This window comes from Streptomyces sp. NPDC058665 (genome assembly GCF_042714995.1).
GTDB lineage: Bacteria > Actinomycetota > Actinomycetes > Streptomycetales > Streptomycetaceae > Streptomyces.
The window spans coordinates 113,822-160,642 of record NZ_JBHXRX010000012.1 but is presented as its reverse complement, the minus strand read 5'-3'; the positions used below and the strand labels follow the sequence as shown (position 1 = coordinate 160,642).

At 70.1% G+C, this 46,821-nt stretch carries 38 protein-coding genes, 1 tRNA gene and 1 pseudogene (1 of these 40 running past the window's edge); 17 read left to right on the top strand and 23 right to left on the bottom strand.

The window, feature by feature from the left end; translation table 11 throughout:
- Window positions 1-75: 75 nt before the first annotated feature.
- Window positions 76-1,890 carry a bifunctional metallophosphatase/5'-nucleotidase gene (locus ACFWV8_RS10665; RefSeq protein ID WP_384199625.1) on the bottom strand — a complete coding sequence of 605 codons (1,815 nt, stop codon included), beginning with the start codon at window positions 1,888-1,890 and terminating at the stop codon, window positions 76-78.
- A 232-nt stretch (window positions 1,891-2,122) separates the two neighbouring features.
- On the opposite strand from ACFWV8_RS10665, the gene ACFWV8_RS10660 reads away from it, so the two are divergent.
- Complete coding sequence (locus ACFWV8_RS10660; RefSeq protein WP_384199623.1) at window positions 2,123-2,833, top strand: SIMPL domain-containing protein; 711 nt, start codon at window positions 2,123-2,125, stop codon at window positions 2,831-2,833.
- Between the two features lie 146 nt (window positions 2,834-2,979).
- Complete coding sequence (pyk, locus tag ACFWV8_RS10655; protein ID WP_384199620.1) at window positions 2,980-4,413, top strand: pyruvate kinase; 1,434 nt, start codon at window positions 2,980-2,982, stop codon at window positions 4,411-4,413.
- A 131-nt stretch (window positions 4,414-4,544) separates the two neighbouring features.
- On the opposite strand, the gene ACFWV8_RS10650 is transcribed toward pyk, so the two are convergent.
- Window positions 4,545-4,617: transfer RNA gene (locus ACFWV8_RS10650), tRNA-Leu, on the bottom strand.
- Window positions 4,618-4,718: 101 nt separating this feature from the next.
- Here ACFWV8_RS10650 and ACFWV8_RS10645 point away from each other — a divergent pair.
- A complete protein-coding gene (locus tag ACFWV8_RS10645) occupies window positions 4,719-5,375 on the top strand; it encodes an ANTAR domain-containing response regulator (RefSeq protein ID WP_384199618.1) in 657 nt (218 codons plus the stop codon).
- A gap of 79 nt (window positions 5,376-5,454) precedes the next feature.
- Here ACFWV8_RS10645 and ACFWV8_RS10640 read toward each other — a convergent pair whose 3' ends face one another.
- The 8 genes from ACFWV8_RS10640 to ACFWV8_RS10605 all read right to left on the bottom strand — a co-directional run bounded on the left by ACFWV8_RS10640 (window position 5,455) and on the right by ACFWV8_RS10605 (window position 15,288).
- Window positions 5,455-6,171, bottom strand: a complete 717-nt coding sequence (locus ACFWV8_RS10640; RefSeq protein WP_384199616.1) for an ABC transporter ATP-binding protein — start codon at window positions 6,169-6,171, stop codon at window positions 5,455-5,457.
- Entirely contained in the window at window positions 6,168-7,070 is a 903-nt protein-coding gene (locus ACFWV8_RS10635; RefSeq protein WP_329389012.1) for an ABC transporter ATP-binding protein, read from the bottom strand. The genes ACFWV8_RS10640 and ACFWV8_RS10635 overlap by 4 nt, the downstream gene beginning before the upstream one ends.
- Window positions 7,071-7,075: 5 nt before the next feature.
- Complete coding sequence (locus tag ACFWV8_RS10630; RefSeq protein ID WP_384199613.1) at window positions 7,076-8,872, bottom strand: branched-chain amino acid ABC transporter permease; 1,797 nt, start codon at window positions 8,870-8,872, stop codon at window positions 7,076-7,078.
- A 5-nt stretch (window positions 8,873-8,877) separates the two neighbouring features.
- Entirely contained in the window at window positions 8,878-9,807 is a 930-nt protein-coding gene (locus ACFWV8_RS10625) for a branched-chain amino acid ABC transporter permease (RefSeq protein ID WP_189108592.1), read from the bottom strand.
- A 103-nt stretch (window positions 9,808-9,910) separates the two neighbouring features.
- Window positions 9,911-11,149, bottom strand: a complete 1,239-nt coding sequence (locus tag ACFWV8_RS10620; protein WP_384199610.1) for a branched-chain amino acid ABC transporter substrate-binding protein — start codon at window positions 11,147-11,149, stop codon at window positions 9,911-9,913.
- A gap of 269 nt (window positions 11,150-11,418) precedes the next feature.
- Window positions 11,419-12,015, bottom strand: coding sequence for a Tat pathway signal sequence domain protein (locus ACFWV8_RS10615; RefSeq protein ID WP_384199608.1), 597 nt, complete (start codon window positions 12,013-12,015; stop codon window positions 11,419-11,421).
- Between the two features lie 271 nt (window positions 12,016-12,286).
- Window positions 12,287-12,787 carry a PaaI family thioesterase gene (locus ACFWV8_RS10610; protein ID WP_384199606.1) on the bottom strand — a complete coding sequence of 167 codons (501 nt, stop codon included), beginning with the start codon at window positions 12,785-12,787 and terminating at the stop codon, window positions 12,287-12,289.
- 185 nt (window positions 12,788-12,972) lie between these two features.
- Entirely contained in the window at window positions 12,973-15,288 is a 2,316-nt protein-coding gene (locus tag ACFWV8_RS10605) for an FdhF/YdeP family oxidoreductase (protein WP_384199604.1), read from the bottom strand.
- A 146-nt stretch (window positions 15,289-15,434) separates the two neighbouring features.
- Here ACFWV8_RS10605 and polA point away from each other — a divergent pair, with 146 nt between their 5' ends.
- Window positions 15,435-18,146 carry a DNA polymerase I gene (polA, locus tag ACFWV8_RS10600; RefSeq protein WP_384199602.1) on the top strand — a complete coding sequence of 904 codons (2,712 nt, stop codon included), beginning with the start codon at window positions 15,435-15,437 and terminating at the stop codon, window positions 18,144-18,146.
- Between the two features lie 25 nt (window positions 18,147-18,171).
- On the opposite strand, the gene ACFWV8_RS10595 is transcribed toward polA, so the two are convergent.
- On the bottom strand, window positions 18,172-19,041 hold the full coding sequence (locus tag ACFWV8_RS10595; protein WP_384199600.1) for a DUF4184 family protein: 870 nt from the start codon (window positions 19,039-19,041) through the stop codon (window positions 18,172-18,174).
- A 239-nt stretch (window positions 19,042-19,280) separates the two neighbouring features.
- Here ACFWV8_RS10595 and ACFWV8_RS10590 point away from each other — a divergent pair, with 239 nt between their 5' ends.
- Entirely contained in the window at window positions 19,281-20,969 is a 1,689-nt protein-coding gene (locus ACFWV8_RS10590) for a lytic transglycosylase domain-containing protein (protein WP_384199598.1), read from the top strand.
- A gap of 389 nt (window positions 20,970-21,358) precedes the next feature.
- Here ACFWV8_RS10590 and hrpB read toward each other — a convergent pair whose 3' ends face one another.
- Together hrpB and ACFWV8_RS10580 are read right to left on the bottom strand one after the other, a co-directional pair.
- On the bottom strand, window positions 21,359-23,890 hold the full coding sequence (gene hrpB, locus ACFWV8_RS10585; protein ID WP_384199596.1) for an ATP-dependent helicase HrpB: 2,532 nt from the start codon (window positions 23,888-23,890) through the stop codon (window positions 21,359-21,361).
- A gap of 4 nt (window positions 23,891-23,894) precedes the next feature.
- Window positions 23,895-24,734, bottom strand: a complete 840-nt coding sequence (locus tag ACFWV8_RS10580) for a class I SAM-dependent methyltransferase (RefSeq protein ID WP_384199594.1) — start codon at window positions 24,732-24,734, stop codon at window positions 23,895-23,897.
- 386 nt (window positions 24,735-25,120) lie between these two features.
- On the opposite strand from ACFWV8_RS10580, the gene rpsA reads away from it, so the two are divergent.
- From rpsA to ACFWV8_RS10560, 4 genes and pseudogenes are all read left to right on the top strand, one after another.
- A complete protein-coding gene (gene rpsA, locus ACFWV8_RS10575) occupies window positions 25,121-26,644 on the top strand; it encodes a 30S ribosomal protein S1 (protein WP_189108602.1) in 1,524 nt (507 codons plus the stop codon).
- 330 nt (window positions 26,645-26,974) lie between these two features.
- Complete coding sequence (locus ACFWV8_RS10570; RefSeq protein WP_384199592.1) at window positions 26,975-27,913, top strand: PAC2 family protein; 939 nt, start codon at window positions 26,975-26,977, stop codon at window positions 27,911-27,913.
- Window positions 27,914-27,972: 59 nt separating this feature from the next.
- A pseudogene (locus tag ACFWV8_RS10565) lies at window positions 27,973-28,093 on the top strand (dephospho-CoA kinase); the annotation flags it as partial.
- Window positions 28,094-28,324: 231 nt separating this feature from the next.
- Window positions 28,325-29,323, top strand: a complete 999-nt coding sequence (locus tag ACFWV8_RS10560; protein ID WP_384199590.1) for a GNAT family N-acetyltransferase — start codon at window positions 28,325-28,327, stop codon at window positions 29,321-29,323.
- Between the two features lie 211 nt (window positions 29,324-29,534).
- On the opposite strand, the gene abc-f is transcribed toward ACFWV8_RS10560, so the two are convergent.
- The 4 genes from abc-f to ACFWV8_RS10540 all read right to left on the bottom strand — a co-directional run bounded on the left by abc-f (window position 29,535) and on the right by ACFWV8_RS10540 (window position 34,597).
- A complete protein-coding gene (gene abc-f, locus ACFWV8_RS10555; RefSeq protein ID WP_384199588.1) occupies window positions 29,535-31,151 on the bottom strand; it encodes a ribosomal protection-like ABC-F family protein in 1,617 nt (538 codons plus the stop codon).
- 366 nt (window positions 31,152-31,517) lie between these two features.
- Window positions 31,518-32,216 carry a phosphotransferase gene (locus tag ACFWV8_RS10550; protein WP_384199586.1) on the bottom strand — a complete coding sequence of 233 codons (699 nt, stop codon included), beginning with the start codon at window positions 32,214-32,216 and terminating at the stop codon, window positions 31,518-31,520.
- A gap of 51 nt (window positions 32,217-32,267) precedes the next feature.
- Complete coding sequence (locus ACFWV8_RS10545) at window positions 32,268-33,362, bottom strand: hypothetical protein (protein ID WP_384199584.1); 1,095 nt, start codon at window positions 33,360-33,362, stop codon at window positions 32,268-32,270.
- A gap of 131 nt (window positions 33,363-33,493) precedes the next feature.
- Window positions 33,494-34,597, bottom strand: a complete 1,104-nt coding sequence (locus tag ACFWV8_RS10540; RefSeq protein WP_384199582.1) for a hypothetical protein — start codon at window positions 34,595-34,597, stop codon at window positions 33,494-33,496.
- Between the two features lie 66 nt (window positions 34,598-34,663).
- Here ACFWV8_RS10540 and ACFWV8_RS10535 point away from each other — a divergent pair, with 66 nt between their 5' ends.
- Entirely contained in the window at window positions 34,664-35,809 is a 1,146-nt protein-coding gene (locus tag ACFWV8_RS10535) for a cystathionine gamma-synthase (RefSeq protein ID WP_384199580.1), read from the top strand.
- A gap of 21 nt (window positions 35,810-35,830) precedes the next feature.
- Here the strand turns inward: ACFWV8_RS10535 and ACFWV8_RS10530 are convergent, their stop codons facing one another.
- From ACFWV8_RS10530 to ACFWV8_RS10520, 3 genes are read right to left on the bottom strand one after another with little or no spacing between them, the layout of a single operon-like run.
- Window positions 35,831-36,082: a hypothetical protein gene (locus tag ACFWV8_RS10530; RefSeq protein WP_384199578.1), complete on the bottom strand. Its 252-nt coding sequence runs from the start codon at window positions 36,080-36,082 to the stop codon at window positions 35,831-35,833.
- Window positions 36,079-36,579, bottom strand: a complete 501-nt coding sequence (locus tag ACFWV8_RS10525) for a sigma factor-like helix-turn-helix DNA-binding protein (RefSeq protein ID WP_384199576.1) — start codon at window positions 36,577-36,579, stop codon at window positions 36,079-36,081. Before ACFWV8_RS10525 ends, ACFWV8_RS10530 begins: the two co-directional genes overlap by 4 nt.
- Before the next feature lie 30 nt (window positions 36,580-36,609).
- Entirely contained in the window at window positions 36,610-37,257 is a 648-nt protein-coding gene (locus ACFWV8_RS10520) for a MarR family winged helix-turn-helix transcriptional regulator (RefSeq protein ID WP_384199574.1), read from the bottom strand.
- Window positions 37,258-37,521: 264 nt separating this feature from the next.
- Here ACFWV8_RS10520 and ilvA point away from each other — a divergent pair, with 264 nt between their 5' ends.
- The 3 genes from ilvA to ACFWV8_RS10505 all read left to right on the top strand — a co-directional run bounded on the left by ilvA (window position 37,522) and on the right by ACFWV8_RS10505 (window position 40,929).
- The gene (ilvA, locus tag ACFWV8_RS10515; RefSeq protein WP_384199637.1) at window positions 37,522-38,685 is read left to right on the top strand and encodes a threonine ammonia-lyase; all 1,164 of its coding nucleotides are present in this window, start codon (window positions 37,522-37,524) and stop codon (window positions 38,683-38,685) included.
- A 262-nt stretch (window positions 38,686-38,947) separates the two neighbouring features.
- Entirely contained in the window at window positions 38,948-40,060 is a 1,113-nt protein-coding gene (locus tag ACFWV8_RS10510; RefSeq protein ID WP_384199572.1) for an ATP-binding cassette domain-containing protein, read from the top strand.
- Window positions 40,057-40,929, top strand: a complete 873-nt coding sequence (locus tag ACFWV8_RS10505; RefSeq protein WP_329382485.1) for an ABC transporter permease — start codon at window positions 40,057-40,059, stop codon at window positions 40,927-40,929. The genes ACFWV8_RS10510 and ACFWV8_RS10505 overlap by 4 nt, the downstream gene beginning before the upstream one ends.
- A 58-nt stretch (window positions 40,930-40,987) precedes the next feature.
- Here ACFWV8_RS10505 and greA read toward each other — a convergent pair whose 3' ends face one another.
- Both greA and ACFWV8_RS10495 read right to left on the bottom strand, forming a co-directional pair.
- Entirely contained in the window at window positions 40,988-41,485 is a 498-nt protein-coding gene (gene greA / locus ACFWV8_RS10500; RefSeq protein WP_384199569.1) for a transcription elongation factor GreA, read from the bottom strand.
- A 218-nt stretch (window positions 41,486-41,703) separates the two neighbouring features.
- Entirely contained in the window at window positions 41,704-42,114 is a 411-nt protein-coding gene (locus ACFWV8_RS10495; RefSeq protein WP_329382479.1) for a DUF4307 domain-containing protein, read from the bottom strand.
- Between the two features lie 84 nt (window positions 42,115-42,198).
- Between ACFWV8_RS10495 and mca the strand changes: the two genes are divergently transcribed.
- The 4 genes from mca to ACFWV8_RS10475 all read left to right on the top strand — a co-directional run bounded on the left by mca (window position 42,199) and on the right by ACFWV8_RS10475 (window position 44,989).
- Window positions 42,199-43,080, top strand: a complete 882-nt coding sequence (mca, locus tag ACFWV8_RS10490; protein ID WP_384199567.1) for a mycothiol conjugate amidase Mca — start codon at window positions 42,199-42,201, stop codon at window positions 43,078-43,080.
- A gap of 1 nt (window position 43,081) precedes the next feature.
- Window positions 43,082-43,330, top strand: a complete 249-nt coding sequence (locus ACFWV8_RS10485; RefSeq protein ID WP_384199565.1) for a hypothetical protein — start codon at window positions 43,082-43,084, stop codon at window positions 43,328-43,330.
- 432 nt (window positions 43,331-43,762) lie between these two features.
- A complete protein-coding gene (locus ACFWV8_RS10480) occupies window positions 43,763-44,341 on the top strand; it encodes a hypothetical protein (protein WP_384199563.1) in 579 nt (192 codons plus the stop codon).
- A 39-nt stretch (window positions 44,342-44,380) separates the two neighbouring features.
- Window positions 44,381-44,989: a hypothetical protein gene (locus ACFWV8_RS10475; protein WP_384199561.1), complete on the top strand. Its 609-nt coding sequence runs from the start codon at window positions 44,381-44,383 to the stop codon at window positions 44,987-44,989.
- 135 nt (window positions 44,990-45,124) lie between these two features.
- Here ACFWV8_RS10475 and ACFWV8_RS10470 read toward each other — a convergent pair whose 3' ends face one another.
- Window positions 45,125-46,821, bottom strand: the 3' portion of a protein-coding gene (locus tag ACFWV8_RS10470; RefSeq protein ID WP_384199559.1) for a tetratricopeptide repeat protein. The gene runs 1,516 nt beyond the window's last position; 1,697 of the gene's 3,213 nt are visible here — the last part of the coding sequence; its start codon lies beyond the right edge, outside the window — the gene reads right to left on this strand; its stop codon occupies window positions 45,125-45,127.

The window sequence follows — 46,821 nt, the reverse complement described above, 5'->3', positions numbered from 1 at the left end:
CCTGCGGGGGGGGGGGGGGGGGCGGGTGTGTGACGGGGGGGCGGCCCCCCCCCGGGCGCGTCACCGCGCGACGAGTCAGAAGACCGGGGTGCCGTCGCGCGTGAGCTTCCAGTCCACCGAGGCGAACGAGGCCGGGTCGACGGTCTTCTCCGTCTGCACCCAGGTGATGATCGTGTTCCGGATCTCGTCCGGGTTGGCCCACAGCTGCTGGGCGCCCGCGACATGCGGGAAGTTGCCGCCGCCACTCGCCCGGTAGTTGTTCACGGCGAGGACGAACTTCGCCGCAGGGTCGAGCGGCTTCCCCTCAAAGGAGAGATTCACGATCCGCGAACCGGCCGGCTTGGCGATGTCGATGTCGTACGTCAGCCCCGACACCACGTCGTAGTTGTAGTCCGGGATGCTGTCCGCGTTCGTCAGCTTCGAGGTGTCGACCGGCGCACCGGCGGCCGTCCGCACGTAGTACTTCGCCGAGAACTCCAGATAGTCCTTGATCTGAGCACCCGTCAGCAGCCGTGCCTCCAGGGTGTTCTCGAACGGGTAGAGCCCCGCCGCGTCCTTGATGGTCACCTCGCCCGCCGGGATCCCCGCCGTACGCGAGAAGCACGACGCCTGCGACAGCAGCGGCAGCGCCGCCCACTCACCGCCCGCGAGACCGGCCTTCACCGTCTCCGTCTGCACATGGTTGATCAGGTCGATCAGCGGCTCGTCCCGCCAGGGCGCGTCGGCCGTCGTCATCGCGGCCGTCGACGTCCCGATGACCTGGTTGACATAGCTCACGACCTTGCGGTGCTCGTCGACGAGCAGCCCCGTGATCTTCGGGTCCTCGTCCACCGTGTTGGAGTTGAGGACCTGCGCGCCGACCTTCTCGACCGACCAGCGGCCCCGCTCCCACACCAGGTCGAAGTCGAACAGCGTCAGCCGCTGCCCCCACTTCAGCGGCTCGGACAGCACCACGTCCTTGCCGGTCTCCTTGTTGGTGACGCGGTACTCCGGAATCTCGCTGTGCGCGTGACCGACCAGGATCGCGTCGATGCCCGGCACCTGCTCGGCCACCAGACCGGCCGCGTTCTCGACGTAGGGAAGCTGGTCTCCGTAGGAGGACGTGCCGTTCGACCCCGAGTGCGCGGAGACGATCACCACGTCGGCGCCCATCGACCGCAGCTTGGGCACCCACTTCGCGGCCTGCTCCTCCAGACCCGGGAAGGTCATCTTCCCCTGGACGTTCACCTTGTCCCAGATCGCGATGCCCGGGTTCGTCAGCCCCAGCACGGCCACCCGCACATCACGCCCGTGGGGCGTCCGCAGCCGCTTGATCACATACGGCGGGAAGGCCGGCCGCAGCGTCTTCGCGTCCAGCGCGTTGGCGCCGAGCAGCGGGAAACGGCACTGCTCCTCGAACTTGCGCAGCACCGGGATGCCGTAGTTGAACTCGTGGTTGCCGAGGGCGGCGGCGTCGTACCCGATCGCGTTCATCGCCTGCGCCATCGGGTGCACCGGGCCGCGCTTCGCCGTGATCGGGTCGATCTTGGCGTAGTAGTACGAGAGCTGGGTGCCCTGGATGGTGTCGCCCGCGTCGATGAGCAGGGTGTTGCCCCGGCCCTTCTCCTTGCGGACGCGGTTCACCAGCGTGGAGATCTTCGCCAGACCGACGTCGTTGCGGTCCTTGTCGTCGAACTCCTTGTCCGTGAAGTAGTCCCAGTTGAAGACGTTGCCGTGCAGGTCGGTGGTGCCCATCACGGTGAACGAGTACCGCTTCGGACGCCCGTGGCCGTGTCCGTGGCCGCCGCCCTGCTCCCGCGCCTCGGCGCCGCCGGAGGTGCCCCCGGCGATCGCCACTCCGGCTCCCGCGGCGGCCGACCGGCCCAGGAACGTCCTTCGGTTCAGCGGCATCGCTACTCCCTCGTACTCGTCAACTCGGCGCACAACGCGCGTAGATAGGGCCGCTAGATTCTGACGCAGGAACGCGGAATCGAACACCCCCAGCGGGTTTCGATCCGATGACCGCCGAATGTCGTGCCCCGGACGGGAGCCGGATGGGAGAGTGACCGGACGGACCGGGGGAGGCCGTACGCCTCCCCGTACCCCCCCCACAACTCGCCGTCGTACGAGGGAGAACCCAACCGTGACCACCGACGCCCCCGCCCCCGTCTCCGCGCCCTACGGCACCCCGGAAATCCCGAGGGTCGCCGTCCGCGGCGAGGCACGCCTGGAGTTCGACCCGGAGATCGCCAGGATCGGCGTCACGGTCAGCGCGCGCGGCACCGACCGGCGCACCGCCCTGGAAGACCTCACCCGCCGCAACAACGAGGTCCTGGCCCTGATCAAGTCCTACGGCGACGCCGTCGAGAAACTGGAGACCGGCTCCTTCTCCATCAACCCGGAACTCACCCGGCACGGCCGTGGCGAACGCGTCCGCGCCTACCACGGCCGCGTGCACATCAACGCCGAGCTCGCCGACTTCACCGCACTCGGCGAACTCACCACCCGCATCGCCGACCTCGACCTCACCACCGTCGACGGTCCCTGGTGGGCCCTGCGCCCCGACTCGCCCGCCCATGGCGAGGCCCGCAGGCAGGCGGTCCGCGAGGCGGTCCAGCGGGCCCGTGAGTACGCCGGGGCGCTCGGCGCGAATCTCGCCGCCCTCGTCGAGCTCGCCGACATCGGCGCGGAGAACGCCGTGCCGTTCGCCACGCGTGCCCCGGCGTACGCGATGAGTTACGGCGGGGCCCCCGAGGCCGCCGGCGCGGCCCCCGCGCTGGACCTCGAACCGCAGCGCCAGACCGTCTACGCGCAGGTGAACGCGCGCTTCACGATGACACCGCCCGTTCTCTGACCGGCGCACGCGGGAATTACCGAATACCGCTCATCGGAGCAGCCCCGCGCCCACTTCAACACTTGGCAACAACCCTTCATGTAAAGGTTGTTGAGTAGTCATGTGAGACCGATTACCTACCCGGCGGTAAGGTTTAGTCTCGATTCATGCGCCGAGCAAAAATCGTCTGTACCTTGGGGCCCGCCACCGACTCGTACGACCAGATAAAAGCACTGGTCGAAGCCGGAATGGACGTCGCCCGCTTCAACCTCAGCCACGGCAGTTATGTCGAGCACGAGGAGCGCTACCAGCGCGTACGCAAAGCCGCCGAGGAAACCGGCCGCAGCGTGGGAATCCTCGCCGACCTTCAAGGCCCGAAGATCCGCCTCGGGCGCTTCCGCGAAGGTCCGGTACTCCTTGAACGCGGCGACGAATTCACCATCACCGTCGAACCCTTCGAAGGCGACCGCCACACCTGCGGCACGACCTACGAAGGACTCGCCGGCGACGTGACCACCGGGGAACTCATCCTGGTCGACGACGGCAAGGTCACGCTGGAGGTCACCGCGGTCGACGGGCCCCGCGTCCGTACCACCGTGGTCGAGGGCGGCATGGTCTCCGACAACAAGGGCCTCAACCTGCCCGGCGTCGCGGTGTCCGTCCCCGCGCTCTCCGAGAAGGACATCGAGGACCTCCGCTGGGCCCTGCGCATCGGCGCCGACGTCGTCGCCCTCTCCTTCGTACGGAGCGGACGCGACATCGAGGACGTCCACCGCATCATGGACGAGGAGGACCGGCGGGTCCCGGTCATCGCCAAGGTCGAGAAGCCGCAGGCCGTGGAGAACATAGACGACATCGTCGCCGCGTTCGACGGCATCATGGTCGCCCGCGGCGACCTCGGCGTCGAGATGCCGCTGGAGCAGGTGCCGATCGTGCAGAAGCGCGCGATCAAGCTCGCGAAGCGCAACGCGAAGCCGGTCATCGTCGCCACGCAGATGCTCGACTCGATGATCGACAACTCCCGGCCGACCCGTGCGGAGGCGTCGGACGTCGCCAACGCCGTCATCGACGGCACCGACGCGGTGATGCTGTCCGGCGAGACGAGCGTCGGCAAGTACGCGGTCGAGACGGTCCGGACGATGAGCCGGATCGTGGAGGCGGCGGAGGAGGACGTGCTGGCCAAGGGCCTGCCCCCGCTCACCGAGCGCAACAAGCCCCGCACCCAGGGCGGCGCTGTCGCCCGCGCGGCGGCCGAGATGGGCGACTTCCTGGGCGCGAAGTTCCTGGTGGCCTTCACACAGTCGGGCGACACGGTCAAGCGCCTCTCCCGCTACCGCTCACCGATCCCGCTGCTGGCCTTCACCCCGGACCCGGCGACACAGGCGCAGCTCAACCTCACCTGGGGTGTGGAGGCGTTCCTCGGCCCGCGGGTCGAGTCGACGGACGCGATGGTCGACCAGGTCGACGAGCAGCTGCTGCGGATCGGCCGCTGCGACAAGGGCGACATCGTGGTGATCACGGCGGGCTCCCCGCCGGGAGTGGCGGGCTCGACCAACCTGGTCCGCGTCCACCACATCGGCGAGGACGACAGCCCCAAGTAGTACGCTCCGCGCAAGCACGACGGGCCGGAGCTGAGTGCTCCGGCCCGGTGTGTGTCCGTGCCGCGTGATCGCGGTCGCATGATCCCGCGGGACCTCAGAGGTCTGGTGAGATCATGGAAATGGAGGGAAAGTACCCCGGGTGGGATTCGAACCCACGCTGGATGGTGTTTGAGACCATTGCCTCTACCGCTGGGCTACCGGGGCGCCCTTTGAAACGAAGGAATTGGTGTCCCCTCCGTGACACAACCATACCGTAGCTGGGTAGGCTCTTGACGAGCAGTATCTGCCTGGAACGAGGAGCCTCAGTGACCGCCCCCGAGTCGCCCCAGCCCGTCGCCGACGACGACAAGTCGCATGTGCCGCCCCTGACGACGCGCGTCGTCATCGCCGAGGACGAGGCGCTCATCCGTCTCGACCTCAAGGAGATGCTCGAAGAAGAGGGCTACTCCGTCGTGGGCGAGGCCGGTGACGGTGAGCGTGCCGTCGAGCTCGCGCGGGAGCACCGGCCCGATCTCGTCATTCTCGATGTCAAGATGCCCGTCCTGGACGGCATCTCCGCAGCGGAGAAGATCGCGCGGGAGTCCATCGCGCCCGTCCTGATGCTCACCGCCTTCTCGCAGCGCGATCTCGTGGAGCGCGCCAGGGACGCCGGTGCCATGGCGTATCTCGTGAAGCCCTTCAGCAAGACGGACGTCGTGCCCGCCATCGAGATGGCCGTCTCGCGCTTCAACGAACTCAAGGCGCTGGAGCGGGAGGTCGCCGATCTGACGACCCGCCTGGAGACGCGCAAGCTCGTGGACCGCGCGAAGTCGATCCTCCAGACCCAGTACGGCCTCACGGAGCCCGCCGCCTTCCGGTGGATCCAGAAGACCTCGATGGACCGGCGGCTGTCGATGCAGCAGGTCGCCGAGGCCGTCATCGAGGACGACGAGGAGAAGAAGAGGGCCGCGAAGGGGCAGTAGAGCGGCCGGCACGGCGCGAGAAGGCCCGCACCCCCTTCGGGACGCGGGCCCTCTCGCGTACGTACGCGCGTGCGTGGACTCAGTCCTCGCCCAGATACGCCTTCCGCACCGACTCGTCGACCAGCAGGTCCTGCCCGCTGCCCGAGAGCACGACCTTGCCGACCTCCATCACATGGCCCTGGTCGGCCAGTGACAGCGCCGCCTGGGCGTTCTGCTCGACGAGGAGGATCGTCGTGCCCTGCGACTTGAGTTCGGCGATCGTCGCCATGATCTTCTGCATCATGATCGGCGAGAGTCCCATGGACGGCTCGTCCAGCATGAGCAGCTTGGGCCGTGACATCAGCGCCCGCCCCATGGCGAGCATCTGCTGCTCGCCGCCGGAGAGGGTGCCCGCCGCCTGCTTGCTGCGTTCGCCGAGGATCGGGAACAGCTCGTAGGCGCGCTTGATGTCGCTCTCGATGCCGGCGGCGTCCTTACGGAGGAACGCGCCGAGCTTGAGGTTCTCCGCGATCGTGAGACGCGGGAAGATCCGGCGCCCCTCGGGGGAGTGCGCAAGACCCATCGCGACGATCTTGTGCGCGCCGACGCCGTTCAGCGGCTTGCCGTCGAAGACGATCCGGCCCCCGGACGGCTTGAGCAGCCCGGACAGGGTGCGCAGCGTGGTCGTCTTGCCCGCGCCGTTGGTGCCGATGAGCGTGACGATCTGACCGGCTTCGACGCTGAAGGAGATGCCCTTGACGGCTTCGATCTTGCCGTAGGCGACCTTGAGGTCCTCCACCTCCAGTAGTGCGGTCACTTGCTGTCTCCTTCTTTGCCTGCCGTGCTGTGTGCCTCCGCGGCCTCCACCTCGGAGACTTCCTCGGCGCCGGGGGCACCCTCGTAGGGGGTGCCGAGATAGGCGGCGACGACCCGCTCGTCGGCCTGGACGACGTCGGAGGTGCCCTCGACGAGCTTCTGGCCCTGGACGAGGACGGCGACGCGGTCGCACAGGTTGAAGATGAACCGCATGTCGTGCTCGATGACGAGTACGGCGATGCCCTGGTCACGGATGGCGAAGACCAGGTCCTGGGTGGTGCGGGTCTCCTGCGGGTTCATGCCGGCGGTCGGCTCGTCGAGCAGGAGGAGGCCCGGGTCGCTGGCGAGGGCGCGCGCGATCTCCAGTTTCCGCTGTTCTCCGTAGGGGAGGTTGCGGGCGAGGTGGTCGCGCTTGGCCGAGAGGCCGGTGAACTCAAGGAGTTCCATGGCGCGTTCCTCGGACTCCTTCTCCGCCTTCTTGAAGCCGGGGCCGCGCAGGAGCGCGGACCAGAGGCCTTCCTTGGTCCTGGTGTGGCGTCCGACGAGGACGTTCTCCAGGACGGTCATGTTGGCGAAGAGCCGGATGTTCTGGAACGTACGGGCGATGCCCGCCTTGGTGACCAGATGGGACTGGTGCGGCAGGACGGTGCCCTTGTAGCTGACGGTGCCCTCGGTGGGGACGTACAGACCGGTGAGACAGTTGAAGAAGGTGGTCTTGCCCGCGCCGTTGGGGCCGATGAGGCCGACGATCTCACCGGTGTTGACCTGGAGGTCGACGTTCTGCACGGCGGTGAGGCCGCCGAACTTCTTGGTGACGCCGGTGGCTTGGAGCACGGGGACGGCGGCCTGGGTGGCGGCCTTGGGGGATCCGGCGCCGGTGGGTTCGATGTCGGTGGTCATTCGGGTCACACCCCCGCTTTACTGAGGCCGATATCGCCCTTGGGCGCGTCCAGTTGCCCGGTTTCGTGGAATTCGAGCTGCTTCCTGCGGTCGGCGATGAGGCCCTCGGGGCGGAATCGCATGAGCAGGATCAGCGCGATGCCGAAGAGCAGCAGCTGGTAGTCCGACATGAACTGGAGCTTCGCCGGGATGAGATAGAGCAGCGAGGCGCCGATGAGGGGACCGCTGACCGTGCCCATGCCGCCGAGGATGACGGCGGCGAGCAGGAACGCCGAGTTCGGCGGGACGGCTTCGACGAACTTGTACTGGGCGGGGGTGACGGTGAAGGTCACGTGCGCCTGTACGGTGCCGGCCATGCCCGCGAGGGTGGCGCCGAGCGCGAAGGCGAGCAGCTTGAGCCGGAAGGCGTTGATGCCCATGGCCCTGGCAGCGGTCTCGTCCTCGCGGATGGCGACCCAGGCGCGGCCGATGCGCGACTGGTCGGAGCGGCGGAAGACGGTCACCACGATGATCGTGAACAGCAGCATCAGCAGGTAGTAGTTGGAGAACCTGCCGAGTTCGACGCCCAGAATCGTATGTGGCTCCCCGAGGTTGAACCCGAAGAGGTCCAGGTCGGGGATGTTCGGGATGCCGTTGGAGCCGTTGGTGACATCGGGGCCCGACGATCCGTCGAGGTTCTGCATGGTGATGCGGAAGATCTCACCGAAGCCGAGCGTCACGATGGCCAGATAGTCGCCGTGCAGTCGCAGGGTCGGCGCGCCGATGACGACACCGAAGATCAGCGAGGCGCCGGCGCCGCAGAGGACGGCGGCCCAGAACGGCAGCTGGAGCCCGATCGTGGACGACGGCGATCCGGAGACGAGGGCGGCCGTGTAGGCGCCGACGCCGAGGAAGGCGACGTATCCGAGGTCGAGCAGACCGGCGAGGCCGACGACGACGTTGAGTCCGAGCGCGACGGTGGCGAAGATCAGGATGTTCGTCCCGATGGAGGCGTACGCGTCGTTGCTCTGGGTGAACGGGAAGGCGAACGCGGAGACGAACGCCGCGGTCACGGTCACGTTCTTGTGCTTCGAAGTGAGGCTCGCGAGGCGGCGGTTGAGGCCGGCCCGCGAAATGGCGGTCGCGCCGAAGGCCACGAGGAGGATGTAGCCGATGAAGAGCTCGGCGGCCTCGGTGTCGATGCCGAAGGTGAAGACGAACAGGCCGAGCCCGAAGGCGGCGGCGATGACGAGGATCTCGGCCCAGCCGGGGAGCGGCGCGGCTTCCTCGGGCACTGGCGCCTTGAACGACTGGACGAACCGCTGCCAGGCGTTGGGGCTGGGGTGCTCGTGCGGGACGTCGCAGGGGAGGCCGAGGGCCGCGACGAGCGTGATCAGCGAGGCGACGGCGGCGACGTAGCCGCCCGGTTCGAGGTTGGCGAGTCCGCCGAGTTTCACGGCGATCGCGATGACCGTGTACCAGGTGGTGGCGAACGTGCCGAGGGCGAAGAGAAGGACGGGGCCGTTCTTGCCGCCGGGGGTGAGCCAGCCGAGGCCGCGTACGCCGTAACCGGCGGCGACGAAGAGCAGGGTCAGCAGCGCACCGGTGAGGGTGAGGAGCTGGAGGCCGCCGGGGTAGCCGGTGACCGTGAGGTCGCCGGGGAATTCGGCGGTCCACGTCCAGGCGAGGAAGGTGCTCGCGAACGTCGCGACGGCGCCGATGGCGGCGCCGAGACTGGCCACCGCGGGCGGCAGGCCGATGACGGGGCGCTGTTCCCGGTGGTCGGGGGCCACGGTGGTCGTCTTCGATGTGGTGGTGGTCATCGGTATCACGCCCGATCCGAGACGCGTGCGCCGAGCAGACCTTGTGGCCTCAGCAGCAGTACGAGGATGAGGAGGACGAACGCCCATACGTCCTTCCAGGCGCCGCCGCCGAGCTGCGACATGCCGGGGATGTTCTCGATGTAGGCGGTGGCCATGGCTTCGGCGAGACCGAGTACCAGGCCGCCGATCATGGCTCCGTAGATGTTGCCGATACCGCCGAGGACCGCGGCCGTGAAGGCCTTGAGTCCGGCGATGAAGCCCATCTTGAAGTTGACCTCGCCGTACTTGAGACCGTGGGCGACCGCCGCGATGGCGGCGAAGGCGGCACCGATGGCGAACGCGGTGACGATGATGCGGTCGGTGTTGATGCCCATCAGCTTGGCCGTGTCCGGGTCCTGCGACGTGGCCTGCATGGCGCGCCCGGTGCGGGTCTTGGAGACGAACACGCCGAGCGTGATCATGCACAGGGGCGCGGCGATGAGCAGGAAGAGGTCGCCGCGGCTGATGGCGAACGCGCCGAAGTCGAGCCTGCCGCCCTCGAACTCGGGGAAGGGGCGGGACTTCGTGGCGTCCGGGTAGAAGGCCCAGATGGCCTGCTGGAGTGCGATGGAGAGGCCGATCGCGGTGATCAGTGGCGCGAGCCTGGGCGCGTCACGCAGGGGCCGGTAGGCGAAGCGTTCGGCTCCTACGGCGACGAGCACGGAGCAGGCCATCGCCATGAGGATCATGAGGGGGAGTGCGATGAGCAGACTGGTACCGCTGGGCAACCAGAGAAATGCGGTCAGCGCACCGAAGCCGCCGATCATGAATATCTCGCCATGGGCGAAATTGATGAGCTGGACTATGCCATAGACCATCGTGTAACCGATTGCGATGAGTCCGTACAGCGCGCCGAGTAGCAGGCCGTTGGCAAGTTGCTGCGGCAGATCGTTCACCGCGGGGCCTCCGAATGAGTGGGGTCAGATACGGCCGCGCGGGGGCGCTGTGGCGCCCCCGCGCGGTGGTAGGTCCTACAGGAGGGAGGGCTGGTGAGCCCGGTCAGCCCTCGAACACGCCCGTCTTGACGGGCACGTGCTTGCCGCCCTTCACCTCGTAGAGGGAGAGCTGCTTGTTCACGGTGTCGCCGAACTCGTCGAATCCGACCGTGCCGGTGACGCCGTCGAACTTGACGTCCTGCATGGCCTCGGTGATCTGCTTGCGCGCGTCCTTGACGTCGCCGGGCAGCTTGCCGTCGTTCTTCTCGACGACGGCCTTCACGGCCTGGATGATCGCCCAGGTGGAGTCGTAGGCGTAGCCGCCGTACGCCTCGAACGCGCCGTCGTAGCCGCCGGCCTCGTAGTCCTTGATGAACGTCTTGGCGGTCTCCAGGGTCTCCAGGGGCGCGCCCACGGAGCTGGCGAAGTCGCCTTCGGAGTTCTTCTTGCCCAGCTTGATGTACTCGGCGCTGAAGAGAGCGTCACCACCGACGGTGGGGATCTTGGCGCCGGCGTTCTTGATCTGGCTGGCCAGCGGGGCACCGGCCGGGTACTCGCCGCCGTAGTAGACGAAGTCGGCGTCCTTCTGGGCGACCTTGCTCGCGACGGACGAGAAGTCCTTGTCGTCCGGGTTGATGTGGTCGGTGCCTACGACCTTGCCACCGAGCTTCGTGAACTCGGCGGAGAAGGTCGCGGCGAGACCGGCTCCGTAGGTCTTCTTGTCATCGATGACATAGACCTTCTTGAGCTTCTTCTCGTTGAACATGAACTGCGCGGCGTACGGGCCCTGAATGGCGTCCGTGGTGGCCGTACGGAAGTACGTGTCGAAGCCGCGGACCTTCTTGCCGCTCTGCCAGTCCTTGCCCTGAGTCATCTCGGGGTTGGTGTTGGCGGGCGAGACCTGGACCAGGTTGTCGTTGGCGAAGACCTTCTGCATGGCCTGGCCGACATCGGAGTTCAGGGGGCCGACAACGCCCACGACGTCCTGGTTGCCGACGAGCTTCGTGGCGTTCTGCTGGCCGGTCGCCGCCTGGGCGACGTCGTCCAGGGACTCCAGCTCGAAGGTGATGCCTTCGACTTCGTTGTTCTTGTTTGCCGTTTTCACGGCGAGGTCGGCGGAGTTCTTGATGCCCTGGCCGAGCGCGGAGAGGTCTCCGGTCAGCGGCGCGTCGAGGCCGATGACGACGGTCTTCTTTCCGCCGCCGCCGCCCTCGCTGCTGTCGTCGCGGGAGCCGCAAGCAGAAAGCGTGAGGGCTCCTACAGTGACCGCAGTGGTGACTATGAACAAGGAACGGTGACGCACGATCAGTCCTTTCCCCTGGCACGGCTGTCCCTGATTGAGAAGCCGGGTCGAGCGCTGGAACCGAACTGAAAGGAATCCGGTGGCGCGGTGACTGGCCGTGACTCTAAGCGCGCTGGTGGGGGTGGTGCAGAGGTGGGGCCAAGGATGTGACTCTCTTGTTATGACGGAAGCGCGATGAAGCCCGCGGCGGTGGGGAAAGACGTGTGATTTGAGACTGTTGGTGAGTCCACATACTGAGAACCAGCAGGACCGCACCGGTAATCGGGCGATTACGGAGTGGAGCGGTCGCAGGTCTTCTGGACGGCCGTGCCGAGGTCTTCGGGGTATCCGCCGCCGAGGATACGGCTCTGTTTCTGGACCGCCCGTTCATTACGCAACGTGACATCCAGGAAGGGGAGTCCGGCATTCCGCGGTACCTCCCCGCAGTCGAGCACATAGACGGTCACCAACACCTCGCGGGAGCCTCCGGCCGGCACGGTGAACGGCGCGGGCGGTTCGGTCGAAACGGCCAGCGCAGCGGACGGCTGGGTGACGGCGTCGATCGTGACGCGCCGGCCGGGCTCGGTCGAGACGGTGACGCCGAAGGTGAACGCGCCCGCGTGCTCGCCCTTCGGCGCGACGCCCCCGTAGGCGAAGCCAACCACCTGCGACGGCCAGGGCGGTGGTGGCTCGGGAGGCGGCGACGGGGAGTTGAGGACGTACACGCAGCCGCCCGCGATGAGGGCCGCGGCGACGCCCAGCGCGGCCTTGCGGCGGTGCCGCGGGGGCACCGTGAGACGGATGCGGGGCCCCGTCGCGCCGGTGAGCGGGGGCTCGGGACGGTGATAGGTGTCCTCGCCCGGTTCGACGGGGCCGATACCGCTCATGCGCCGACGCTAATGCGGTTCGGGCGCGACGACAATGGATCGCGACGCAAGGCGTGACGCAACGTCACCATCGAGGGTCCCACCTGGCTCTCCCGTGCCGGGGTCCGGGGGCGGGCGGGGCGCCGCGGAAGCCCCGACGGGCCTTCGTTTCCGCCGTGTTTCGCGGTCGTCCCGCGGTCGTCCCGCGTCTCACCTGTTGGTCACCACGGGCCTTCGGAAGCCCGTTCGGCACCTTTACCGGCCCGCTTGAGCTCCCCTTGAGGTTCGCCCCTCAGGCGTTTTTCCGCGTCATGAATCCGGTGCCGTCGCCGCTCTGGAGAAGGCACGTCAATCGGGCGGTGCAGACCCGCTTTCCCTGCTCGTCGGTGATCACGATCTCGTACGTCGCGGTGGACCGGCCCCGGTGGAGCGGGGTGGCGACACCGGTCACCAATCCGGTGCGCGCGCCGCGGTGATGCGTGCAGTTGAGGTCCACGCCCACCGCGATCTTGTCGCGTCCGCCGTGGAGCATCGCGCCGATGGAGCCGAGGGTCTCGGCGAGTACGGCGGACGCGCCGCCGTGCAGCAGACCGTAGGGCTGGGTGTTGCCCTCGACGGGCATGGTGGCGACGACGCGCTCGGGGGACGCCTCGGTGACCTTTAGGCCCATGCGGCTGCCGAGGTCCCCGGCGGAGAAGAGCGAGGTCAGATCGGTGTCGTACGGCGCGTACTCGTCGACGACCTCCTTCGGGAACGTCGCCGACTTCTCGTTCGCTTCTGACTGCTCACCCATGGGTCCGGCTCCGATCGGCTGCGTGGTGCGCTACGTGTGCGGTGCGTGCCGGCGCGCGGGATCGCTCGTGTGGGTCCGCGCGGACCGGCACGCACCGTCTTATCAGATGACTGAGCGGACGCTTAGGCGGGGCCGCGCTGAGGCGGCCGGGGCCGGGACCGGACCAGGACCGTACCGGGGGTGCGTCAGCGGTGCTCGAAGCGCACCACGACGGACTTGCTCGCCGGGGTGTTGCTGGTGTCGGCCGTGGAGTCCAGCGGCACCAGCACGTTCGTCTCCGGGTAGTAGGCGGCGGCGCAGCCGCGCGCGGTGGGGTAGTGCACCACCCGGAAGCCGCGGGCCCGCCGCTCCACGCCGTCCTTCCACTCACTGACGAGATCCGTGTACGAGCCGTCGGGCAGGCCCAGCCGGCGTGCGTCGTCCGGGTTCACCAGCACCACGCGGCGACCGCCCTTGATGCCCCGGTAACGGTCGTCGAGGCCGTAGACCGTGGTGTTGTACTGGTCGTGCGAGCGCAGCGTCTGTAGGAGGAGCCGGCCGTCCGGCAGCGCCGGGTACTCGACGGGCGCCGCGGTGAAGTTGGCCTTGCCGGTGGCGGTGGGGAAGCGCCGCTCGTCACGCGGGGCATGGGGGAGCTGGAAACCGCCGGGCCTGGCGACGCGTTCGTTGAAGTCCTCGAAGCCGGGGACGACCCGCGAGATCCGGTCGCGGATCGACCCGTAGTCCTTCTCGAACTCCTCCCAAGGAGTCAGCGACCGCGGGCCGAGGACGGCACGCGCCATCCGCGCGACGATCGCCGGCTCGGACAGCAGGTGCGGGCTCGCGGGGGCGAGGTTGCCGCGCGAGGCGTGCACCATGCCCATGGAGTCCTCCACGGTCACGATCTGCCTGCCGCCCGCCTGCACGTCTTTGTCCGTACGGCCGAGGGTCGGCAGGATCAGGGCGCGCGCGCCGGTCACCGCGTGCGAGCGGTTGAGCTTCGTCGAGACGTGCACGGTCAGTCGCGCGGTGCGCATCGCCGCCTCCGTCACCTCGGTGTCCGGCGACGCCGAGACGAAGTTGCCGCCCATGGCGAAGAAGACCTTCGCGTCGCCGTCGCGCAGCGCGCGGATGGCCCGTACGACGTCATAGCCGTGGTGACGCGGCGAGGTGATCCCGAACTCCTGGTCCAGGGCGTCGAGGAAGGCCGGCGCGGGCCGCTCGAATATGCCCATGGTTCGGTCGCCCTGGACGTTGGAGTGTCCGCGTACGGGGCACACCCCCGCGCCCGGCCGGCCCACATTGCCGCGCAGCAGCAGGAAGTTGACGACCTCGCGAATGGTCGCGACCGAGTGCTTGTGCTGGGTCAGGCCCATCGCCCAGCAGACGATGGTGCGCTTCGACGCCAGCACCATGGACAGCGCGCGCTCGATGTCCGCGCGGTCGAGACCCGTCGCGACGAGGGTCTCGTCCCAGTCGGCGGTGCGCGCGGCGGCGGCGAACTCCGCGAAGCCGTGGGTGTGCTCGGCGACGAACGCCTCGTCGACGGCGGCCGGATCCGACTCGGCCGCTTCCAGTATCAGCTTGTTGAGCAGCCGGAAGAGGGCCTGGTCGCCGCCGATGCGGATCTGGAGGAAGAGGTCGTTGAGCGCGGCGCCCTTGACCATGCCCTGCGGCGTCTGCGGATTCTTGAACCGCTCCATGCCGGCCTCGGGCAGCGGATTCACCGAAATGATCTTCGCGCCTGCCGACTTGGCCTTCTCCAGGGCGGAGAGCATCCGGGGGTGGTTGGTCCCCGGGTTCTGCCCGGCCACGATGATCAGGTCGGCCTGGTGCATGTCCTCCAGGGAGACGCTGCCCTTGCCGACACCCAGGGTCTCGGAGAGCGCCGAACCGGACGACTCGTGACACATGTTGGAGCAGTCCGGCAGATTGTTCGTACCGAACTCGCGGGCGAACAGCTGGAACAGGAAGGCCGCCTCGTTGCTCGTACGGCCGGAGGTGTAGAACAGCGCCTCGTCGGGGGAGTCCAGCGCCGTCAGCTCCTCGGCGATGATCGCGAACGCGCGCTCCCAGCTCACCGGTGCGTACCGGTCGTCCCCGCCCGCCGCGCCGTCACCGCCGTCGCCGGAGCCGCGCTCCAGGAGCATCGGCTGGGTGATACGGCCCTGCTGGCCCAGCCAGTAGCCGCTGCGCCGCGCGAGATCCGCGACCGGGTGCGCGGCGAAGAAGTCCGGCGTCACGCGGCGCAGCGTCGCCTCCTCGGCGACCGCCTTCACACCGTTCTCGCAGAACTCCGCCGTGTGCCGGCGCTCGCCCTCCGGCCAGGCGCAGCCCGGACAGTCGAAGCCGTCCTTCTGGTTGACCTTGAGCAGCGTCCGCGCCGCGCGCCCCACGCCCATCTGCTGCTGGGCCACCCGCAGCGAATGCGCCACCGCGGGCAGCCCGGCCGCGCTGTGCTGGGGCTCGGCGACCCGCGGCGCGTCCTGGACCGGGTCACCTGAAGGCGGCTTGCGAGCCATCACGCACTCCCTCACTCGTACGACGGGACTCGTCCCGCGATCCCGTCCCCCGACAACTCTCCCCCGATCCTGTCACGCACCGCCGGGGGCCCCTCGTGGTGGAGTGCCGGTCAGGATTGTCAGTGGGGCGTGGCAGGATCGAGTACGTGGCTGAGACAGCGTCGAAGAAGACCGAAGACAACCGTCCTCGCCTGCTCCTCATGGACGGGCACTCCCTGGCGTACCGGGCGTTCTTCGCGCTGCCCGCGGAGAATTTCACCACCAGCTCCGGCCAGCCGACGAACGCCTTCTACGGCTTCGCCTCGATGCTGGCCAACACCCTGCGTGACGAGGCGCCCACGCACTTCGCGGTGGCCTTCGACGTGTCACGCAAGACCTGGCGCTCGGCGGAGTTCCCGGAGTACAAGGCGAACCGCTCCAAGACGCCCGACGAATTCAAGGGCCAGGTCGAGCTGATCGGCGAGCTGCTGGACGCGATGAACGCGCACCGGTTCGCCATCGAGGGCTTCGAGGCGGACGACGTCATCGCCACCCTCGCCACCCAGGCCGAGGAAGCCGGCTTCGAGGTCCTCATCGTCACCGGCGACCGGGACTCCTTCCAGCTCATCAGCGAGCACACCACGGTGCTGTATCCCACCAAGGGCGTCTCCGAGCTGACCCGCTTCACCCCGGAGAAGGTCCAGGAGAAGTACGGCCTGACCCCCGCGCAGTATCCGGACTTCGCCGCCCTGCGCGGCGACCCGTCGGACAACCTCCCCGGCATCCCGGGCGTCGGCGAGAAGACGGCCGCGAAGTGGATCAACCAGTTCGGCTCCTTCGCCGAGCTCGTGGAGCGCGCCGAGGAGGTCAAGGGCAAGGTCGGGCAGAATCTGCGCGAGCATCTGCCCTCGGTCAAGCTCAACCGCCATCTCACCGAGCTTGTACGCACCGTCGAGCTGACGAAGACCGCGCAGGACCTGGAGCGCTCCCCGTACGACCGGTCGGCCGTCACCGGTGTGCTCGACGTCCTGGAGATCCGCAATCCGAGCCTGCGTGAGCGGCTGCTCGGTGTGGACCCCGGTGCCGTCCAGGACGAGGCCCCGGCCCCCGACGCGGGCATCGAGCTCGACGGCAAGGTCCTCGCCTCCGGCGAACTGGCGCCCTGGCTCGCCGAGCACGGCGACGAGCCGCTGGGCGTCGCCCTCGTCGACACCTGGGCGCTCGGCACGGGCAGCATCAGCGAGGTCGCGCTGGCCGCGGCCGACGGCGCCGCCGCCTGGTTCGACACCACCCAGCTCGACGAGGCGGACGAGAAGGCCTTCGGCGCCTGGCTCGCTGCGGCGGACCACCCCAAGGTGCTGCACAACGCGAAGAGCGCCATGCGGGTCGCCCCCGAGCACGGCTGGCGGGTCGGCGGCGTCACCATGGACACCGCGCTCGCCGCGTATCTGGTCAAGCCCGGCCGCCGCTCCTTCGCGCTCGACGCCCTCGCCGTCGAATACCTCGGACGCGAACTCGCCCCGGCCGCCGCCGGCGACGGGCAGCTCGCCTTCGGCAGCGACGACCAGGCCGAGGCGGACGCGCTGATGACACAGGCGCGCGCCGTCCTCGACCTCGGAGACGCCTTCACCGGACGGCTGGAGGAGGTCGGGGCCACCCGGCTGCTCCAGGAGATCGAGCTGCCCACCTCCGCGCTCCTCGCCAAGCTGGAGCGCAACGGCATCTCGGCCGACCAGCCCCATCTGGTCACCCTGGAGCAGCAGTTCGCCGCCGCCGTCCAGCAGGCGGTCAAGGAGGCGCACGCCTCGGTCGGCCACGAGTTCAACCTCGGCTCGCCCAAGCAGCTCCAGGAAGTCCTCTTCGGCGAGCTGGCCCTGCCCAAGACCAAGAAGACCAAGACCGGTTACACGACGGACGCCGACGCTCTCGCCTGGCTCGCCGCGCAGACCGAGCACGAACTGCCCGTCCTGATGCTGCGCCACCGCGAGCAGGCCAGGCTCCGCGTCACCGTCGAGGGCCTGGTCAAGATGATCGCGGCCGACGGCCGGATCCACACCACCTTCAGCCAGACGGTGGCGGCCACCGGCCGGCTCTCGTCCACCGACCCCAACCTGCAGAACGTGCCGGTGCGCACCGACGAGGGCCGGGCCATCCGCCGCGGGTTCGTCGTCGGCGAGGGCTACGAGTCGCTGATGACCGCCGACTACAGCCAGATCGAGCTGCGCGTCATGGCGCATCTGTCCGAGGACGCCGGCCTGATCGAGGCGTTCACCTCAGGCGAGGACCTGCACAACACCGTCGCCTCCCAGGTGTTCGGCGTGGAGCGGGCCGCCGTCACCCCCGACATGCGCCGCAAGATCAAGGCGATGTCGTACGGACTGGCGTACGGCCTCTCGGCGTTCGGCCTCTCCCAGCAGCTGAACATCGAGGCGGCCGAGGCACGTGGCCTGATGGACACCTTCTTCGAGCGCTTCGGCGGCGTACGGGACTATCTCCAGCGAGCGGTCGAAGAGGCCAGGGCCACGGGCTACACGGAGACGATGCTCGGCCGCCGGCGCTATCTCCCGGACCTCAACAGCGACAACCGGCAGCGTCGCGAGATGGCCGAGCGGATGGCGCTCAACGCCCCGATCCAGGGCACGGCCGCCGACATCGTGAAGGTCGCGATGCTCCGGGTCGACACGGCGCTGACCGAAGCCGGGCTGGCTTCGCGCATGCTCCTCCAGGTCCACGACGAAATCGTGCTGGAGATCGCCCCCGGTGAGCGGGAGCGGGTGGAGGAGCTGGTGATCCGCGAGATGGCCGCGGCGACCGAGCTGCGGGCGCCGCTGGACGTCTCCGTGGGCGTCGGCCCGGACTGGGACTCGGCCGCCCACTGACCAGCGGGCCTGCTCCTCTCACGGCTCAGCGCGATCCCGTACGTGAACGGTCGGGCGCCGTCCGGTCGTTCGCGGCCGGCGGCGCCACCGGCTTCGTACGGGCTCCGCGCAGGCGCATGCCCGCGCCGTACAGCACGAGTCCCGCCGCCAGCCCCGCCCCGGCGCCGAAGCAGAGCGTCGGGATGACGTCCAGCGGTGTCGACACCTGCCCGTGGTAGTCGTACCAACGGATGAACCGGTGCGCCATGGCGGTCAGCACGCACCCGGCGAGCAGCGCGTAGGCGAGCAGGCGCTCGCGCCGTACGAGTACGGGCACCGAGCCCGGCGCGGAAGACCGGGGCAGCCGGTGCAGGGCGGAGACCGTGAACCAGCAGAGCGCCACCGCCGCCAGCGCCGAACTGCCGTACTGCGTGTACGTGTAGAGCGGGAAGCCGGCGACGACCTCCCCCAGCGCGGGCACCATACGGGTGCCCCACCGGTCGATGTGCGTGAACGCGTCCCACACCACATGGGTGGACGCGCCGAGCACCGCCGAGACATAGAACCGGGCGGCGAGCGCCCCGCGCCGTCCGCCGCGCCGGTCGGGTCCTCGTACGAAGGCGTACGCCCGCCCCTGCCAGGCGGTGGGCAACAGCGCGAGCAACGGCTCACGCAGCATCAGCCAGAGGCCCACCAGGGCCGCGGCGATGACGGCGTCGACGGTGAACAGGCCCACCGGGCCGTGCGTCACCTCACCGAACTCCATGGCGGCGGGCACGGCGGTCGCCGCGAAGTAGGTCATGTCGGGTGCCATCGACCCGGCGACGAGCGCGGAGGCGAGCAGCGGCCCGCGCGACGTGCCGTCCCTTCTGACGCCCGGCAGCACCGCCGCGGCATGGCTCAAGGTGAAAGGCACGGCAGGTCTCCCGGGGGCGTGTGGTCGTCCGATCAGGCAGGGAACACGCCCACCTGGCACGGAGTCAGTATGGAGGACGTCACTTCCTCGCCAACGGTTCGACCTACGGGAAGCCGGGAGGTGGCGAACCGGTGAAAAGCGGTCAGCGGCCCATGTGCGTACACAGGGAGTTGCCGTAGGGTCGCCTGAGTCCTCGCGCTGGGAGCGCGAACCGCTGTTCACCGGGAGGGACCAGACGTATGGCAGCGAAATTCGGCCGCCGGCTCCGCAGAGGGGCGACCACCACCGCGGTCGCCGCGCTCGCGGTCGCCGCACTCTCCGCCTCGCAGGCCCCGGCCATCGTCTCCGGTGGCGGTGACGGCGGCGGAAAGCAGGCGTCCGGATCGAGCGTGCCGGACAGCGACGGCTCGGCCTCCGGCGACTCCTCGTATCACACGGACCTCCCGCCGCTGAACACCCCGAACAAGCCCGGCACTTCGATCGATCTGCCGGGCCTCGGCGGTGAGTCGGAGGCCGGTATACCTGCCTCGGTGCTGGCCGCGTACAAGCAGGCCGAACAGAGCATCGCGATCACCAACCCCGGCTGCAAACTGCCGTGGGAGCTCCTCGCCGCGATCGGCAAGGTCGAGTCGGGCCAGGCGCGCGGCGGCAGGGTCGACAGCGAGGGCACCACGCTCACGCCGATCCTGGGCCCGGTGCTCAACGGTGTCGGCTTCGCCAACATCTCGGACACCGACAACGGCGAGTACGACGGGGACAAGACCCACGACCGTGCCGTGGGCCCGATGCAGTTCATCCCTTCCACCTGGGCCACCTGGGGCCAGGACGCGAACGGCGACGGCCGCGAGGACCCGAACAACATCTTCGACGCGGCGCTCGCCGCCGGCCGCTATCTCTGCGCCAACAACCGCGACCTGTCGGTTCAGGCCAATCTCGACCAGGCGATCCTCAGTTACAACCGCTCGAACGAGTATCTGGCCACGGTCCTGTCCTGGCTCGACTACTACAAGCGTGGCACCCACGAGGTGCCGGACGGGACGGGCGTGCTGCCCACGGGCCCCGGCCCGCTGAACCCGGGCGGCTCCGGGAACTCGCCGAGCCCGAGCCCGACCCCGTCGAAGCCCGGCAAAACGCCGAGCCCCGGCTCGTCCCCGAGCCCGCAGGATCCGGGCGACTCGCCGTCGCCCAAGCCCCCCAAGCCTCCGAAGCCGCCGACGACGACACCGCCCGCGACCCCCGCACCGACCGTCCAGCGGCTGGAGAACGCGGGCACGGGCAAGCTGTCCGCCACGGCGGGCGGGGCGTTCGCGGAGCGCGTCTCGGTGCGCGGCGAGGACGCCACGGGCAAGGCCGTCGGCAAGGTGGCCGTACGGTTCGAGATCGTCGGCGACACCGACGCGACCTTCACGGGCGGCGGCAAGCAGGCCACCGTCACCAGCGGCAGTGACGGCGTCGCCACGGCGCCCGCGCTCCAGGCGGGCGAGAACACCGGCGACTTCACGGTGCGGGCGAGTGCCGTGGGCCGTACGGTCCCGGCGCTCGACTTCACGGCGACCGTCACCGAGCGCCAGGCGGACGCGGTGGTCCGGACCAGCGACAAGGAACTCAACGCGGCGCCGGGCGCGGAGTTCGCCGACGCGATCGAGGTCAAGGCCACCAACCAGGGCCAGACGGCAGGGGGCGTGGCGGTCAAGGCCACCCTGGTCAAGTCGGCCGACGACGCGTCGCCGGCCGACAAGGGCCCGTACTTCAAGGGCGAGGACGGTCAGCCGCTCAGGTCCCTGGAGGGGCTGAAGACGAACGACCAGGGCCTGCTCGTACTTCCGAAGATCTACGCGGACGACACGACGGGCACGTTCCTGCTGCGGATCGAGACGGCGGGCGGCGCGACGGTGACGATCGAACTGAAGGTCACCGCCCCCGCGTAGCCCGGGGCCTACGGCACCCAGCGCACGCCGCCCCTCTGTCACGGACGGAGGGGCGGCGTCGGCGCGTTCCGCGGGCTTACGACCACCCGGGGCGTGCCCGGAAAGCCCGGTACTGCGCGCGGTCTGGCACGACTCCGATAACGCAGGGGGCCACCTCCCGTGCCCCGTTGGGGGCTACGGGGGAGAGCCTGCATGCCGGGCGTCGCGTGCCAGGGGGACTTTCACCACACGCCCAGGCCCTCCGGGCGCGGGGGCCCTTCGGTGTCCTCAGTCGCTCACGTACGTCCAGTACGAGCACGATCCTCCGCCTTGCGAGGCACCGCACCAGCCCTGCGGGTCCCGCCCCGCGGGCGAACGGCGCCCCTTCGAAGACACGGCGAAGACACGGCCTATCGACGGTCCTTCAGGCGCCGCGTCGCGACCGCCCGTGTCGGGTCCTCCGGCCACGGGTGGCGCGGGTAGCGCCCCCGCAGCTCCGCGCGGACCGCGCGGTAGCCCTCCCGCCAGAAGGACGCCAGATCCGCCGTGACGGCCGCGGGGCGCCCGGCGGGGGACAGCAGATGGACCAGCACCGGCACCCCCGCGACCTTCGGCGTCTCCGTCAGACCGAACAACTCCTGGAGTTTCACCGCCAGTACGGGTTGCTCGCCGCCGTAGTCGACCCGTACGCGCGATCCGCTCGGCACCTGGAGGCGCTCCGGCGCCAGTTCGTCCAGCCGCGCCGCCTGCCCCGACGACCACGGCAGCAGCCGCCGCAGCGCCTGGCCCGCCTCGATCCGCGCCAGATCGGCCCGGCGCCCGGCCTTCGACAACTCGGGCTCCAGCCAGTCACCGGCGCCGTCGAGCAGGGCCGCGTCCGAGACGTCCGGCCACGGAGCGCCCAACGCCCGGCGCAGAAAGCCCAGTCGCTCGCGCAGCGCCTGCGCGTCACGCGTCCAGTGCAGCAGGGCGCCCGGACCCTCCCGCCGCAGACCCTCCAGCAGGGCTGCTCGCACCAGGGCCGGGTCGGGCTCGCGCAGCGGCCGCGCGGACAGTTCGATCGCGCCGAGCCGCCGCACCTGTCTGGCGACGACGTCGCCGTCCTCCCAGCGCACCTCTTCGCCCGAGACCAGCAGATGCGCGGCGGCGTCACGGGCGGTGTCCTCGTCGATGACGGCGGCCAGCCGCACCCGGGCCGAGGCCGCCGTCGTAGGCCGGTCCGCGACGGAGACGGCCAGCCAGGGCGCGCTGCGCAGCCCGGACGCCTCGGCGAGTTCGGCACCGGTCCCCGACGCCATGAGGAACGCGCCGCCGCCACGGGCGCGCGCCACTCGCTCGGGGAAGGCGTACGCGGCGACGACCCCGACGACGGCATCGTCCGGCAGCCCGCCCGCCTCCGCGCCGCCGGTGCCGGCACCGGCGGAGGCCAGCCTCCGCACCTCCCGGCGCCAGCGCGGCGCGTACGCGTCCCCGCCCCGTCTCGCCCTGCGCCAGGCCGCCGCCAGGTCGTCCCCGTACGTCCTCGGCGGCTCCTCGCTCAGCAGTGCCACCACCTCCGCGGCCCGTTGCGCGCCGACCTCCCGGGCGCCGTCGAGCAGGGCGCGGGCCAGCCGCGGATGGAGACCGAGCCGGGACATGCGCACGCCCCGCTCGGTCACCCGGCCGTCGCCGTCGACCGCCCCGATCGCGGCCAGCACCGCCCGCGCGGCGGCCAACGCCCCCGCCGGCGGCGCGTCGAGCAGCGCGAGGCCCGAGGCGTCCGGATCGCCCCAGCACGCGGCCTGCAACGCGAACGACGCCAGATCGGCGACCTTGATCTCGGGCGCCGGGAACCGCGCGAGCCGCGCGTCCTCCGCCTCGTCCCAGCACCGGTAGACCACCCCCGGCCCCTCACGCCCCGCCCGCCCCGCGCGCTGGCGTGCCGTCGCCTGTGAGGCCCGCACGGTGGTGAGCGCGCTCAGCCCCCGCGCGTGGTCCGTACGCGGCTCACGCGCCAGACCCGAATCGACCACCACCCGCACGCCCGGCACCGTCAGGCTCGACTCCGCCACCGAAGTCGCCAGTACGACGCGGCGGTTGCCGTCCCCCGACCCCGCGAGCACGGCGTCCTGCACCTCCGCCGGGGCCCGCCCGTGCACCTGAAGGACATCGGCGCCCAGGCTCTGCCGGTCGCCCAGCAGGTTCGCCATCCGGGCGATCTCGCCGACGCCCGGCAGGAACACCAGCACATCGCCCGCCCGCTCGGCCAGCGCCCTGCTCACCACCGTGCCCATATGTGTCAGCAGCGCGGGATCGACCCGCATCCCGTGCGGCGGACGCACCGGGCGCGACGGCGGCGCCCACACGACCTCCAAAGGATGCGTGACGCCCCGCGCCTGCACCACAGGCGCGTCCCCCAGCAGCCGCGCCCACCCCTCGGCGTCGGTCGTCGCGGACGCGGCTACCAGCCGCAGTCCGGGGCGGAGAGTGGCCCGTACGTCCAGCAGGAAGGCCGCCACCGTGTCGGCGTCCAGATGCCGTTCGTGGCACTCGTCGATGATCACCACATCGACCCCGCCGAGCTCCTGGTCGCGCTGGAGCCGCTGGAGCAGTACGCCGGTGGTCACCACCTCCACCACCGTCTCGCGCCCCACCACGCGCTCCCCGCGCACCGTGAACCCGACGCTCCCACCGACCCGTTCGCCCAGCAGCCACGCCATCCGGCGGGCCGCCGCACGCGCGGCGATCCGGCGCGGCTCGGCGACGACCACCCGCCGCCGGGGTCCCCGCGCGGCGCCGCCGTGCGCACCCACGAGCCCGGCCAGCACGAGCGGCACCAGCGTCGTCTTGCCCGTGCCGGGCGGCGCGCACAACACGGCGCACCCGGGCCCGTCGATGGCCGCCTCCAGCGCGGGCAGGGCGGTACGGACGGGCAGGGCGCCGAGTGCGTCTTCGCGGATCACGCCCTCAGTCTCGTACGCAGACGAAGATCGCCGACCCCGGGATCAGATTCCCGCGCAGCGGCGACCAGCCGCCCCACTCCTGGGTGTTCCAGGCCGGCCACTCCGGCTCCACCAGGTCGACGAGCCGGAAACCGCCCGCCACCACGTCGCGTACCCGGTCACCCACCGTCCGGTGGTGCTCGACGTACACCGCGCGTCCCCGCTCGTCCTGCTCCACGTACGGCGTGCGGTCGAAGTACGACGCGGACACCGAAAGGCCCTCGGGACCCGGCTCGTCGGGGAACGCCCAACGGATCGGGTGCGTGACCGAGAAGACCCAGCGCCCGCCCGGCCGCAGCACCCGCCGCACCTCGCGGAACACCCGCACCGGGTCGGCCACGAAGGGGATCGCGCCGTACGCGGAGCACGCCAGGTCGAAGGAACCGTCACCGAAGGGCAGCGCTCCCGCGTCCGCCTCCACAAGAGGCACCTCGTCGCCGATGCGCAGCGCGTGCTGGAGCTGCCGGTGTGAGAGGTCGAGCGCCACCGGACGCGCCCCCTGCTTCGTCAGCCAGCGCGAACACTGCGCCGCGCCCGCCCCGATCTCCAGGACGTCGAGGCCCTTGAGCGACTCGGGCGGCCCCAGGAGCTCCGCCTCCACCTCGTCCAGCCCCTCGGGCCCCCACACGAACCTGTCGTCGCCCAGGAAGGTGCCGTGCTCGATCTGGTAGTCGTCCGCGTTCCGGTTCCACCAGCCCCGGTTGGCGCGGCTGCTCTCCGTGCCGTCGCTGTCACGCCGGGTGGCTTCGGGCTCCCACTCCGTCTGACGCTCCGTGTGCTGATGCTCTGCCTGGTCTTGGCTCATCGTGTCCGTCGTCGTAGTGTGCGGAGAGGCCCCACGCGCCTGTGCCGCTCCGTAGTCGGCCGGTGGCGACCGGGGCCACGGTGCGGCCGCTGTGGCCTCATGAAACGAATGTTGTGCCGGGTATGGGGCGTTCCGCCCCGGGTGTGCGCCTTCGCGCATTGACCGTGTCCGGCTGCCCCCGTATGCTAAAGGTTGCGCTGCGGGCTTGCGCGCCTCAGACGTAGCAGGCCGCGCTCGCATCTGTTGTAGGTCCCCTCGGCTGTTCGAGGCGCCTTCCTCGTCGGGAATGGCGCTTCCCAGGCTGTCCGGCTTCCGGCAGATGGCGATACGGGCTCTCGGCGTGGCAGTACCTACGACTCAATGTCCGTACCGGAGCCTTTACCCACATGACGAGCAGCACCGAGACCACCGCCACCACCCCGCAGGTTGCGGTCAACGACATCGGTAACGAGGAAGCATTCCTCGCCGCGATCGACGAGACGATCAAGTACTTCAACGACGGCGACATCGTCGACGGCGTCATCGTGAAGGTCGACCGGGACGAGGTCCTGCTCGACATCGGTTACAAGACCGAAGGCGTCATCCCCTCCCGCGAGCTTTCGATCAAGCACGACGTCGACCCCAACGAGGTCGTCGCCGTGGGCGATGAGATCGAGGCCCTCGTTCTCCAGAAGGAGGACAAGGAAGGTCGGCTCATCCTGTCCAAGAAGCGCGCGCAGTACGAGCGCGCCTGGGGCACGATCGAGAAGATCAAGGAAGAGGACGGCATCGTCACCGGCACCGTCATCGAGGTCGTCAAGGGTGGACTCATCCTCGACATCGGCCTCCGTGGCTTCCTGCCGGCATCTCTCGTCGAGATGCGCCGCGTCCGCGACCTCCAGCCCTACGTGGGCAAGGAGCTCGAAGCCAAGATCATCGAGCTGGACAAGAACCGCAACAACGTGGTCCTGTCCCGCCGTGCCTGGCTGGAGCAGACGCAGAGCGAGGTTCGCCAGACCTTCCTCACGACCCTGCAGAAGGGCCAGGTCCGCTCCGGCGTCGTTTCCTCGATCGTCAACTTCGGTGCGTTCGTGGACCTCGGCGGTGTCGACGGTCTCGTGCACGTCTCCGAGCTCTCCTGGAAGCACATCGACCACCCCTCCGAGGTTGTCGAGGTCGGCCAGGAGGTCACCGTCGAGGTTCTCGACGTGGACATGGACCGCGAGCGTGTCTCCCTGTCGCTCAAGGCGACGCAGGAAGACCCGTGGCAGCAGTTCGCCCGGACGCACCAGATCGGCCAGGTCGTTCCCGGCAAGGTCACCAAGCTCGTTCCGTTCGGTGCGTTCGTCCGCGTCGACGAGGGCATCGAGGGTCTGGTCCACATCTCCGAGCTGGCCGAGCGCCACGTGGAGATCCCGGAGCAGGTCGTCCAGGTCAACGACGAGATCTTCGTCAAGGTCATCGACATCGACCTGGAGCGCCGTCGCATCAGCCTCTCGCTGAAGCAGGCCAACGAGGCGTTCGGCGGTGACCCGGCCTCGGTCGAGTTCGACCCGACGCTGTACGGCATGGCCGCCTCGTACGACGACCAGGGCAACTACATCTACCCCGAGGGCTTCGACCCCGAGACCAACGACTGGCTCGAGGGCTTCGAGGCTCAGCGCGAGGTGTGGGAGACCCAGTACGCCGAGGCGCAGACCCGCTTCGAGCAGCACCAGGCGCAGGTCATCAAGTCCCGCGAGGCCGACGAGGCCGCCGCTGCCGAGGGCGCTGCCGCCCCGGCCGGCGCGGCTCCCGCCGCCTCCGGTGGCAACGGTGGCGGTGGCGGCGGCGGTTCGTACTCCTCGGAGTCCCAGGACAACTCCGGCGCCCTGGCGTCGGACGAGGCCCTGGCCGCCCTGCGGGAGAAGCTGGCCGGTGGCCAGAGCTGACGCTCTGACTCCGTAACCCGCTGCGGAGACCGGTTTCCGTAACCGGTCGACAGCTCGACGTAAGGCCCGCTCCCCAGGGGAGCGGGCCTTACGCATGCCCACGCCGCCGGGGCGTCCCCGGGCGCATCGCCGGGCCGCGAAGATCAACGGCGGCCAAGTGCCGTACGCTGTCGGCTTGTTGATTCCCGTACCACCGGCGCCGGGACCCACGGTGCCCGCACGGACGGGTTCCGGTCCGTCCGTCACCGGCCGGATGCGGGGTGCGCGGCCGGGGAATGCTCACGCCCGGAGGCGCGTTCTTCCTGAGGAACACGAGGAGGACCGGTAATCGTGCTTGATCCGCAGGATTTGTACGAGTGGGAGCCCAAGGGCCTGGCAGTCGTCGACATGGCGCTCGCACAGGAGTCCGCGGGCCTTGTCATGCTCTATCACTTCGAGGGCTACATCGACGCGGGTGAGACAGGCGACCAGATCGTCGAGAACCTGCTGGAGTCGCTGCCTCACCAGGTGGTGGCGCGCTTCGACCACGACAGGCTGGTCGACTACCGTGCCCGCCGCCCGCTGCTGACGTTCCGGCGCGACCGCTGGTCGGGCTACGAGACGCCGGCACTGGAGGTACGGCTCGTCCAGGACGCCACCGGCGCCCCGTTCCTGCTGCTGTCGGGACCCGAGCCGGACGTGGAGTGGGAGCGCTTCGCCGCGGCCGTCTCGCAGGTCGTCGAGCGCCTCGGCGTACGGCTGGCCGTCAACTTCCACGGCATCCCCATGGGCGTCCCGCACACGCGCCCCGTCGGCATCACCCCGCACGGCAACCGCACCGACCTCATGCCGGGCCATCGCAGCCCCTTCGACGAGGCCCAGGTGCCCGGCAGCGCCGAGGCGCTGGTCGAGTTCCGGCTGATGGAGACGGGCCACGACGTTCTCGGCGTGGCCGCGCATGTCCCGCACTACGTGGCGCGGTCCTCGTACCCGGACGCGGCGCTGACCGCGCTGGAGGCCATCACGGCGGCGACGGGACTCGTCCTGCCGGGCGTCGCGCACGCCCTCCGTACGGAGGCGCAGCGCACCCAGACCGAGATCGAACGCCAGCTCGGCGAGGGGGACGAGGAGCTGGTGACGATGGTGCAGGGCCTTGAGCATCAGTACGACGCGGTGTCCGGGGCCGAGAGCAGGGGCAATCTGGTGGCCGAGCCGGTGGATCTGCCGTCGGCGGACGAGATCGGGCTCGAATTCGAGAAGTTCCTCGCCGAGCGCGAGGGCGACTCCTGAGACGTCCGGACGTCCGGCAGTCTCGTAAAACGCCCGTTGCACGCTCTAGGCTGCGAGACATGCTGAAAGTGGGCCTGACCGGCGGAATCGGTGCCGGAAAGAGCGAAGTGTCCCGACTGCTCGTCTCGTACGGCGCGGTGCTGGTGGACGCGGACAAGATCGCCAGAGAGGTGGTGGGGCGCCGGCGCCCCCCCGGGGCCCCCCCGGTTGGAACCCAAGGGGCCCCGGGGGCACCCCCCCCCCCGGGGGGCGCCCCCCCCCCCGGGTGCCGCCGCCGTGGCGCGTCGTGGGGCCTCACGGGAACTTGGTGGTGCCCCAGAGGCAACCAAGGGCGCGGAAAACGGGTCTCACTGTCCGGAAAGCACGTACAACTCGGGGGCGCAGGCCGGGTTGTACGCGTAAGTTCGGATCATGCTGATGACTCTGGGGACCCCGCCTTCGGAGGCGGAGACAGACGCCTGGCATGACGTGATCTCGGCTGCCCATCTCCAGGACGTGCCCGCGTCCGTACCGGAGCCCAGCCGCACCGAGACCGCCGGAAGGCTGCGTGTGCGGCCGCCGAACGCCCGCATGCTCCATCTGGTGTGGGCCGCTCCCGACGGTTCCTACGACGGCGTGGCCGCGCTGCTCCTCTACACCGAGGAGAGCAGGCGGCACACGGCCTTCCTCGACGCCCTGGTCGTCCGTCCCCGGGCCCGGCGACGGGGTGTCGGCGCACAGCTGTGGAGCGCGATACGGGCCGAACTGGCCGCCGACCGGCGCAGTTCGGTCTCCACCATGCTCGAACTGGGCGGCGCCGGCGAGGCGTTCGTCGACGGGCTCGGCTTCGGCAAGGCACTGCCGCTGGCCTGGTACGTGCAGCGGGTCCGGGAGGCGGACGCCCAACTGCCGGCGGCCCGGCTGCCCGACGGCTACCGGTTCGAGGACTGGGACGGCATCGTCCCGGACGCACTCGCCGACGAGTTCGCGCGGGCGCACGACGTGATGCGGGGCGCGCCCGGCGGCGGTGTGGACGAGCAGCGGCCGAGATGGGACGTGGAGCGCGTACGGGGCGCGGCCCGGCTCGTGGACGACCGGGGCGGCATCATCCTCACCTCGGTGGTGCTCGCGGAGGCGGACGGCGCGGGCGAGGGCGTGGACCGGGTCGCCGCGTACTCCGGACTCGTCCTGCGCGACCCGTCGCACACCCGGGCGCTCCAGTACGACACGGTGGTCGTCCCGGAGCACCGCGGGCGCGGACTGGGCCGGGCGGTCAAACGCCGTCTGCTGGGCACGCTCGCCGAACGCCACCCGGGCGTACGGGAGATCAGCACCACCGTCGCCGACGACAACGGCCCGATGCTGGCGGTGAACGCGGCGCTCGGGTACCGGCGTGAGCGGCCGGCCGCGATCTTCCAGGCCAAGCTCTAGGTCGTGTCTGACAAATAGCGCCGTCCGCCCGCGGGGCGGGGCGCGCCCCGCCGCGGAGCGGCTGATGACTCGCCGGTGCCTGCGCCCGCAAGGCGGAGGATCGCCCTCGTACGGGGCGTACGTGGGCGACTCCGACAACGCGGCGGGCGTGCGCGCGGGGCGTCGCGCGCCAGGCGGGATTCGTCAGACACGACCCAGGCCCGGACAGGGCCTACGGCACCACCTGCCCGGCTGCCAACTTCAGGCGTGTGCCCGCGAATTCGTCGCGGAAGCGGCGGTCGTGCGAGACCACGACCACCGCGCCCTCGTATCCGACGAGCGCCCGTTCCAGCTCCTCTACCAGGCTCAGCGCCACATGGTTCGTCGGCTCGTCCAGGATCAGCAGGTCGGCCGGCCGGGTCAGCAGCCTCGCCAGTTCGAGCCGGCGCCGCTGGCCCACGGAGAGCCCGGCCACAGGGACGGACAAGTCCTCCTCGCGGAAGAGCCCGAGGGCCAGCAGCCCGTCCCTGTGCTCCTCGGGCAGGCCCCTCCTGCCCGCCGCGAACGCCCCCAGCAGCGAGAGCCGCGACGCCGTGGTGGCGGGGGCCAACTCCTGGGCCAGATAGCCGACTTCGGCCGTACGGCGCACCGTGCCCGCGTCCGGGGTGAGATCCCCGGCCAGCACCCGCAGCAGCGTGGTCTTGCCCGCGCCGTTGGGTCCGTCGACCAGCAGCCAGGCCCCCGCCCTCACCTGGAGAGAGTCCACCCGCAGCCGGTCCCCGACCACGATGCCGGTCAGCTCCACCAGACACGCCGCCCCGGTCCCGGTGGTGACCGGGGTGGCCGCGAAGGTGAGCGGCTCCGGCGGGGCGGGCACCGGCTCGCGCTCCAGCCGCTCAAGACGTACCCGCGCCGCCCTGACCTGGCCCGACAGCTTCGCCTCGTGCGAGCGGCGGTGCTTGCCGAAGCCCTGCCTGGGGTCCTTCCCGGTCGACGCGAGCCGCGTCCCGGCGGCGCTGACCAGCTCCTTCGTACGGGCCAGCTCCTCCAGCCACTCCTGATGGTCCTGCTCCCAGCGGCGGCGGGCGGCGGCCTTGGCCGTGCGGTAGCCGGTCCAGCCGTCGCCGTACCGGGTCACGGCACGGGTGTCCCGGTCGACCTCCAGGATCGTCGTCGCGATGCTCTCCAGGAACGCGCGGTCGTGGGTGACGGCGACCACCGTGCCGCGGTGCGCCCGCAGTCGCTCTTCGAGATAGGTGGTGGCCCGGAGATCGAGATGGTTGGTCGGCTCGTCGAGCAGCAGCAGTTCGGGAGCCGCCGCGAGGACGCAGGCCAGCGCCACCCGGGACTGCTCGCCGCCGGAGAGCGACCCGAGCGGGCGCTCCCGGCCGATGTGGGCGAGCCCGAGTCCGTGCAGGGCGGCGTCGACGCGGGCGTCGGCCTCGTAGCCGCCGCGCTCCTCGTAGGCGGTCAACAGCTCGCCGTACGCGGTCAGTTCGGCCTCCGTCGCGGCGGCGAGCGTGGTCTCCGCCGCGCGGATACGGCGTTCGAGCTCCCGCAGGTCGGCGAGAGCGGCGTCCACGGCTGCCTGGACGGTGCTGCGGGGGCCGAGCCCGAGGGTCTGGGCGAGATACCCGACCCCGCCGGGGAAGAGGACGGTGACCTCCCCGCCGTCCACCGCCTCGGCCCCGGCCAGCAGCCGCAGGAGGGTGGACTTCCCGGAGCCGTTCTCCCCGATGACACCGGCCTTCTCGCCGGGCCGTACGGAGAGCGACACCTGATCGAGGACGGTCCGGTCGCCGTACGACTTGGAGACGTCCTTCATCGACAACTGGGCGCGTTCGCGCATGCTTCTTCCCTGAAAGTGACATGCCCTCTGCGGGGCTGGGGTGATGTCGTACGGGCAGCTCGGGACGCCGGCGGATCCGGAGGATCTACGCCGGGACGTCCGCGCCCGGAATCAGCGGAAGTAGTAGTACGAGTACGAACCCATGCGGGCCACCGTACCGAAGGGTGCTCGGGGGCGCCCTTCGATTTTCTGGACGAGGACCTAGGCCCTGTCCGGCGGATCTTCGCGGGCCCGGAACGCCCGGCACGGCACCTCGCCGCGTTGTCGGAGTCGGCCAAGTACGTCCAGTACGAGCCCGATCCTCCGCCTTGCGATGCACCGCACCAGGCGCCCCGGGCTGATCCACGAAGATCCGCCGGACAGGACCTAGAGCTTCGCGGCCAGTTCGAAGGCGTGCGCCGACACCCACGTGTACGCCGCCTGGATGTCGTCCACCACACCCCTCTCGCGCAGCGCCGTCATCGCCGGGTCGCCGCGGTCCGCGGCCCCGTCGATGCCGCGCCAGGCGCGGTCCTGCCACCAGAGGATCGTGCGGACGATGCCGTCCCGGTCGTCCAGGCCGTACGCGTCGCAGACCAGCGTGATCCGGCGGGCGGTGTCGCCCACGTCCGGTACGCGCGGGCCGAGGTCCAGATACTGCCAGCAGAGGTGGGCGACGTCGTGGATACGTTCGCCGGGGGCGGCCTGGTCCCAGTCGATGAGGGCCACCGGCAGCGGTTCGGCGCCGGGCGCCGCCGCGTAGACGGTGTTCCTCGGCGAGAGGTCGTTGTGGCACACGACCTCGCGTCCGCCGGCGAGCGGCGAGCCGGCCGTCAGATCGTGGAACTCCCGCACGAGCTTGGAGATCCGCGCCAGCCGCGCGTCGGAGACCGGCAGATCCACCTGTCCCTCGATGTGCTCGAACACCTCGCGCCCCTGCTCGTCGAGCCCCCGGAACCGCGGCGCGCCGCCCCAGCCGCGCTCCTCGAAGAACCCGAGCAACTCACGTGTGTACGCGGCATGTTGCGTGTCGCCGACACGTACGACCTGATTGATGAACCCGCCGGGCAGAGGAGTCTCGTCCATACCCCCACGATGCCAGGCCCCGTTGGACACGGACGAACCAGCGGGCACCGCTCAGACGCCCTTGCTGATACGGGTGCGTGCCTCCGTGCCGCGCAGGGCCGTCGTGCGGGTCGTCGTGAAGAACGCGGCCGGGTCCCGACGGGTGCGCCACGGAAGGGCGTTCACCTGGCCGTCGACCTGCCGGAAGGCCTCCAGGGCCTCCTCGTGCCGGGACTGCCGGGTCAGGAAGTACGCCAGCAGGTGCCGCACCTCAGGGAGCCGGGGGTGGTCCGGGGGCGCCGCCGCCGCGTCCGCCAGGGCCGCGTCGACCAGGGCCGTCAGCCGCGGCGACACGTAGTCGCGGGGCGTCGCCGTCGCGTCGTGGTGGTCGTACCAGGCGATCAGCGGAAGGGCCGTCATCAGCGTGCCCGGCGGCGCGTCAGCCGTCGCCTGGGCCGCGAACTCCCCGGCCAGCTCCGCCGAGCCGTGCCAGCGCTCGCTCCAGTACTGGATCGCCGCCTCGTGCGCCCCGTACAGCGGCGCCGACGTGGGGTGCGGGGTGCGGGCCGTGATCTCCGCCCACAGCTCGCGCATCTGCTCGGGGCCGTAGCCGACGCCCAGCGCCGTACGGATCTCGATGATGTACGGCGTCGGATCCTCCGGGCCCAGCGCCGCCGCGCGGGTGGTGTCCGCGCGGGCGTCCGGCAGCAGTTCGTGGAAGGCGTCCGCCTGCTCGGGCGTGGTGTGCCTGGCGTACGGCGAGCCCCGCAGCAGCCACGCGCGCGAGACCGTCGCCGACGCCTGGACCAGCTCCGCGTCCACGTCGGGGGAGCCGCCGGAGCGTGTCGCGCGCCAGGCCCGCAGCCAGGAGTCGTCCCGGGCCGCCGCCTCGCCCAGCACGCGGGCGTAGAGCGACCGCCGCTCCCAGTCCCGGTTCCTGCCCGTGGCGGCCAGCAGCTCCGCCGCCGGCTGCCAGCGCCCCGCCCGCGCCTCGGTGAGGGCGTGCTCCAGGGCGGCGTCCGGTCCCGCCAGCTCGGTGTTCTGCCGGTCCCTGGGCAGCAGCCCCAGCTCCGCTTCCGTACCGACGAGTGAGGACACGCTCCGGCGGGCCTTCAGCCAGAACCAGACGCCGAACGCGAAGAGGACGAAGGGCAGGACGCGTGCCATCGGATGGCCCCCAGAGTTACGGAGAACAGGTGAAGAGATGATGTGGGGGATCTGCGGAGTATGCACCACCGCAGGTCAGCGCGGCAATGGCGCCTCGAACCAGGGCCTGGGGCAGGCGGCCCCGGAGCCCCTCACCGCGGCAGCGTCGCCGGGCTGCCGCCGTTCGCCTCGTAGCCCGCCACCGCCAGCGCCCGGTACAGCGTGTACATCCCCGCAGGGTCCTCGCTGTGTGTCCACGGCATCGCGCCGACGTGACCGTCCACCTGGACGAACTGGTTCATCGCCTCGGACCACCGCTCAGCCCGCACCAGGAAAACGATCAGCAGGTGCCGTACGTGCGCGAGCATCGGGTCGTCGGGGCGCGCCGCGTGCACCGCGAACAGGGCACCCTCCATCGCCGTCGACACCACCGCGCTGCGGTAGAAGTCCCGCACCAGCGCGACCTCCGGCAGATGCTCGTACACCGCGAACAGCGGCAGCGCGGCCAGCAGTGAGCCCTGCGGGGCCCGCGCCGCCGACGCCGTCGCGAACCGGTCGGCGTCCTCGCGTGAGCCGTGCCACTTCTCGCACCAGTAGTGCAGGGCCGCGAGATGCGCGCCCATGTGGTCGGGCGCGCGGTCGATGACCTTCGCCCACAGCTGGTCGAACGTCTCGTGCGGGTAGCCGAGCCCACGGGCCACGGCCAGCTCCACGATGTACGGCACGGGGTCGCCGGGCGACAGCAGCGCCGCGTCGCCGCAGACCGAGCGGGCCTCCTCCAGGATGATCCGGAAGTCGTCCGTCCCCACCTCCGACGAACGCCACGCCTGCTGCACCAGGAACTCCGCGTGCACCTGAGCGCCGCCCGCGTCCTTCGGCGACTCCGCGCGCCAGGCCCGCAGCCACGCGCCGCCGACGCCCGGCTTCCGCTGGAGCTCCAGCGACGCCGCGCCCGCGAAGGCCTGCACGCGCTGCCAGCGCACCTCGCCCTCCTTGGCGGTCCCGGCGAGCAGCTGCGCCGCCGCCCGCCAGTCCTGGGTGCGCTGCACGATGTCCAGCACCTCCAGCAGGTCCTGGTCCGGCCCGGGGAGCCGGACGTCGAGCTCCTCCTGACGGACGAATTCGTAGTCGGCCGGGTCGGCGGCGTCGGGCGAACCGGGCTCGACCTGGCGGATGCCACCGCCCCGGCGACGCATGACCGGCGCCACGACGGCCGCGACCATGCCCACCGCGATCAGGAACCAGAGAATCTCCATGCACCCCATTGTCCCGGACGCCGGGCGCGCTCTCCGTCGGCCCTCGGACCGCTACCCTCGGGGCTCATGAGCCACGAGCACAGCTTCGAGACCATCGCCATCCACGCGGGGAACACGCCTGATTCCCTCACCGGCGCGGTCGTACCCCCCATCTATCAGGTGTCCACGTACAAGCAGGACGGAGTGGGCGGACTGCGCGGCGGCTACGAGTACAGCCGCAGCGCCAACCCCACGCGCTCCGCCCTGGAGGAGAACCTGGCGGCACTGGAGGGCGGCCGGCGCGGGCTCGCCTTCGCGTCCGGCCTGGCCGCCGAGGACTGCCTGCTCCGTACGCTGCTGTCGCCCGGTGACCATGTGGTGATCCCCGACGACGCGTACGGCGGCACCTTCCGGCTCTTCGCGAAGGTCGTCTCACGCTGGGGCGTGGAGTGGTCGGTGGCCGACACCTCGGACCCGGTGGCGGTACGGGCCGCGCTGCGCCCCCGTACGAAGGCGATCTGGGTCGAGACCCCGTCCAACCCGCTCCTCGGCATCAGCGACATCGTGGCTCTGGCCGAGGTCGCCCGCACCGCGGGCGCGAAGCTCGTCGTGGACAACACCTTCGCGAGCCCCTACCTCCAGCAGCCGCTCGCGCTCGGGGCGGATGTCGTCGTGCACTCGACCACCAAGTACATGGGCGGTCACTCGGACGTCGTGGGCGGCGCGCTGGTCACCGCCGACGACACCCTCGGCGACGAACTCGCCTTCCACCAGAACGCGATGGGCGCGATCTCCGGCCCCTTCGACGCCTGGCTCGTGCTGCGCGGCGTGAAGACGCTCGCCGTCCGGATGGACCGGCACAGCGAGAACGCGACGCGCGTCGCCGAGATGCTCGTCCGGCACCCGAAGGTCTCGAAGGTCTACTACCCGGGCCTGCCCGACCACCCCGGCCACGAGGTCGCGGCCAAGCAGATGAAGTCCTTCGGCGGCATGGTGTCCTTCCAGGTCACCGGCGGCGAGCAGGCGGCGATCGAGGTCTGCGGCCGGGCGAAGGTCTTCACGCTGGGGGAGTCACTCGGCGGTGTCGAGTCGCTGATCGAGCACCCGGGCCGGATGACGCACGCCTCGGTGGCCGGCTCCGCGCTGGAGGTGCCGGACGATCTGGTCAGGCTGTCGGTCGGCATCGAGTCCGCCGACGATCTGCTGACGGACCTTCGACAGGCGCTCGCCTGACGGGAGTTGGGGACCCGGCCGTCACCAGCCCTCCAGCGGCGGGGTCTTCTCGGACGGCGGGACCGACCACGGCTCCACGACCGAAGCCCACACCGTGAAGACGATCACGGCCACCGTGACCAGCAGCCAGAACACCAGGCGCGCGGTGCGTCTGCGGTTCAGGAGACGCGTGCCGAGCGCGGTCGCGCGGGCCGTCAGATCGACGGGGACCGCCGGATGCGGCAGATCGAGCATCCGGCGGACCTCGTCCTCCTTACGGCCGTGTCCGCTCATCGCGCCGCCTGCCGGGAGAGCAGCGACAGCGGCCAGTGCGGAGCCGGGCGGGGCGGCGGCGCGGGCTGCCGCATCGCGGTGACAGCCCGCGCGCAGATCGCCCGCACCCGCTCGACCGGCAGTCCGATCAGCGCCGCCGTCTGCTCCTCGGCGACCCCCTCGTACAGCCGCAGCACCAGAATGAGCCGCTCCTGCGGTGTGAGCCGGCCGAGCAGACCCGCACCGGTCCGCGGCTGCCGCCAGGCACCCCGCGCGTACCGGACGGCGATCTCCTGACGTGCGCGGTCGTACGGATCCTCGGCGCGCAGCCGGTCCCAGTCCGCGTACGTACGGGCCAGGGCGGCCGTCAGCAGGCGTTCCGCACGGGGTTTGGCGTCGGCGGGCTCACCCGTCAGCAGCGTGGCGGCATGCAGCAGTCGGCCTGCCGCGCCCGCGACGAACGCCTCGAACTCCTGGGCGCGACGGCGGTCCACAGCCGGCTGCCATCGCTCTCGCACACCTCATATGAGGACAGACCCGGGCCGAAATCAAGAGGCCGGCGGTGGCTCCGTACCGCCGGGTTCGTCCACCGGGACCCGGTGCGCGACCGGTTCGGCCGACGCGGGGCCCGACTGCCGTGCGGACAGGGCGGAGTTGAACCGGGTGAGGAGCGCGCAGAACGATTCCCGTTCGTCCTCCGTCCAGCCTTCCGTGACCTGCGACATCAGTTCGCGGCGTGAGGAGCGGACCTCTTCGAGGCGGCTCAGCCCGCGGGCCGAGAGTTCGAGGACGACGGCGCGGCCGTCCTCCGGGTGTGACGTGCGCTTGACCAGGCCGGTGTCGACGAGCGGCGCGACCTGGCGGGTGACGGTGGAGGAGTCGATCCCCATCCCCGCGGCCAGCGCCTTGACGCCCATCGGGCCTTCCAGATCGAGCCGGTTGAGCAGCAGATAGGCGGCGCGGTCCATGGAGTTGCGCACCTGGCCGACGCCGCCGAGGCGGGTCTGTTCCGCCCGTCGGGCGAACACGGCCACCTGGTGCTGGAGCGCGTCGAGAAGTGGGGCGTCGTCCGGTACGGCGACGGGTTCGGTACCGGCGGAAGGTGCCGGTGCGGTCTCTAAAGGTGCGGAGCCGGAGGGTTCGGAACCTGCGGGTTCGGAGCCGGAGCCCGGGGAGGCCGACACAGCGGAAGTCATGTCCTGAGTAGGGGGCATGGCTGGGGCTCTCTCGTGCGGTGGTCGGTTGGTGGGGGACAGAGTACGCGGCCCCGCCGCCGCCCGTACCAGCTGCGGGTAAACCGGTGGACGCCCCCCGGTTTCGGGCGGCCGGCCGGGTGATGAGCTGCGAGACTGGCCATCATGACCTTCGGTACGTCGCGTCCCTCCGGATCGTTCAGCTCCGCCGCACCGCGCGCCTCCGCGCCGGCGCTGATCCTCGACGACATCCGCGGCGCGCAGAAGATGCTGAACGGTGTGGCCAGGATGACCGCGATGGAGGGCAGCCGGCATCTGACGCACCTGGTCGGCTCCCCGGTCCACCTCAAGTGCGAGAACCTCCAGCGGACGGGGTCGTTCAAGCTGCGCGGTGCTTACGTGCGGATCGCCGGTCTCTCGCCCGAGGAACGCGCGGCCGGTGTCGTCGCGGCCAGCGCGGGCAACCACGCGCAGGGCGTCGCGCTCGCCTCGACGCTGCTGGGGGTGTGCTCCACCGTGTTCATGCCGCTCGCGGCGCCGCTGCCCAAGGTCGCGGCGACCCGTGAGTACGGCGCCGAGGTGCGGCTGCACGGCCAGGTCGTCGACGAGACCCTGGCCGCCGCGCAGGAGTACGCGCGCGAGACCGGCGCGGTCTTCATCCACCCCTTCGACCACCCGGACATCATCGCCGGACAGGGCACGGTGGGCCTGGAGATCCTGGAGCAGTGCCCCGAGGTACGGACGATCGTCGTCGGTCTCGGCGGCGGCGGACTGGCCGCCGGTATCGCCCTCGCGGTGAAGGGAGTACGGCCGGACGTCAAGGTGATCGGTGTGCAGGCGGCGGGCGCGGCGGCGTTCCCGCCCTCGCTGCGGGCCGGGCGGCCGATGTCGATCGACGAGCAGCAGACGATGGCGGACGGCATCAAGGTGGGCCGACCGGGCGAGATCACGTTCCCACTGGTCAGGGATCTGGTCGACGAGGTGCGTACGGTCTCCGAGGACGAGCTGTCCGCCGCGCTCCTGCTCTGTCTGGAGCGGGCGAAGCTGGTCGTGGAGCCGGCCGGGGCGAGCCCGGTCGCGGCGCTGCTGAGCACGCCGGGGGCGTTCTCCGGGCCGGTGGTCGCCGTGCTGTCGGGCGGCAATGTGGACCCCTTGCTGATGCAGCGGATCCTGCGCCACGGGATGGCGGTGTCCGGGCGCTACCTGGGGCTGCGGCTGCGCATCACGGACCGGCCCGGGGCGCTCGCGACGCTGCTGGGGGTGCTGTCGGTGGCCGACGCGAACGTGCTGGACGTGAGCCACGTACGGACCGATCCGCGGCTCGGGCTGACCGAGGCGGATGTGGAACTGCATCTGGAGACGAAGGGCCCCGAGCACTGCGCGGACGTGGCGTCGGCGCTGCGCGAGGCGGGCTACACGATTCTCGGCTAGGGCGCCGGACCGCCTTCGAAAGCTTCCCGGTCGACTCCGGGGCGACTCCGGGGCGACCCCCGGGTGACTCTCGCGCGTTTCTGAACCGTCTCCCGGCGGTCTCCGGCGCGCCTCCCAGTCGCCTTTACATGGAGCTTACGTAAATAGCTTGCAGGTCGCGATGTATCGCGTTAGCGTCAGCCCCTGCTCTGTCGGCTTAAGCTCTCCGTTAGCACGGATTGCACCATTTCACCGCATCTGACACAACTCCGGGAGTACCCCTATGCCAGGCGCCATCTATGCCGAAGGCCTGGTCAAGACGTTCGGCGACGTAAGAGCACTGGACGGCGTCGATCTCGATGTCCCCGAAGGCACGGTCCTCGGACTGCTCGGCCCCAACGGCGCGGGAAAGACCACCGCGGTCCGTGTGCTGACGACTCTGCTCCAGCCCGACAGCGGCAAGGCCGTCGTCGCGGGCATCGACGTGCTCAAGCACCCCAACGAGGTCCGCAGGAACATCGGCCTCTCCGGCCAGTTCGCCGCCGTCGACGAGTATCTGACCGGCCGCGAGAACCTCCAGATGGTCGGCCAGCTCTACCAGCAGAGCGCCCGCGCCGCGAAGGCCAGGGCCGTCGAACTCCTCGACCGCTTCAACCTCAGCGACGCGGCCGACCGCACCACCAAGACCTACTCCGGCGGTATGCGCAGGCGACTCGACCTCGCCGCGGCGCTCGTCGTCTCCCCGCCGGTGATGTTCATGGACGAGCCGACGACCGGCCTCGACCCGCGCAACCGCCAGCAGTTGTGGGGCATCATCGAGGAACTGGTCGCGGGCGGTACGACGTTGCTGCTCACCACCCAGTATCTGGAAGAGGCCGACCACCTGGCCCATGACATCTGCGTCATCGACCACGGCCAGGTCATCGCGCGCGGCACCGCCGACGAACTCAAGGCCCGCACGGGCGGCGAGCGCGTCGAGGTCGTCGTCCACGAGCGCGAACAGATCACCCCGACCCGCGATGTGCTGGCCGGTTTCGGCAAGGGTGAGGTGATGGTCGCCGAGCACACCCGCAAGCTCACCGTCCCGGTCACCGGCGGCGCGAAACTGCTCGCCGAGATCATCAGGGAACTCGACGCGCGGGGCGTGGAGATCGACGACATCGGGCTGCGCCGCCCCACGCTCGACGACGTCTTCATCTCGCTGACCGGCCACGCCGCCGAGGAGGGCCGGGAGAACGGCGAAGGCGGCGGCCCGGCATCGGGCAAGTCCCCGGACAGGCCCGCCGGTTCGGCCACCGCCACGGCACCCGACCCCACTTCCGACCCCGCCGACGACACCGTCACCGGCCCGATCACGGACGACACCGTCACGGACCCGAAGGAGAGCGCCAAGTGAGCGCCGTAACCGAGGCCTCGCCCAAGGCCCTCGCCCCGCCCCCGCGCGGCGGCATCGTCCAGTCGATCCGCGACTCGCTGGTCGTGGCCAAGCGCAATCTGATCCGCATGGTGCGCATCCCGGAGATGATCATCTTCGGGCTGATCCAGCCCATCATGTTCGTGGTGCTCTTCACCTACGTCTTCGGCGGCTCGATCAACATCCCCGGCGCCGCCCCCGGCAGCGCCCAGGCCTACCGCGAGTTCCTGATGGCGGGCATCTTCGCGCAGACCGTGACCTTCGCCACGGCGGGCGCGGGCGCCGGCATCGCCGACGACATGCACAAGGGGCTCATCGACCGGTTCCGCTCACTGCCCATGGCCCGCGGCGCGGTCCTCACCGGACGTACGCTCGCCGACCTCGTACAGACCGCCCTCACGCTCGTCGTCCTCGCGGCCGTCGCCCTGATCATCGGCTGGCGCACCCACGAGAACATCGGCAGTGTGCTCGCCGGCTTCGCGCTGCTGCTCTTCCTCGGCTACGCGTTCTCGTGGATCGGCGCGCTGATCGGGCTCATCGTCCGTACGCCCGAGGCCGCCACGTCCGGCGGGCTGATTTGGCTCTTCCCGCTCACGTTCATCTCCAACGCGTTCGTGCCGGTCAACGGCATGCCCGCGTTCCTCCAGCATGTCGCGGAGTGGAATCCGTTCAGCGCGACCGTCCAGGCGGCGCGCGAGCTCTTCGGCAACACCATCCCCGGCCGGGAGGCCTCGGTGACCGGCGCCTGGCCGATGGAGCACCCGATCTGGGCCTCGCTGATCTGGTCCGTCCTGATCATCGTGGTCTTCCGCACACTGGCGGTCCGGCGCTACCGCTCGGCCACCGCCTGACGCTCGGCGTCTCTGTCCTGATCCACCGGCCCCCCCGGGGGGCCGGTGGATCATTTTTCTAGCCCTGGTACGGCTTCGCGGCCAGGATCTTCACCGAGGCCTTCTTGCCGTTCGGCAGCTCGTACTCCGCCTCGTCGCCGACCTTCTTGCCGTTCACACCCGTGCCGAGCGGCGACTGCGGTGAGTACGTCTCGATGTCGGAGCTCGCGTATTCGCGCGAGGCCATGAGGAACGTCAGCGTGTCGTCGTCGTCGCCGTCGAAGGCGATCGTGACGACCATCCCGGGCTCGACGATCCCGTCGTCGGCCGGTGCCTCGCCCACCTTGGCGTTCTGCAGGAGCTGGGTCAGCTGGCGTACCCGCAGCTCCTGCTTGCCCTGCTCCTCCTTGGCCGCGTGGTACCCGCCGTTCTCCTTCAGGTCCCCCTCCTCGCGGGCGGCCTCGATCTTCTGGGCGATCTCGACGCGCGCGGGACCAGACAGGTGATCCAGCTCGGCCTTGAGCTGGTTGTACGCCGCCTGGGTGAGCCAGGTGACGTTCTCGCTGGTCTGGGTCACAGGTGCTCCTCGTAGGTGCTGGGTATACAAAGCAACGCCCTACCCAGAAGGATTGTGCCTTCTCGGGTGGGCGAAACCACGAGCCTAACAATTCCGCGGCGCAAGGGCAGGACGAAAGGCATCAGAATCACATCAACGCAGGTCAGCGAGGTGAACCTGGAGGGGCGCCGGGAAGGTTCAGAGCAGAATCGGGCGCCCGGTGACCTGGACCACGCTTGTCAGCTGTCGTCGGACGTACACCCGACGAGCTCCGCGCTCGTCGCGCTGCCGGTCGTACGGACGGTGACGACCCGGTCTATCCGCGTCTCGGGACCGTCGAAGCGGACGTCCTTGCGGCCCACCTCGGCGCCGTCCTCCGCGCGCGAACGCAGCGTGCACGTGCCGGCCGCGTCCTTGTCCTTGCGGACCTCCAGATGCACCTCGACCGCGGAGGCCGATACCCGCTTGAATTTGATGAGCTCGCCCGAGACACTCTGGCCTGCCACATAGTCGTAACCGAACCAGCCGACGAGCGCGAGAAGGCCGACGCCGAGCACCGAGCCGACGATCCTGAGCCCCCGGTCCGCACGCTCGTCGGACGAGCGGCCGTAGCGGTCATCGGGAAGCACCGGTGGGCGTTCCGCGGTCATGGACGTTCCTCTCCGGAATTTTCCGTCCCTGGTTTCCGTCACTATAGAAGCCGCCCGTCGCGACATATCACTGAGGACCGAGTCTTGACTGACCAGCTGCGTTTGATGGCCGTGCACGCCCACCCCGACGACGAGTCGAGCAAGGGCGCGGCGACCATGGCCAAGTACGTATCCGAGGGGGTGGACGTGCTGGTCGTGACCTGCACCGGAGGCGAGCGCGGCTCCATCCTCAACCCCAAGCTCCAGGGGGACGCTTATATCGAGGAGCACATCCACGAGGTCCGCAAGAAGGAGATGGACGAGGCCCGCGAGATCCTCGGCATCAGACAGCAGTGGCTCGGTTACGTGGACTCGGGCCTGCCCGAGGGTGACCCGCTGCCGCCGCTCCCCGAGGGCTGCTTCGCCCTGGAGGACGTCGACGAGGCGGCCGGCCGGCTCGTGCGGATGATCCGCGAGCAGCGTCCGCAGGTCATCACGACGTACGACGAGAACGGCGGGTACCCGCACCCCGACCACATCATGACCCACAAGATCTCGATGGCGGCCTTCGAGTCGGCGGCGGACGCCGAGAAGTACCCCGAGGCCGAGTTCGGCCCGGTGTGGCAGCCGCAGAAGATCTACTTCAACCAGGGCTTCAACCGTCCCCGTACGGTCGCGCTGCACGAGGCGTTGCTGGCGCGCGGTCTGGAATCCCCGTACGCGGAGTGGCTGGAGCGCTGGGCGGAGTTCGGGCGCGCGGAGCGCACGCTGACCACGCATGTGCCGTGCGACGACTTCTACGAGATCCGCGACAAGGCGCTGGTCGCGCACGCCACGCAGATCGACCCCGACGGGGGCTGGTTCCGCGTCCCGATGGACATCCAGCGGGAGATCTGGCCGACCGAGGAGTACGAGCTCGTGAAGTCGCTCGTCGACACCTCCCTCCCCGAGAGCGACCTCTTCGCGGGCATCCGCGACAATGCCTGATATGTATGCGACCCAGGCAGTGACTCAGCTCGTTCCGCTCGCGAAGGAGCTGGACGAGAACAAGGTGACGCCCGGCGTCCTCGGCTTCGTCGTCTTCGCCGTGATGGCGGGCGGGGTATGGCTCCTGATGAAGTCGATGAACCGCCACATGGGCAAGGTCGACTTCGAGGAGAAGCCGGCGGACGGGGCGGGCGCGGAGGAGCCGACGGCGTCGGCGAAGGCTTCGGCGGGCGGTCGGCAGACGACCTGAGGCGCGTGCCCTGGGTGTACTGACCCGTGAGGACGCGGCTCGCGGGTAGGCAAGGCATCCGTGAGCCGTGTCCCCAACCTCTCAGAGCGGTACCCCTGGTCGGAGGGGTGCGACGCTCGGCCCAAGTGGTTGGAAGATGTGTGGTGGGCGAGTACGGCGCGCGTGGGGTGATCGCCTCCGCGGCGACAAGCTGGGCACGCGCAAACCCTGCCGTCCTGTAGCACCAGGAGGGCCGGGGTCACCGTGACCGGTGGGGGCAGACCGCGCAAGCTTGGCGCGTTTACAACGTGAACCGAATCAGACGGTGAGCCGTAGTGAACGCTGTGAGGCGCCGAGGCGCACGTACTGCCGGCGGAGCAACATAATTCGATGGCGGACGGCACTCGAAGAACGCTTCCAGCGGATTGCTCGCCGAAGATTGGATAAGAATCGATGTCGACTCCAGTTGACCGCCCTGATTTTTCCGATGCCTCCACCAGCAGTGATCGTTACCAATCCGGTTCGGACGAAGGCGATTTGCACGACTGGGAAGATTTCCGGGAGCAGTATCTGCGGTACGCCCGCGAAACCTCGTTCACTCCGCAACCTACGGTGGGTTTCGGGAAGAGCAAGTTCGGTCCCCCTCCGGAGAAGATCAAGGTTGCCAACAGCGGCCCCGCCAGGGGCCTGAAGGCGGCATACCGGCGGGACATCGAGCCTGTGTATCGCTGGGACCCGCGCGAAATCGGTGTAATCTTCAATGAGGGTTTCAAACCTCATAATGATAAACTCCCCTCAAGTCTTCAGTACTATCAGGCCGAAATGACCGAAACGGCTCTGGTGAGTGCGAGCCGCGATTCGACCTTTGATGAAGAAGGGCCTCGCCCGCCCTGGGCTGTCGATGCCAACGGACACTTCAAGCGTTGGACCATCAACGCTCCGGGCGGATACGACTTTGTTGCCAGTCTCAATAGGAAGGCTTACGTTAATCAGCAGGAAGTGGCATTCTGGAAAGGTGTTAAGGGGGAATAAGTTTCCGCGGTCACTATTTTCGACAAAGACGGAAATCAAGTGGCTGAGTATTCAAATCCGAATGCCCATGCTGCACGTGAAGTAGAGGAAAGGCGGCAGCAGGAAGAACAGCACATCTATGACCAATGGCGGGCGACTCGCCAGCAGCAGGCGTCCCAGCAGGACGGCTCTTTATATACGCAGTCGTCCCAGCAGGGCGTCGCCACATACGCCAACTACTACACTCAGCCGGATCCGGCGCAAACGGTGGCGACTTCCTCTTACCAGCAGCAGTCGTCCCAGCAGGACATTGCCGCGTATGCCGGCTACTACGGTCAGTCGGATCCGGCGCAAGCGGTGGCGACTTCCTCTCAGGAGCAACAGGCGTCCCAGCAGGACATCCCTGCGCATCTCGCTTACCAGGAGTCGTTGAGAGCGGGCCGTTGGGAAGACGCGGAGCGATGGAAGCAGAAATGGGAGCAGGATTACGCCGAGCAGGAGGCGACCTCCTCTCACCAGCAGCAGTCGTCCCAGCAGGATGTTGCCGCGTATGCCGGCTACTACGGTCAGACAGATCAGGCGCAACCGGTGGCGACCTCCAGCAACCAGGAGAAGTCCAGCCACAAGGAAAAGTCCAGCGACAAACGGCCGTCGAAGCGCCGGCGTTGACGAGCCGCCCTTCAGAACTCCTCTGAAGGGCGGCCCAGAACCGGGCCGCACCTCACCGGGACGGTGGCCCTCCCGGCGCAGCGGTCGGCGGGAGGGGGCGGCTTCTCAGGCGAAGGGGTCTCCGGGGGCGCGGGCTCAGGCCTGGGCCGGTTCCACCGGGACGCCCATGACCTCGCGGGCGTGGCGGCTCGGGACCATGCCAAGCCGCCAGGCCTGCCAGCCGTCCTCCAGCGCTACTCCGCGCTCCAGCATCACCGTGAACGTCTCCAGGCAGTCGTCCAGCTTGCCGTCGCGCGAGGGGTGCCGCGACGCCACCAGCTCGGTCAGTTCCTGCTCCGCCACCACGGACCCGACCTCGACGCCGCCCGCGGAGCCGTACGGCAGCAGCGTGCAGCGCAGGAAGCGGGCCCAGTCGGCGCCGCGGTCGTCGCCGTACGAGGTGAACAGCGCCGCCGCCTCGTCGCACAGCGCCAGCGCCTGGGCCGCCTTGCTGTTGCCCGCGTCGATGATCGCCAGTTCCAGACAGGTCCACGCCTCGCCGTGCGCGACGCCGATCCGGCGGAAGTCCGCGCGGGCGTCGACGAGAAGCTGCCTGGCGAAGCCGGAGTTGCGGAGATTGCCGGTCTGCGCGGCCCGCTGGTCGCGGGTCGCCCGGCCCGAGTGGTGGCGGGCGCAGGCCAGCCCGTACACGTCGCGCATCCGGGAGAACATCGAGCGCGCGCGCTCCAGTTCGCGTACCGCCTGCGCGGCGTCGCCGCACTCCTCCAGCGCCTGGCCCAGGTAGTACAGCGTCCACGCCTCGCCGCGCGCGTCCTCGTTGTCCCGGTGCCGCGAGAGCGCCTGGCGGAACTGGTCCGCCGCCGACTCCGGTTCGCCGTCCACCAGCCGGGCCCTGGCCAGCTGCGTCAGTGCCCAGGCCTCGCCGCGGCCGTCGCGGGTGCGGCCGTACAGATCCATCGCCTGGCCCAACTCCCGCTCGGCGCGCGGCACGTCGCCCAACCGCAGACAGACCTGCCCGAGCTGGAAGTGCGTCCACGCCTCGCCGTGCAGCGACTCCCCCTCGCGGTGCAGGACCAGCGCCGTCGACAGCAGTGCGATCGCCTCCGTGAGATTCGCCCGGTCGCGCTCGACGGCCGCCAGCGCGTGCAGCGTCCAGGCGCGGTCGGCGCCGAGCTCCGCCGGGGCCTGGAGCTCCAGCGCCTCGCGCAGCTTCGCCGACGCCCCGGTGAGATTGCCCTGGTGGTGCAGCGTGATGCCCAGCGAGCAGAGCGCGCGGGCGGCGCCCGCGTCGTGGTGCGCCTCGCGGTAGAGGTCGACCACCGACGTCAGGGTCGTCTGGGCCTTGTCCAGCTCGCCGAGCTGCCGGGCCGCGATACCGGTACGCCACTGCACCGACCGGATCAGCAGCCCCTGGTCGACCGCCTGCGCCAACTCGCTGATCTCACCGAGCCGGTAGAGGTCCCCGCGCAGCAGGCAGTAGTCGCAGAGCGCGCCCAGCAGGCTCAGCACGGCCGCCTGGTCGACACCCTCCGCGTGCCGCAGCGCCGCGGTGATGAAGCTCGACTCGTCGTCCAGCCAGCGCAGGGCGGCGTCGAGCGAGGAGAAACCGTGGCCGCCGAACTGGTCGGCGCGCGTCGACGTCTTGCCGTCGACCAGCCGGATCACGGAGTCGGCGAGCTCCGAGTAGTTCTGGATGAGGCGCTCCTGCGCGGCAGTGCGGTCGGCCGCCTCCTCCTCGTCCAGCAGCCGGGCCAGCGCGAAGTTCCGTACGACGTCGTGGAGCCGGTAGCGGCTGGCCCGCACATGGTCGATCAGGCCCGCGCGGGACAGCA

Bases quoted from the DNA above. Each gene is read 5' to 3' on its own strand.
- ACFWV8_RS10590 (WP_384199598.1), top strand. From the start codon at position 19,281: ATGGCAGCGAAATTCGGCCGCCGGCTCCGCAGAGGGGCGACCACCACC.
- ACFWV8_RS10495 (WP_329382479.1), bottom strand. From the start codon at position 42,114: ATGACCGCGGAACGCCCACCGGTGCTTCCCGATGACCGCTACGGCCGC.
- ilvA (WP_384199637.1), top strand. From the start codon at position 37,522: ATGCTGAACGGTGTGGCCAGGATGACCGCGATGGAGGGCAGCCGGCAT.
- ACFWV8_RS10510 (WP_384199572.1), top strand. From the start codon at position 38,948: ATGCCAGGCGCCATCTATGCCGAAGGCCTGGTCAAGACGTTCGGCGAC.
- ACFWV8_RS10605 (WP_384199604.1), bottom strand. From the start codon at position 15,288: ATGGCTCGCAAGCCGCCTTCAGGTGACCCGGTCCAGGACGCGCCGCGG.
- ACFWV8_RS10560 (WP_384199590.1), top strand. From the start codon at position 28,325: ATGCTGATGACTCTGGGGACCCCGCCTTCGGAGGCGGAGACAGACGCC.
- ACFWV8_RS10615 (WP_384199608.1), bottom strand. From the start codon at position 12,015: ATGAGCGGTATCGGCCCCGTCGAACCGGGCGAGGACACCTATCACCGT.
- ACFWV8_RS10540 (WP_384199582.1), bottom strand. From the start codon at position 34,597: ATGGAGATTCTCTGGTTCCTGATCGCGGTGGGCATGGTCGCGGCCGTC.
- pyk (WP_384199620.1), top strand. From the start codon at position 2,980: ATGCGCCGAGCAAAAATCGTCTGTACCTTGGGGCCCGCCACCGACTCG.
- ACFWV8_RS10545 (WP_384199584.1), bottom strand. From the start codon at position 33,362: ATGGCACGCGTCCTGCCCTTCGTCCTCTTCGCGTTCGGCGTCTGGTTC.
- ACFWV8_RS10530 (WP_384199578.1), bottom strand. From the start codon at position 36,082: ATGAGCGGACACGGCCGTAAGGAGGACGAGGTCCGCCGGATGCTCGAT.
- ACFWV8_RS10630 (WP_384199613.1), bottom strand. From the start codon at position 8,872: ATGACCACCACCACATCGAAGACGACCACCGTGGCCCCCGACCACCGG.
- ACFWV8_RS10635 (WP_329389012.1), bottom strand. From the start codon at position 7,070: ATGACCACCGACATCGAACCCACCGGCGCCGGATCCCCCAAGGCCGCC.
- ACFWV8_RS10580 (WP_384199594.1), bottom strand. From the start codon at position 24,734: ATGAGCCAAGACCAGGCAGAGCATCAGCACACGGAGCGTCAGACGGAG.
- ACFWV8_RS10610 (WP_384199606.1), bottom strand. From the start codon at position 12,787: ATGGGTGAGCAGTCAGAAGCGAACGAGAAGTCGGCGACGTTCCCGAAG.
- ACFWV8_RS10520 (WP_384199574.1), bottom strand. From the start codon at position 37,257: ATGACTTCCGCTGTGTCGGCCTCCCCGGGCTCCGGCTCCGAACCCGCA.
- rpsA (WP_189108602.1), top strand. From the start codon at position 25,121: ATGACGAGCAGCACCGAGACCACCGCCACCACCCCGCAGGTTGCGGTC.
- ACFWV8_RS10480 (WP_384199563.1), top strand. From the start codon at position 43,763: ATGTCGACTCCAGTTGACCGCCCTGATTTTTCCGATGCCTCCACCAGC.
- ACFWV8_RS10550 (WP_384199586.1), bottom strand. From the start codon at position 32,216: ATGGACGAGACTCCTCTGCCCGGCGGGTTCATCAATCAGGTCGTACGT.
- abc-f (WP_384199588.1), bottom strand. From the start codon at position 31,151: ATGCGCGAACGCGCCCAGTTGTCGATGAAGGACGTCTCCAAGTCGTAC.
- ACFWV8_RS10485 (WP_384199565.1), top strand. From the start codon at position 43,082: ATGTATGCGACCCAGGCAGTGACTCAGCTCGTTCCGCTCGCGAAGGAG.
- ACFWV8_RS10665 (WP_384199625.1), bottom strand. From the start codon at position 1,890: ATGCCGCTGAACCGAAGGACGTTCCTGGGCCGGTCGGCCGCCGCGGGA.
- ACFWV8_RS10535 (WP_384199580.1), top strand. From the start codon at position 34,664: ATGAGCCACGAGCACAGCTTCGAGACCATCGCCATCCACGCGGGGAAC.